Origin of the sequence: Flavobacterium sp. F52 (assembly GCF_000278705.1) — a bacterium.
In the GTDB taxonomy this organism is placed as follows: Bacteria; Bacteroidota; Bacteroidia; order Flavobacteriales; family Flavobacteriaceae; genus Flavobacterium; species Flavobacterium anhuiense.
The window spans coordinates 288,357-346,027 of record NZ_AKZQ01000026.1 but is presented as its reverse complement, the minus strand read 5'-3'; the positions used below and the strand labels follow the sequence as shown (position 1 = coordinate 346,027).

The following is a 57,671-nucleotide window of genomic DNA, read 5'->3' as shown; positions in this document are numbered from 1 at the left end:
AGTTTACCTGGAAACAGCTGGCTAAATCATTACTTAGCTCCTCTTTTCACGAAAGTAGCTGGAGAAGAACACCACTTAGGCACAACTGAATACACTTTGATGGGTGTTGCTGTTTTAGGTGGATTACTAGGAATTTTAATCGCTTACGTAAAATACTTTAAACAAGATAATGTTCCAGAATCTGATGAAAACATTACTGGTTTAAGCAAAGTTTTATATAACAAATATTATGTAGACGAAGTTTACGATGCAGTATTTGTTCAGCCAATTAATAGTTTATCTAAATTCTTTAGAGACTATATCGAGACAGGATTATCTGCTCTTGTTTTTGGATTAGGTAAAATAGCAAACGAAATTGCTTTCCAAGGAAAAAAATTACAAACCGGAAGTATAGGATTATATCTATTTGTTTTTGTTTTAGGACTTTGTGCAATTGTTTCCTATATATTTTTAGCTCAATAATATTATTACTATGAACGTTTCTACTATATTAATTATACTTTTAATTGGTGCATTTGCCACTTATTTTTCTGGTGACAAACTAGCTTCAAAAGTTGCTTTATTATTTAGTTTAGCAGCTTTAGGATGTTCAATTGTATTATTGAATAATTATAATGCTGGCGAAAATATCAGCGTAATCAACAGCTGGATCAATCAGCCAAAAATTTCTTTCGCTTTAAGTGGTGACGGACTTGGGCTTGCAATGGTTTTATTAACTGTAGCTTTAACTCCGATTATTATATTTTCTTCTTTCGGAAATGAATATAAAAATGCAAAAGGCTTTTATGGATTAATCTTGTTTATGGCTTTTGCTATGGCAGGAACTTTCTTAGCAGCTGACGGTCTTTTATACTATATCTTCTGGGAGCTAGCACTTATTCCAATCTACTTTATTGCTTTGATCTGGGGTAATGGCGATGCTGAAGAACGCAGAAAAGCAGTGGTTAAATTCTTTATTTACACACTTGCTGGTTCATTATTCATGTTAACTGCTTTTATTTACTTATACACAAAAGCTGGTTCTTTCTTAATTGAAGATTTATACAAAGTAAACTTATCTGCTTGCGAGCAATTCTGGGTTTTCTTGGCTTTCTTCTTAGCTTATGCTATTAAAATTCCAATTATTCCTTTCCATACTTGGCAAGCAAATGTGTACCAAAAAGCACCAACAGTTGGAACAATGCTTCTATCTGGTATCATGCTAAAAATGGGATTGTACAGTGTTCTACGTTGGCAATTGCCACTTGCACCAATCGCGGCTAAAGAATATATGCATATTTTTATTGCTTTAGGAATTGCTGGAGTTGTTTACGGCTCTATCGTAGCTTTAAGACAAAAAGATTTAAAGAAATTATTAGCTTATTCTTCTCTTGCTCACGTTGGATTAATTGCCGCTGGATCTTACACTTTGACTCTTGACGGTTTTAGAGGATCAGTTATGCAAATGATCGCTCACGGTTTTGTTGTGGTAGGATTGTTCTTTGCTGCTGAAGTAATTTTTAGAAGATACGAAACTAGAGAAATTGGCGAAATGGGAGGAATCCGTGCACAATCTCCAAGATTCACTTCAATGTTTTTAATCTTAGTATTGGCTTCTGTTGCATTACCAAGCACATTTAACTTTGTTGGAGAGTTTACAGTATTATACAGTTTATCTCAAATCAACATCTGGTTTGCTATTCTTGGCGGTACTACTATTATTCTAGGAGCTTACTATATGTTAAGAATGTTCCAGCATGTAATGTTAGGAGAAACTAATTCTAAAGCTTTTGCAGATGTTACGCTTAACGAAGGAATTTCATTTGCTGTAATCATTGCAGTTTTATTATTCTTTGGTTTCTATCCAAAACCAATCACAGATTTGATTACACCAAGCTTGGAAAACATTTTACAAGTTATCAATAAGAACTAATATTTTAAACAAAAAATAAATTAGGATTTAAGCTTAAAAATTGAAATCCTAAATCAAAAAGATAAAAATGAATACATTAATAGCTATAACAGGATTGGGTATTTTCTGCCTATTGTTTGAAATTCTTAATTTAAGAAAGGCGATCGTTCCTATTACCATTTTGGGTTTATTAGGCGTATTGGCACTTAATTACTGTGAATTTGGAGCAGAACAAAGTTATTACAACAATATGATAGCAGTGAGTAAGTTTTCTACAGCTTTTTCATCATTGTTTATCGTTTTGACTATTTTCCTTGTAGCATTAAGCCATAATTTTTACCATAATCACCCAACGAAAATTTCTGATTATGTTGCTATTAAAGTTTTCTTACTAGCTGGAGCTGTAGCAATGGTTTCTTTTGGAAACTTAGCAATGTTCTTCTTAGGAATCGAAATTCTATCTATTGCTTTATATGTTTTAGCGGCAAGTGACCGTTTGAATATAAAGAGTAACGAAGCAGGTATGAAATATTTCTTAATGGGATCTTTTGCTTCTGGAATTATTTTATTCGGAATCTGCTTGATTTACGGAGCAATGGGAACTTTTGATATCAGTGAAATCCACGAAAGCGCTTTATCTGCAGAATTACCGATCTGGTTTCCTATTGGATTGATTTTAATGATTATCGGAATGTTATTTAAAGTGGCAGCTGTTCCTTTCCACTTCTGGGCTCCAGACGTTTACGAAGGTTCTCCAGCTCTAACAACTGCCTTGATGAGTACTTTAGCAAAAGTAGTAGCTATTGCAACTCTATTTAAGCTAATCTCTGGCATGAATGTAATTGCTTCACTCGACAATCAAGATCTTTTACATACGTTTGAAGTTATTGTAGTTATCATTTCTATTGCTTCAATGTCTGTTGGTAATATCATGGCATTAAGACAAGTAAACGTAAAACGTATGCTTGCTTTCTCTGGAATTTCTCATGCAGGTTTCATGTTAATGACATTATTAACGGTTTCTGCTTCTGCTGGAGTTCTATTGTATTATACTGCTGCATATGCATTGGCAGGGATCGCGGCTTTCAGTGTAATCTTATATGTTTGCAGAGATCATGATAATGAAGATATTACAAACTTCCATGGTTTAGGAAAAACAAATCCGCTATTAGCAGCAATCCTTACAGCTTCATTATTGTCAATGGCCGGAATTCCAATTTTCTCTGGATTCTTTGCCAAGTTATTCTTATTCGACCAAACCATTCAAGCAGGATATATTGGTTTAGTAATCGTTGCAGTAATCAACTCAATTATAAGTGTTGGATATTATTTTAAACTTATTATTGCAATGTATTCTAAAGAACCTAATCAAGAAAGAACAGGAAAACCATTCCTTATTTATGCTACAGCTGTGGTATCAATTGCTTTAAACATTGCATTAGGTTTATTCCCATCATTAGTTTTAGACTTATTGAAATAAGATAACCTCTTGATTTAAAATACTCGAAAATCCATTAAATTAATTTTTAATGGATTTTTTTTATGCCTTACATAAGAACAGAAATTCATGTTAAAAAATTCTTTGCAATAATTGCACTTCAAAAAATCTCCATATATTTGAGTTCAATTAAATGTATTAAAATATGAACTTTAATTCAAAAAATCCATTTTTAAACAGTAAGCGTTTTTCATCAAACGCTGAACCAAGGACAGAAGTACACCAAGCTCAGATTATTGACTACAATCAAGAAATGACGGTGTCTGGAACTATCAACAAAACAGCAATCTTATTCCTTATTTTGTGTGGTGCTGCTATGGTAACATGGTGGATGACTTTTAACGGAATAAATCCAATGTTGCCTACAATTGGCGGTGCTATTGTTGGTTTCATTTTAGTATTAGTTTCTTCGTTTAAACCGCAATTATCTCCTTACCTAGCTCCAGGATATGCCCTATTTGAAGGATTATTCATAGGAGGTATTTCTGCAATATTTGAATTAAAATTTCCTGGAATCGTAATTAATGCAGTTGGTGCAACTCTTGTTACTTTCTTGGTTTGTCTTGGTTTGTATAAATTTAGAATCGTTAAAGTTACAGAACAATTCAAATCTGTTGTCGTTGCGGCTACATTAGCAATTGCAACATATTATTTAATTTCTTGGGTTGTATCAATGTTTTCAAGCTGGACACCTGTTCATTATGGAAATTCTATGATGAGTATTGGTATAAGTGTTTTTGTTATCATCATTGCTGCTCTTAATCTTTTCTTGGATTTTGATTTAATTGAAAAAGGAGCAAGAGAAAAAATGCCAAAATTTATGGAATGGTATGGAGCAATGGGATTGATGATTACTTTGGTTTGGTTGTATATCGAATTCCTAAGACTTTTAACAAAAATTTCTAGTAGGGACTAACAGTCTCATTTAAATAATCCAAAAGCCTTTTTGAGTAAAATCAGAAAGGCTTTTTTTATTTCAACCCAATTATTTTCTGATTCTAAAAATTAAAACTTTAAGAATAATCTTTTATTTAAAACACTAAAAGAATCTATTTCTTACAAAAAATGAAAATGTAATTTATGTAATAAAAAAAAATTACAGATTCCCACTCCTTCTTTTTGCTTAAGGTTTAAAATTGTATAAAGCGAGAAAAATTCAGCATTCTTCATCTGATTTAGAATATGCAATAAATTACAATTAATGCAATTTATTACATTTTTAACATTTTAAAAGCTAAAAAATTTAACTATCCTCTTTTTTTTAGTAAAAAAATTATACTATTAAAAATTAATATATAATTTTGTGTAATCGATTACAATTAAACCACTTGGAATCGTAAGTAAAACCACTTACTTATTTTATTAACTATCTTAAACAAACCTTATGAAAAAAAACCTACTTTTCGTAGCTGTCTTTCTTATGACAGTTCAATTATGGGCCCAAACCATTCAGATTAATGAAGCTTCTGGCTGGCTGGAATCTGCTTTTGTAAAATGGCAACCAGTCAGCGGTGCCCAGACCTATAATGTGTATTATACGGGTAACGGATTTACAGACCAAAAAATAGATGACCAGCTAATTAGAAGTTATGGCTCCTATTTTCGCGCTGATATTCCTGGACTTAAAGCTGGAACCTATACTGTAAAAGTAAAACCTGTAGTAAATGGTACTGAAGGAACAGGAGCAACGACAGGAAGCCTTACAGTGTCGGCACACGACAGAAATGGATTTGCATTTGAAGGCGGACGTGTTCCGGGAGGATACAAAGCAGACGGAACTCCAAAAGACAATGCCGTAATTCTTTACATTACGCAAAACACCAAAAATACCATTTCGATGAATATTACTGGGGCTAGTGCAAATCCTTGCATTGGTCTTCAAAATATTCTTTACGCGATTAAAAAAGGAAAAGATACACGTCCTTTTATCATTCGTTTAATTGGAAATATTACCGATATGAACGTTATGGAAGGTGGCGACGTGGTTATCGAAAACGCAAACAATGCTTCAAGTTACGTTACTTTTGAAGGTATTGGAGATGATGCAGTTGCAAATGGATGGGGAGTTAGATTGAAATCTGCTTCAAACATAGAAGTAAGTAATCTCGGATTTATGAACTGCAACAGTACTGCAGGGGATAACGTAGGAATGCAACAGGACAATGACCATGTTTGGGTTCATAACTGCGATTTATTCTATGGGAATGCAGGAAGCGATGCTGACCAGATAAAAGGTGACGGTGCACTTGACAATAAAACTTCGACCTATATCACATTATCTTACAACCACTTTTGGGACAATGGAAAAGCAAGCCTTTTAGGTTTAAGCGAAGGAACAACTTCAGGACTGTACATCACGTATCACCATAACTGGTTTGATCACTCAGATTCTCGTCATCCTCGTGTACGTTATTATTCAGCGCATATTTATAACAATTATTATGATGGAGTTTCTAAATATGGAGCAGGATCAACTCTTGGATCATCGCTTTTCATGGAAGGAAATTATTTTAGAAATAGCAAACACCCAATGCTGACTTCTTTACAAGGTTCTGATATTTGGGATGAAGCCAATCAAGTAAATAACGCTGGAACAATGGGAACATTCTCTGGTGAAGCTGGAGGAAGCATCAAAGCTTTCAACAATACTTTTGATGCTTCTAACGGAACAAATAATATGCGTTTTGTAGCTTATAATGATCCGAATCCGTTGTACAATATCTCTGGAAAAATAAGCTCTACAACAGATTTTGATGCTTATGTGGCTGCTACAAGGGGCGAAGTGGTAAGCAGTGCAGTAAAATCTAAATCGGGCGCTAATGTTTACAACAACTTTGATACCGATGCGAATTTATATGTAAAAAATTTAGTAATTGATAGTCCAGCAACAGCTAAAGCTAAAGCTATTCAATATGCAGGACGTGTTTCAGGAGGAGATTTAAAATGGACATTCAACAATGCTACAGATGATACTTCTTCTTTAGTTATTACAGCATTAAAAACTGCTCTTACAAACTATACTGGAACTTTAGTTGCTGTACAAGGAGAAGGAAATCCGCCTGCTGGAACGCAGACTTTAACTTTGACTTCTGCTTCAAACAACAATCAAACTGTTGCAAGCGGTACTGCAATTTCTTCAATCGTATTTACATGGGGAGGAGATGCAACCGACGCAACTGTTACAGGATTACCTGCTTCGGGATTGACTTTTGTAAAGAATACTACAGCAAAAACTATCACCATTTCAGGTACGCCAACTGCAACAGTTTCATACTCAATTGCAACTTCTGGAACTAGTGGTTCTCCAGCCACTGGTTCAGGAACTGTAACAGTTACTGCTGCTGGAAACCAAACTTTAACTTCAACAGGAAATAATAGTCAGACTGTTTCTTCTGGAACTGCTATCGCTTCAATCGTGTTTACTTGGGGCGGAAACGCTACAGACGCAACTGTAACAGGATTACCAGCTTCTGGTTTATCTTTTGTAAAAAATACAGCTGCAAAAACCATAACTATTACAGGAACTCCAACTGCAAATGTTTCATACTCTGTAACAACTTCAGGAACTGCGGGAACTCCTGTAACGGCATCAGGAACTATTACGGTAACATCAGGTTCTACTGGCGGATCTGAAATTCATAACTTTACAACTTCTGGAAAGACAAGTACATTCTACTCTATTACAGGAAACATGAATTCAACACCAGGTTCTGTAACCTACAATGGATTAACTCTTACTGAGCGTCTAAAAATTGAAACAAGTACCTCCATAACATATACAACAGCTAGTGCATCTACCTTGACTTTGGTTTTCGATTCAAGTTTTACAGGAACTATTAAAGTAGACAACGTTTCATACACAGCATCTGCAGGTATTGTAACTGCATCAATCGGTGCAGGTTCTCACACTATCACAAAAGGTTCTGTAGCCAACCTATATTACATTAGTACAGTTTATAGTGGCAGCACTTTAAGAATGGCCACTGCAACTGAAACTACTGCAAAAGAAAGTACAGAAACACAAATAATTTTATACCCAAATCCTGTTTCGAGCACATTATACTTATCTGATCCAGAACAAAAAGTGCAAAAAGTACTTATCTACAATATCTCTGGAAATCTGGTAATTAATTCTGGAAACTCTACTAGTATCGATACAAGCGGTTTAATTCCTGGCACTTACCTAGCTAAAATTTATACTGTCGACGGATCATTTAATCAAACACTAATAAAAAAGTAAAACTAACTTAACGAAAAAGGCTTCCAAATTTGGAAGCCTTCTTCTTTTATATAATAACACAATTACAAATCAAATTTAATTCCCTGCGCTAATGGAAGATTTGTAGTATAATTGATTGTATTAGTTTGACGTCTCATATAAATTTTCCAAGCATCAGAACCAGATTCGCGTCCGCCTCCTGTTTCTTTTTCACCACCAAAAGCACCGCCAATTTCAGCACCAGAAGTTCCGATATTTACGTTTGCAATTCCACAGTCTGAACCTGTAGCAGATAAAAATCTTTCTGCTTCACGCAAATTATTCGTCATAATTGCAGAAGACAGTCCTTGTGCAACACCATTCTGAACTTCGATTGCATTCTCTACTTCGCCTGAATATTTAATTAAATATAAAACAGGTGCAAAAGTTTCATGCTGAACAATTTCAAATGAATTTTCAGCTTCAGCAATCGCAGGTTTAACATAACAGCCGCTTTCATAACCTTGTCCAGAAAGCACTCCTCCTTCAACTAAAATTTTTCCGCCTTCGGCTACAACTTTATTTAAAGCCGCTGCATACATTTCCACAGCGTGAGTGTCAATTAGTGGCCCAACATGATTATTTTCGTCAAGCGGGTTTCCGATTCTTAACTGTTTGTAAGCTGCAACCAATGCATCTTTTACCTTATCATAAATACTTTCATGAATAATCAGTCTTCTAGTTGAAGTACAACGTTGTCCAGCCGTTCCAACAGCTCCGAAAACAGCTCCGATAACGGTCATTTTAATATCGGCATCAGGAGTCACAATAATAGCATTGTTTCCTCCAAGTTCTAATAATGATTTGCCTAATCTTCCTGCCACAGTCTGAGCAACAATTTTTCCCATTCTGGTTGAACCTGTCGCAGAAATAAGCGGAATTCGAGTATCAGCAGTCAATAACTCTCCTATTTTATAATCACCGTTTATTAAACATGAAATTCCTTCTGGAAGATTGTTTTCTTTAATAACCTGAGCTATAATATTCTGGCAAGCGATACCGCAAAGAGGTGTTTTTTCAGAAGGTTTCCAAACACAGACATCTCCAGAAATCCAAGCTAAAGCTGTGTTCCAAGACCAAACTGCAACTGGAAAATTAAAGGCCGAAATGATTCCAACAATTCCCAACGGATGATATTGCTCATACATACGGTGTCCTGGTCTTTCAGAATGCATTGTTAATCCGTGAAGCTGACGAGACAAACCAACTGCAAAATCACAGATATCAATCATTTCCTGAACTTCTCCAAGACCCTCTTGAAATGATTTTCCCATTTCGTAAGAAACCAGTTTTCCAAGAGCTTCTTTATTTTGTCTCAATTTTTCTCCAAACTGACGTACAATTTCACCACGCTGTGGCGCAGGAATCAATCTAAAAGTTTTAAACGCTTCTGCAGCTGTCTGGATTGCTTTTTCATAATCTTCTGCTGTTGACATTTTTACCGAAGCAATTAATTTTCCGTCAACTGGCGAATAACTTTCTAGAATTTCTCCAGATGAAAAATTATTAATTCCTGTTGATGTTCCTTCATTTATTGTCTTGATGCCCAATTTTTCAAGAGCTTCCTTCATTCCAAATTGCGATGCTATTGTTGTCATTGTAACTTTTTTAGTTAAAATTGTTATATTTTTATGTAAAGATATTGTTTTCGAATTAATTTCCCATTGAAGTTAATTCATAAATGAAAGTAAATTTAAGTTTATTTTATAGTATTAACAGAAACAAACTTCAATATTGAATTTATTTAATGAAATTTGCATTACTTAAAATTAAAAATATGAACTCTTACATTAGGCTTCTCCTTTGTTTTCTTTTAGTAACAACCAATATATTTTCTCAAAAAGCAAAAACTTCCTTTTCAGTAGTTCCATTAGGAGTAATGGGAGGCATTGATGAAAAAAATCTTTCAGCTTATTTAATCGCTCCATCAAACACAACCGATTATATCTGTCTTGACGCTGGAACTGTAAACGCTGGAATCGAAAAAGCTATTGAAAAGAAAACTTTTAAAGTTTCTACAAGCGAAGTTTTACGCAAATACATCAAAGGATATTTGATTTCTCATGCACATTTGGATCATGTTTCGGGTTTGATTATAAACTCTCCTGCCGATTCTTCTAAAACGGTTTATACAACGAATAAATGTATGGAAATGATGGAAAACCATTATTTCAACGATCAGACTTGGGCTAATTTTGGAGATGCAGGTCCTGGTTTTCCTTTAAAAAAATACCATTTTCAGACTTTGAATCTGGGAGAAGAAACTTCTTTAAGTAATACCAAGATGACGGTTAAAGTTTTTTCTCTTAGCCATGTTAATCCGTTTGAGAGTACCGCTTTCTTAATTAAAAATGAGAATGATTATGCATTATATTTAGGCGATACAGGACCAGATGAAGTAGAAAAAAGCAATAATCTTCGCGATTTATGGACAGCCATCGCTCCATTGGTAAAGGCCAAACAATTGAAAGGAATTTTTATTGAAGTTTCGTTTCCCAACGAACAACCTGATAAATTTTTGTTTGGTCATTTGACTCCGAATTATTTAATGAAAGAACTTCATGTCCTAGAAGATTTAGCAGGAAAAGGTTCTCTTGAAAACTTTAAAATTATCATCACACATTTGAAACCGCCTGCAAAGAATATTGCTAAAATAAAAGAGCAGTTAAAAGCTCAAAATGATTTAGGCTTGAAGATTATCTATCCTGAACAGGGGAAAAAATTAGAATTATAAATCAAAAACAAACCTGACAAGTTTAAAATTTGTCGGGTTTGTTTTTTTATTTCTTCGCCACAAACCTAGAATCAGTTTCCATAACAGTTCCGCAATTATCGCAAGTTCTTAGCTCTTCAGAATTGTAAAAATGTTCAAAATGAGACAGAAAATCTTTCTCGATATTATGAAGTTCAAAATACACTTCGTACAATTTATGATTGCAATTGTCACAATGCCAAAGCAAACCATCTGTAAAACCTTGTCCGGCACGTTTACGCTCAATTACAAGTCCGATAGAGCCTTCTGAACGAACAGGAGAATGAGGGACTTTTGCTGGATGTAGATACATATCGCCCGCATTTAATTCCATTTCTTTACGCTGGCCATCTTCCTGAATTACCACTTTTATGCTTCCTTCTAACTGATAAAAAAGTTCTTCTGTTTCGTTATAATGATAATCTTTTCTTGCATTTGGTCCCGCCACAATCATTACAATATAATCTCCAGAATCTACGTAAAGATTTTTATTTCCAACAGGCGGTTTAAGTAAATGACGGTTTTCGTCAATCCATTGCGTCAGGTTAAAAGGTTTTGCTATAGCCATTTTTATTCAAAATTTATGAAAAGCTAAGGTAGTGAAAAGTATTCAGTCTCAGTCGCAGTTTTCAGTTTTACTGTGGCTGAATACTGCGACTGAGACTGAGTACTTATTTAAATTCTTTTATCAAATACACATAAACTGGAAGATGATCACTAAAACCTGCTTCACTAAGTGTATTTCGTAATGGATAACCTTTATATGCACCTGAATTTTGAATAAGATAAGGTCTGCTGAAAATACCTGCTTTCCAAAAATTAAAACTCGAAAAATCCGATTTAACCAAAGAAGCAGTCATGATAATCTGGTCAAAAATATTCCAAGAGTCACGATACGCAATAGTTCCTAAACCTTTATTGGCAAGTTCTTCAAACGGATTAAAAACGTCAAATTCTGAAACTTCTGTCTTCAAGCCCTTCGCTCCTAACCCCGCTTTTATGCTTTTATTAAATGGTCCATCATTAAAATCTCCCATTGTTAATACTTTTGCTTGCGGATTAATGCGCTGTAATGAATCGATAATTTTTCGGTTTAATTTTCCTGCAGCTTCACGAAACATTGTCGTTGCCTTTTCACCACCCGATCTGGATGGCCAATGATTAACAATAATATGAATTTCTTCATTTTCTAAAAATCCAGAAACCAAAAGCTGGTCTCTTGTAAAAACACGATTTTTGTTTTCTTTTTTAACTTCAATTTCATCGTCTAAAACTTCCGTTTCTTCTTTTTGTGAAATTTCTTTTTTATAAATAATTAAAGGAATATTCGAATAAGAAGTAGGTCTAAAATACTTTTTCTGATAAAGCAAAGCCACATCGATACCGCGTTTATCTGGTGAATCAAAGTGAATAATTCCCAAATCCAATGACTGCAGTTTTGGTTCCTTTATTAAATCTTCTAAAACATTTCTATTTTCGACCTCTGCTGCTCCTATTAAAGTGGGCGCATTTGAATTTTCAGGTGTCCCAATTTCAGATAAAACTCTTTCTAGGTTTTTTAATTTTTGCTGATATTTTTCTGTTGTCCAATGCTGTGCTCCATTTGGTGTCCATTCATCATCGTTTGTAAATATATCATCAACAGTATCATACAGGTTTTCGAAATTGTAAAAAGCTACTGTGTGTATTTTATACTTTTTGGATTGAGATTGCGTTTGAATTGAAAAAAATAGAACTATTAAAAAGGCTCTGAAAAAGTGCATTGTTTAGTATTTTAAAAAACATTCCAATATTACTCTTTTTTATTTAATTGTAAGAAATTTCAAATAAATTTAAAATCTAAAATTTCTATATTTGTTTTTTCATACAAATGAAAAGAAGCAAATGATGATCATGAAAAACCTTTTAAATACTAAGAAGCCAAATATTCTGTTTCAACTCGCATTTCTTATTTTTGCTTTAGAATCATTCAACTGTCAATCTCAACAAAACATGATAACACCGCCTTATTTACAAAAAGGAGATACTGTAGCACTTTTAGCAACAGCAAGAAAAAATATCGATGACAACTTAAAACCAACAATAGATTTATTGCACAGCTGGGGTTTAGAAGCTGTAATCGGATCAACAATTGGTTTGGATTATCATCAATTGGCAGGAACAGATGAACAGAGAGCTGCCGATTTCCAAAAACAATTAGACAATCCAAATATTAAAGCAATTTGGTGCGTTCGAGGCGGATATGGCACTGTTAGAATGTTAGATTTATTAGATTTTACTAAATTCAAACAGCATCCAAAATGGGTCATTGGTTTTAGTGATGTAACCGTTCTCCATAATCATTTGAATACAATGGGTTATAAATCTATTCATGGTATCATGCCAGTAACAGTTCCCAGAGCAACTCCAGATGCCGTAAGCTCATTAAAAGCAGCTTTATTTAACGAACCAATTTCTTACTCAATCAGCCCATCTCCAATGAACCGTTTAGGAAGCGCAACGGGTGAATTGGTTGGAGGTAATTTATCTATCCTATATAGTTTATTAGGATCTCCATCTGCAATTGACTGCAAGGATAAAATTTTATTTATAGAAGACTTAGATGAATATCTGTACCATATTGACCGTATGATGATGAATTTAAAACGCAACGGGTGCATTGAAAACCTTAAAGGAATTATCATTGGAGGCATGACGAGCATGAAAGACAATGAAGTGCCGTGGGGGAAAAATGCTTTGGAAATTATAGATGACGTAACCAAAAAATACAATATTCCGGTTATTTTTAATTTCCCAGCAGGACACATTAGAGACAACAGAGCTCTCATTATGGGAAATATCGTTACGATGGAAGTTACTGCTTCTGGAAGTACAGTTACTTTTAAAAAATAATACCACATCACTCCTTGTTTTAAGGAGATCTAAATACCACATAAAATCTCGCAAAGACGCGAAGTTGCAAAGTTTTTAATACTCTTTGTGCCTTCGCGTCTTTGCATGCAAAAAACTTGAAACTTGAAACCTGAAACAAAAAAACAAAACCCATGGCAGAACATAATGATTTAGGAAAATTAGGCGAAGATCTCGCGGCTGCATATCTTGAAGAAAACGGATATTCTATTGTAGAACGAAACTTTGTTATCCAAAAAGCAGAAATAGATATTATTGCGCAAAAAGATTCCATTTTAGCCATTATTGAAGTTAAGACCCGTTCGAGTTTAGATTTTGGTTCTCCACAAGATTTTGTCAAGCAAAAAAAGATTCAATTACTCATTAAAGCAGTAAATGCCTACATAAACGATAGGGAAAAGGATTTTCAGGAAGATTTAGAAATCCGTTTTGACATCATTGCGGTCCATAAAAATGGGGAATCATTTGCAATTGAACATCTTACTGACGCTTTTTATCACTTTTAACATAATTTTTTATTGTTATAATTGTAACAATTTGTTTTTTTATTTATATTTGCAAAGAATTATAACATCGCAATGTTAAATTAACAAACCAACTCAACTGTTACCAAAAAAAAAAAAAGAATTATGAAAACTGTTTCTTCTATTGTAGAAAACTACATTAAAACAAAACCATTTTTATTAAATGCCCTGTCTCTCGGAATTATTAACCTAACATCACTTTCGCGAAATATTATGACCGAATTAGAAAGTGAGTTTGGAAAAGAAGTAAAACAAGGCGCTGTAGTAATGTCTTTAAAACGACTGACGGAAGAACTAGATTTTAAACTGAACCACAAAATCAATAAAGTAATAAAAAATATAGGTGAAATCACCGTTCGTTCTGAACTTACAGATTACACTTTCGCAGCATCTGAAACTGTCTTAAACAAACAAGCAGATTTAATTTCGGATATTAACGCTTTATCGGATATTTTTTACACCTCATCTCGTGGAGTAAATGAAACCAATATTGTAGTAAGCAGCAGTGTAAATCATTTAGTTGAAAAACACTTTATGAGAGAAAAATTAATTCAGAAATTAGATAATTTAGCTTCTATCACTGTAAAATTACCTAAAGAAAACATTGTTGTTCCTGGTATTTACTATTTCATTTTCCAACGTTTGGCTTGGGAAGGAATTATCATTAACGAGGTAATTTCGACTTCAAATGAGTTTACCATTTTAGTTGGAGAAGATCAAGTTGATGTAGCGTTTAAAGTAATTAAAGACTTGAAAAACTAAATTAAATAAGATATTAAGAATCGTTTGGTTCTTCTTTATAACACAAAATCCTTTTATCTTTTTAATGAAAGATGAAAGGATTTTTTTTGAGTAAAATAACGTCTAAGTATAATTTCATTTTTATCAAATAAGAATATTCTCAAAAGACAGTCCTAAAATAAATTTTATTTCTGCAAAAGCGTCAATATGACACTTACTTGCAAAAGGCCACTTTACACTGCATTTTACGTCTTTTATATAAAAAACCAACAAAAAATCCGAATTAAGTTTTTTTAAATATAATTTATTACGAATAATATTTTTATATATTTGCTAACACATCAAAAAACAAGAGAGATTTTTGACTGTACAGCCGAACTAATATTGAATTAAATTGTTTTGAAAGAAAGTGGCTTGTTAGAATTAAAATCAACACTACTTTTTTCAAATTGACGATACAATTATCTAACCAAAACCACAATAATGCCATTAAATCACTCTTCGGAGTGATTTTTTTTTACAAATATCAAAAAGAGTAATTTAGAGCAAACCCAAAATTAGTATTCAATGTGATATCATTTTTTATAACAGCAGGTTTAAATGCCAACCTTTCATCAACATTAAATTGTGATAAAGCAGCATCTATATTTGCGTCTATAATATTTAAAACATAGAATCCGACTATAAATAGAGCTGATAAATCTTTGTATCGTTGATATTCTTTTTGAACAGTTGTCAATTGGCTTTCTGATAAACGTGCTAAAAATTCAGAATCGCTTTTTTTACCTTCAAGTCTATTTTTATATTCGTCTCTGTATAGATTATATTTTTTCTGATTATCAATATAAAAATAAGTGCTCGTGCCAATTGCCCCGTAAACTAAAGGAATCTTCCAATATTTCTTATTGTAAATTTGTCCTAAACCGGGCAATACTGCCGAATAAAATGCTGCTTTTGCAGGACGTAGCGGATCAATTGTTTTTGATTTTAAGGAATCTTTCGAAACGATTTTATTTTTTTCTTGAGCGAAGATTGTAGTGAATCCTAAAAATAAAAATAGTAGAATAAGCTGGTTTTGCATATAAAGTTGTCTTTGAAAATTTGACTCAAAGAAAACTTTTTAGTTCTAAGATTTTTCTTAAATAAAAGATAAAGAAAGCTTAATTTTTTATATTTCGTTTGCCACGAATTACACGAATTTTCACGAATTAAATTTAAGATTAGTGGAAATTCGTATAATTCGTGGCAAACTTTATTTTACTCCTCAAACAACTCCATCAACTCCAAAGCTCGTTTAATTGACTTCACATTTTCAAAAGTCAATAACAAACGTAATCCATTAACGGTTTGTTTTTCTTTCATTTTGCAGAGCGTCGCATGTTTTTGAACGAAGTTCAAGACATTTCTAAACTTCACCGATTGATAATAATCAGATTGCTGATCAGATACAAAATAGCCAATCATTTTACCTTGTTTCAAGACCAATTTCTCGATTCCAACTTTCGTTGCAATCCATTTGATTCTGATGCTGTTTAACAATGCAACAGCTTGTTTTGGCAATGGACCGAAACGGTCAATTAGTTTTTTCTCAAATTCCTGTAGACCAGCTTCGTCTTTTATAGCGCTCAATTCGTTATATAAAACCAAACGTTCCGAAACGTTATTGATATATTCATCTGGAAATAAAAGCTCAAAATCGGCATCAATTTGAATGTCTTTTACGTATTCTTTCGTGTCAATATCATTTTCCTCTGGATACAATTCTTTGAATTCGTTTTCCTTCAATTCTTCGATCGCTTCGTTCATGATTTTCTGATACGTATCAAAACCAATTTCATTGATGAAACCACTTTGTTCACCTCCCAATAAATCTCCCGCACCACGAATTTCAAGATCTTTCATCGCAATATTAAAACCGCTTCCCAATTCGCTGAATTGCTCTAATGCCTGAATACGTTTTCTGGCATCTTCAGTCATGGATGAATACGGTGGACAAATGAAATAACAGAATGCTTTTTTGTTGCTTCGCCCTACTCGACCGCGCATTTGATGCAAATCTGAAAGTCCGAAATTATTGGCATTATTGATGAAAATGGTGTTGGCATTTGGAACGTCCAATCCGCTTTCGATGATTGTGGTTGCCACCAAAACATCAAAATCTCCATTCATGAAACCTAACATCAATTCTTCGAGTTTTGCTCCGTCCATTTGTCCGTGACCAATCCCGACTCTAGCATTTGGAACCAAACGCTGAATCATTCCTGCCACTTCTTTTATATTTTCAATTCTATTATTGATAAAGAAAACTTGTCCGTTTCTCTGAATTTCATACGAAATCGCGTCACGAATAATTTCTTCATTAAAACCAACCACATTCGTTTCAATCGGATAACGATTTGGTGGAGGCGTTGTAATTACCGATAAATCTCGAGCAGCCATCAATGAAAACTGTAAAGTTCTCGGAATTGGTGTTGCTGTCAAAGTCAATGTATCGACATTGGCTGCAATAGTTTTCAGTTTATCTTTTACATTTACTCCAAATTTTTGTTCCTCATCAACAATCAATAAACCAAGATCTTTAAAAACCACATTTTTGTTTACTAACTGATGCGTTCCAATTACGATATCTAGTTTTCCTTCGGCTAAATCTTTTAAAGTCTGCGCTTTTTGTTTCGCCGTTCTAAATCGGTTCAAGTAACCAATTGAAACTGGCATATCTTTCAATCGCTCAGAAAAAGTTCTATAATGCTGATACGCCAAAATGGTTGTCGGAACCAAAACGGCAACTTGTTTGCTATTGTCAACGGCTTTAAAAGCCGCACGAATGGCAACCTCTGTTTTTCCAAAACCAACATCACCACAAACCAAACGATCCATTGGGCGATCGCTTTCCATATCGGCTTTCACTTCTGCAGTCGATTTCATTTGATCTGGAGTATCTTCATAAATAAACGAACTTTCCAATTCGTTCTGAAGATAACTGTCTGGCGCAAACTGAAAACCTTTTTCCAAACGGCGTTTCGCATACAGCTGAATCAAGTTGAACGCAATATGTTTGACACGCGCTTTGGTTTTCTGTTTTAAAACCTTCCAAGCGTTCGATCCAAGTTTATAGATTTTCGGAGGCGTTCCGTCTTTTCCGTTGTATTTCGAGATTTTATGGAGCGAGTGAATGCTCACATACACAATATCATTATCGGCATAAACTAGTTTTATCGCTTCTTGCGTTTTGCCTTCAACTTGAATTTTCTGCAGTCCGCCAAATTTTCCAATTCCATGATCGATATGCGTTACATAATCTCCTACAGAAAGCGCAGTTAATTCTTTTAAAGTGATATTTTGCTTTTTAGAATATCCATTTTTGATGTTGAATTTATGATAACGCTCAAAAATCTGATGATCGGTATAAGCCGTTATCTGATTTTCTTCATCAATAAAACCTTGGTATAAAGGCAAGACAATGGTATGATATTGCTTTCTGATATTTTCTGAATTGGCTTCGTCTAAGCTTTCAAAAATATCGTGAAAACGTTTCGCCTGCGTTTCATTTGAACAAAACAGATAATTGACATATCCGTTAAAATGATTATCGCTCAAATTATTCAGCAATAAATCAAATTGTTTATTGAAAGACGGCTGAGGCTGAATATGAAATTCGAATTTCTTAGTTGTTTTATAAACGGGTCTTGAAGCCAATTCTACAACTGAAAAATCTAAAGATCTTTTTATAAACGACGCTTGATTTAAAAACAATTGCTCTGGCGTGGCATGTTTTATCTCTTTCGACAATTTCTCAAAAGCTTCTTCTGCTCTTGCAAATTGTTTATCTAATTGACTAAAAAGCCCCTCGGTATTTTGAATGAAAAGAACGGTTTTCTCTGCAATATAGTCTAAGAAACTTTCACGATTTTCCTGAAAAAGTTTATTCTCGACATTCGGGATAATCGTGATTTTTTTATGTGTTTCTACCGATAATTGTGTTTCAACATCAAAAGTTCTGATGCTGTCTACTTCATTTCCAAAAAACTCAATTCGATACGGATGATCATTTGAAAAAGAAAACACATCGACAATTCCTCCACGAACCGAAAATTCACCGGGTTCTGTGATGAAATCTACCCTTTTGAATTCATATTCGAATAAAACTTCGTTGATAAAATCAATTGAAATTTTATCATTCAAAGCCACTTTTAAAGTATTTTTATCTAGTTCTCTTCTGGTAACTACTTTTTCAAAAAGCGCTTCTGGATAGGTAACAATTACAGCCGGTTTTTTTCTAGAATTAATTCGATTTAAAACCTCAGCGCGAAGCAGAACATTGGCATTATCGGTTTCATCAATTTGATACGGACGTCGAAATGAAGCTGGATAAAACAATACATCTTGTTCTCCAATCATTTGTTCCAGATCGTTTAGGTAATACGCAGCTTCTTCTTTGTTGTCTAAAACAATCAAAAAAGGCAGTTCTGTTTTCCTAAAAACGGAACGGATAATAAATGAAACAGCAGATCCCAACAATCCGCTGATGTTCATTTTTACCTGATTTCCTTCCAGTAAACTTTTGGCAATCTGCTCTGCTTTTGGCAGATTATCGTATGTAGTATATAAGGCGTTTTTACTCAACTTTTGGTATATTTGGATCTATTGGCGGTGCCGAATTCGGAATCGCGCGTGTTGTGTCTAACATTCTAAGGAAATCTTCTTCTCCTTCTTCTTTCGGGATTTTGGCTTTTTCGACAATTTTATCCATTTGTCTCTCCAGCGAAATAAGTTCTTTGTTGATTTCTTGTATTAAAAAAACCACTTTATCGTCTGGAATGTTATTTAAATGGATGAACAAATCCAGCATTCTGATTTTGGTAATCAAAATAGAAATACGGCTTTTAATCTGAGGCTGGTTAAACTGCGCCGGAATATTATTGTTTAAAGCCATCGCCTTTTTAGAAATAGCTGCCGATTTTTTCTGAAATGCACGAATTGTCTTTCTAGGCTTTTCTCCGATTTCTTTTATAAATTCACGCCACTCTGTCCAAGAATTCAATTGCGATTCTGAGATTTCATTGATTGGCTCATCTAGAAAAGTCCAGCCTTTATTTATATTATTAAAAATAGCTTCTTTCTTTTTCGCTTCTTTTGCATTTTCTGCAAGGCGTTTTTCATTTTCATTTTGGCAAGAAAATAACACAGTTGTCAAAAGCAGAAAAAGAGATATTTGGTATTTCATTGATAAAATATAGTTAGGCTACAAAGTTACGAAGTAAATTTACAATTATGAATTCTGTTTTTTGCTAAAGATTCTATAAATCAAGGTTATTTTTTTGTCTTTTAATGGTAATTCGGATGATAATTGAAATATTTCATTTGATGATTTTTCCAATAAAATAGCGCTTATTCACGGATTTACAAAAAGGCACAAAGACACACTCTTAAAAAGAGAATAATATAACAAACAAACTTTTTAATTATTGAATTTATAATTTATCCTTTAAAAAAGCGCAAGTAATTGCGAAAACGTTATATTTGTGTCTCTAAAAAATCAGCAAAAAATGAATCCTAAAATATTGATCATTGGCGCCTGCGGTCAGATTGGAACAGAACTGACGCAAAAACTGCGTAAATTATACGGAACCGATAATGTCATCGCTTCTGATATTAGAAAATTAAATACTGATGTTGTTAATTCAGGCCCTTTTGAAGTGGTCAATGCTTTAGATTTTAATCAGATTGAGCATTTGGTTGAAGTGCATAAAATTACAGATGTATATCTGATGGCAGCACTTTTATCTGCAACTGCTGAGAAAAACCCAGCTTTTGCTTGGGATTTAAATATGAATTCGCTTTTTCATGTTTTGAATTTAGCGAAAGCAAAAAAAATCCAGAAGATTTTCTGGCCTTCAAGTATTGCAGTTTTTGGTCCAACAACTCCAAAAGAAAATACGCCTCAATACACTATAATGGAACCTTCTACGGTTTACGGAATCAGTAAACAATCTGGCGAAAGATGGTGCGAATATTACCATAATGTTTATGGCGTTGATGTTCGCAGTATTCGTTATCCAGGCCTAATCAGTTGGTCTACTCCTCCAGGCGGCGGAACTACAGATTATGCTGTTGACATTTTCTACAAGGCTATTGCCGATAAAAAATACGAATGCTTTTTGTCTTCTGAAACTAAAATGCCAATGATGTATATGGATGATGCAATTGATGCAACTATTAATATCATGAAAGCACCAGCAGAAGAAATCAAAATACATTCTTCATATAATTTGGCGGCTATGAGTTTTACTCCAACTGAAATTGCTGCTGAAATCAAAAAACATATTCCTGAATTTGAAATTACTTATAATCCAGATTTCCGTCAGAAAATTGCTGACAGCTGGCCAGCAAGTATTGATGATGCTGAAGCAAGAAAAGATTGGGGATGGAATCATAAATTTGATTTGGAAACTATGACAAAAGATATGCTGGAGCATTTGTCATAATCTAAAACTATAAAGATTTTAAAGCGTGTTATTTTTAGAATGACACGTTTTTTTTTTGAATTTTATTGTAAGAAAAAAAATACTGATTGTATAATTTATGTACTTTTGATTGCGTTTAAAAAATAATCAAGTTTATTCTAAAATCATCAATCAAATCACAACAAAAACATCAATCAAATGACAAATTCTTATCATCCTGTCGAGCAGAACAAAAGAACTGCAATTGTCGACATACTTCGGGGCTGGGCTATATTGGGTGTAGCCATTGGCAATTATCTGGACTTTTTATACATTGGTATAGAAAAAGAAATTAAGCACAATGCTTTTTCACAAGTGCTTCAATTTATTAACCGTTACTTTTTTGCTGCAAAATCTTGGACATTATTAACTCTTTTGTTTGGCTACGGATTTGCTATTTTAATTAACAATGTAGCCTCTAAAGGAAAAAATCCTGTTGCTTTTTTTGCCTGGCGAATGGTTTTGCTATTTATTTTAGCTTTTATTAATTCTGCTTTTTGGCTTGGCGATATCTTAAAGGATTATGCCCTTCTTGGACTTGTATTATTGCTTTTTTACAAATGCTCTACCAAAACTTTAGCTATTATTTCTGCTGTAATTGTACTTACAGTTCCTTTTGTAATGGCTTATGTAAATGGCATTAAAATTGAACATCCTGCCATTGCAACAAATCCAGAATTTTTAAAACTGTATCATTCTGGAAATTGGATTGACTTTTTTAAGTTTAATCTGCTTGCTTCGTTTTACGAGCAGATAATTATTCCAGGTTATGCCATTACGGCTCATTATGTAATGCTGGGCTGTATGCTTTTTGGATTTATGCTTCAAAAACTAAACTTTTTCAATCGTTTAACAGAATTAAAGAGACTTTTAAAATCGGTCTGCATTATTAGTTTAGCTATCGCCATACTTATCGGAATCGGGTTTAACATTGCTATAATCTACAAAGCTCCTTTTTTAAAGATTTTCCATCCGCTATACTGGCTGGTGTTATGCACGATGATATTTATCTCGACAGCAATCTGCCTCTTGTATATAAATGGCAAATTAAAAACGATTTTCAACTATTTTAGCGCAGGCGGAAAAATGACTTTAACCAATTATATGAGCCAAAATATATTGGCAGGTATAATTTTTTCTGGAATTGGATTGGGAATTGCAGATTCAATGCCGTATTGGTTTTACTTTATCCTCGCTATTTCTGTATTTATTATTCAACTATTCATTAGCAAATGGTGGCTTTCAAAATACAATTATGGCCCAATTGAATGGTTATGGAGGTCTGCTAGTTATAGAGAATGGGTTCCATTTAAAAAAGCACAACCAGAGGCTGTTACAGATATGAAAATGGTATAAAAAAACTTGGAATAAACTTGATAATAAAAACAAAAGCCCTTAAAATAAATTTAAGGGCTTTTTCTATATTCATAAAAGAGAAATTTACTTCACTTCAAAAACATTGTTCGTTTGTTTTACGTCAGCCATTAATCCGCTTGGATCAATAGTGATTTTTTTGATTGACGTTTTGTTTTTGTCAATTGTAAAACTATAGTTTTGTTGTGCCCAAGCCCAATCTTCTAGAACTGTTCTTTTTTCGTTCGGATTTGGATTTGGTTTAACAAAATTCATCATTCTTAACGGAATATAGAATGTCTCAGATGTTCCGTCTGTATAATCCACTTTTAAATCGATTGGCATTGGCATTCTTCCAATTCTTTCTAAAGAAATTGTTGTTTTTCCTGCATTATCAGCAACATCTTTAATTCCGTAATCGATCGTGTTGGTTGTTTGTGTCCAATCAATCAAATACCAATCTAACTCAGCTCCGGAAACCCTTTCAGCTGTTCTTTTGATATCGTTTGGAGTTGGATGTTTGAATTTGAAATCATTGAAATATCTTTTTAAAGTTGCATCAACATTCTCTTTTCCGATTACATATTCTAACTGAGAAAGGAAAAGACTTCCTTTGATATAAGAAGAAATACTGTATGGACGGTTTTCGTCATAACGATCTCCGTGAGTTGTCTGTGGCTGTTCTTTTCCAGAATTTACTAAACTGTAATATGCTTTATAATTTCCAGCAAAAGGGTTTACTTCTTTTTTGTCTCCTTTTAATTCATTCAAAGCACTGTCTTCAATGTAAGTTGTAAAGCCTTCATCCATCCAAGGGTGTTTTGATTCGTTTGAAGCCAGAATATGCTGGAACCAAGAATGTCCTAATTCGTGCGTTGCAGTTCCTAGAATTCCTTCAAGAGTTCCGTTTCCTAACATTAAAGTACACATTGCATACTCCATTCCACCGTCTCCACCTTGAATAAATGAGTATTGTTTGTACGGATACGCCCCAACTCTTTGGTTGTAATATTCCATTACTTTAACCATCAACGGCTCTAACTGTTTCCAGTTTGCAGTTGTTTTTTCGTTGTTTTTGTAGAAGAAATGCAAATCAACATCGTTTGGTCCTTTTACAATATCATGAGTATATTCTTTATCGGCAGCCCAAGTAAAATCGTGAACATTTGGCGCAATAAAATGCCAAGTCAACGTTTTTGCTTTTTTAGGATATGTTACCGTTACGCCTGCATCTTGGTAACCGTGACCAATTGAATTTTTGTCTTGTAAATATCCTGAACCACCAATTGTGTAATCTTTATCGATTGTAATTTTTACATCAAAATTACCCCAAACGCCATGAAATTCTCTTGCGATGTAAGGATCTGCATGCCATCCTTCAAAATCAAATTCAGCTAATTTTGGATACCATTGTGACATAGAAAGTTCTACTCCTTCAGAATTATTTCTTCCTGAACGACGAATCTGAACTGGAACTTGTCCGTCAAAATCTAATGTAAAAGTCGTTTTAGAATTTGGTAGGATTGGTTTTGCCAAAGTCACTTCTAAGATTGTTCCTGAAACTCTCGTTTGAGCAGTAACACCATCTTGTTTGAAGTTTGTGATTTTTAAATACCCAATTTCGTTAGGTTTTAAAGTTTCAATACGGCTTTGTTTTACTTCTTTTCCGTCAGCTTGTTTTACTTTGTTTACCATTCTTCCGTCTGGATCTTTAATAAAATGAAGACGCGCATCCATTTCGCTTCCTGGTTGAAAAGCATTTGGATATAAATGATAGAATACTTTTTTTAGAGTATCAGAAGAGTTGTTGGTATAAACCAATTCTTGTTTTCCTTTGTACTGATAGTTTTTTACATCCATCGAAACCTCCATTTTATAGTCAGCGTGCTGCTGCCAATATGGAGCGCTTTGTGCAAAAGCCGAATTAAACCCTAGGCTAAGGAAAGAAAGTAAAATAATTTTTCGCATGTTAATATGTAATAGAAAATGGAAGAGCTTTCGCCCTTCCATTGGATTAATAGTGTATTATTGTTTATTTTTTAGACATCTTTTCAGCCATTAATAAAGCATTATAAGCGTTTACCATCTTAGCTGTTTTTGATGATTCTACAGAAGAAACTGCTTTTGGGCTTTCACCTGGATTTTCGCTTTCACCCAAAACAACCATTGAAGGAAGCGCTACTCCAGAATCCATTAAAATCTTTTTAACTTGAGCTGCTTTTAATTTTGGATAATATGAACGAATCAATGCTGCAACACCTGCCGCATTTGGAGATGCCATTGATGTTCCTTGCAAATATTTGTATTTATTGTTTGGAACTGTTGCATAGATTTCTTCACCTGGAGCAAAAACGTCTACGTTGATTTTTCCGAAGTTTGAGAATGGAGCCACAACATTTTCTCCATACGATTTATTAATCGCTCCAATTGTAATTAAATTGTCTGCAAACTCTTTTACGTTGTCTTTAGAATCGTTCGGATAATTGATGTTTTTTGCTTCATCAATATTATAACCATCGTTACCTGCTGCATGAACAATTAAAACGTCTTTTTTAGCTGCATAGGCAATAGCATCATAAACCCATTGTTTGTGTGGAGAAAAGCTTTTTCCAAAACTTCCGTTGATTACTTTTGCTCCATTGTCTACTGCATAACGAATTGCCAAAGCAATATCTTTATCATACTCATCTCCGTCTGGAACGGCTCTAACAGTCAAAATTTCAACATTGTTTGCTACTCCGTCTCCACCTAAATTATTTCCTCTAACCTGAGCAATAATTCCTGCAACGTGAGTTCCGTGCAATGCTTTTTCTTTATCTGGACCAAAAACTACATTATTACCATAACGGTTGTTTTTAATATCTTCAGGATTATCGCCAACAATTTTTCTTCCGTCGTATTCTTTGTTCAAGTTGTAGTTTAATTGGTCGTCAACTTGTTCTTTATATTCTCCGAAATCAGCTTCTGGATCAAAAGTTGGACCTGCATTTGTAAAAATCTGAGTCATAATTGCTTTACTTCTTGCCACTTTAGGGTCTGTTGAAGTAATCGCGCTTAAGTCTTCTATTTTGTATGTTGACTTATTAAGCTCTTTTTTAATGGTATTGTGAACCTCAAGCAAAAAGTCTACTTGCTGTTTATCTTTTAACGCTTTTTCATATTTCTCTGTATATTGCGCCAAAGCTGCTTTGTATTCTGGAGAACCATCATCAGCTTTTTTTACGATACGTGTCATTTCTAGGTTTTCGTGAACGGCATCTCCAAGGAAATTCCATCCGTGAACGTCATCGATAAATCCGTTTTTATCATCATCGATTCCGTTTCCTGGAATTTCTTTTTTATTCGTCCAGATCATTCCCTGCAAATCTTCGTGTTCGATATCTACACCAGAATCTACAACTCCTACAATTACTTTCTGCCCTTTTTTACCTTGCAGCAATTCAGCATAAGCTTTGTCAACACTCATTCCTGGAATAGAATCTTTTATTAAATCAAGATGGCTCCATCTTTTTAATTCATTTTCGCTAAGAGGCGCTTTTTTCACAACCGCCGCCGGCGCTGTAATAAACTCCTTTGAAGTAGAAACCTGCGCTTGAACTGTAGCGCTGCATCCTGCTAAAACAAGCAATGCAAAAGCAGATAATTTAAGAGGTTTTATATGACTCATGTATCTATAAATATAAGTAAAGTTAAAAGATGGGTCTAAATTATGCTTTTTTGTTACAAAAAACTAACTGTTAACAATGTGTTATGAAATTTTGGTTGAAAATACTGAAAACTATGGCATTCGCAAACACTTACTTGTCAAATTATTATGAATATAATTCCCGTCGAATGGAAAGTATACTTATCATGGTTTGAATCGTCAAAAAATCAACAAATAATATAGTCTTTACGGCTTTACGTAATGAATTACACTTCTAATGTCGTATTATTGTCGCACTCATAATTTAGCCTATGAAATCAAAATTACTTTTACTGCTATTATTGGCAAATTTTTCTTTTTATGCTCAGACAAACTTAGTTCCGAATGGAGATTTTGAGAACTGGACGCCTTACTCTCAACCAAATGAATGGGCACGCTATGCTAATGGTCTGCTTTATCAGGATTCTGATGCTCAAAATGGAAATTCTAGTGCAAAAGTCGAAATCACAAGCGGCACGTTTCATTTTTTCTATACTGACACAAAATTTCCTGTAGAAACTGGTAAAACTTATCGAGTTACAGCATACCATAAATTAGCCTCTGGTTCTTTTACTTCTATCGAATTAAGACTTATAGATTCTGATATTTGGCAGACAAAAATTACAGGTATTACAGACAATACTACTTCTAACTCCCAATGGAGAAAAATTGAATTTGACTATGTAGCTACTGCCACTAGAAATATCGGAGTTATGATTTGGGTTACAGGAACAACGTCTTCTCAAATTTTGGTTGACAATGTTTCTGTCATAGACAAATATACATCTATTCCAGATATTAATTTTGAAAATAAATTGATTGACCTAGGCATCGATACTGGTACTGCAGATGGAAAGGTTTTGACTTCAAGCATTTCATCTGTAACTAGTTTGGATGTTTCAAGAAGTTCTATTTCAGACTTGACAGGAATTGAAAACTTTACCTCTTTACAAACTTTAATTGCAAGCCGAAATTCTCTAACAAGTGTCAATCTTTCAAAAAATACAAAATTGACTTTTTTAAATATTGGCAATAATCAACTAACGGCATTAGATTTAAGTACAAATACAGCATTAGAAAATTTAGATTGTCAGAAAAACAAATTACTAGCATTAGATATTTATAATAACATCAACTTGACCGGTTTAAATTGTTCTTCTAATGCATTAACCAGTTTAAATGTCACTGCAAATACATTATTAACTGAATTAGCTACCAATTCCAACAAAATAACGTCCTTAAATATTGACAACAATGTAGCGCTACAGAGTATAAACTGCGGAGACAATCTGTTAACTACTTTGAATGTAGATAAAAATCTTGCTTTGAAAAGTTTATGGTGCGGAAGCAATAAATTGACAAGTTTAAACATCGATAAAAATGTAGAGTTAAGTGATTTAAATTGTGGAATTAACGAACTAACAAGTTTAAACGTATCAAACAATAAAAAATTAATTTCTGTAGTTTGTCACCAAAATAAAATTAAAAGTTTAGATGTTTCTCAAAACATTCTATTGGAACAATTGATGTGCCATTATAATGAATTGACAAGCATTGATGTATGGCATAATCCAGAATTATACATGTTAAACTGTCATTTCAATAAGATTACAGATTTAGATATTTCTAAAAATCCAAAAATTACCGAAATATCGTGCAATGACAATAACTTAACATATCTTAATTTAAAGAACGGAAACAACAATAATTTCGAACTTTTCTATACAACCTTTATTAACAACCCTAATTTAACTTGTATTCAGGTTGATAATGTAATTTATGCCAATACAAACTGGTCTGACAAAAAAGATGCTGGTGCGTCATTTAATGTTGTATGCGGTAATTATACCTTAATTCCAGATATTAATTTTGAAAACAGACTCATTGCTTTGGGCTATGATTCTGGTATTCCGAATGGTAAAGTTCTTACTGCAAATATTTCAAACATTACAAGTTTGAATGTATCTTCAAAAAGTATTTCGGATTTAACCGGATTACAAGATTTTACATCTCTTACTACTTTAAATTGCGCAAAAAATAGTCTTGCATCTTTAGATCTTTCAAATAATAAAAACCTTAAGACTTTATATTGTGAACAAAATCTGTTGACAACTTTAGATCTTAGCAACAATACTAGTTTGATAACATTACAATGCAGTAACAATAAATTACAAAATGTAAACATCTCAAAAAATCTGGCTTTAAAAAATTTATATTCTGTAAATAATCAGTTAACCAATATTGACGTTTCCAACAATACCTTATTAGAACAATTTTATTGTTTTGGGAATCAGTTAACGACATTAAATGTTACAAAAAATTTAAACTTACTTGGGTTAGAATGCGGATTGAACAAACTAACAACTCTTGACGTGTCAAAAAATACTTTAATGTATTATTTAGAATGTTATTCAAATCAATTAACAAGCCTTGATGTTACTAAAAATAGTGCATTATTCCATCTTAACTTTTTTAATAACCAGTTAATTTCCATAGATTTATCTGACAATATTCTTTTAAAAGAACTTTATTGTTCAGATAATCAGCTGAAAAGTCTAGACTTATCTAAAAATAATGCTCTGACTAATTTAGACTGCAAAAACAATAAGCTGACAGCATTAAATTTAAAAAATGGAAATAATGCATTATTAGCTACTATCGATTTAAATTTCAAGCAAAATCCAGATTTAACTTGCATCCAAGTTGACAATGTTACATATTCTAATACCAATTGGCCAACAGCAAAAGACGCAACAGCATCTTTTAGTGAAAACTGTGATAATATTTTAATTCCAGATTCACGATTTGAACAAAAGTTAATCGATTTAGGAATAGATACAGACGGTTTAAACGGAAAAATTACTATAGCAAATGCAAGTTCTGTTACAAATTTAAATCTTTCAAACAGTAATGTAACAGATCTAACCGGAATAGAATATTTTACCTCACTGATTACTTTGGATGTCAGTAATAATCAATTGACAACTGTAGATGTAAGCAAAAATCTGGAATTAGAAACGTTGAATGCTTCTTCAAATCAGCTTACGACATTAGATTTATCCAAAAATACTAGACTTAGAATTGTTTATGTTGTTAATAACCCTTTGGTTTACTTAAATCTTCGAAACGGAAACAATGCTAATTTTATTCTGCCATCAAATACTGGAAAGAAATCTGCTGCTGCATTGTATACCACTTTCTTAGGACTTACGTCTCTAAGCTGTATACAAGTTGATGATGAGAATTATTCAAATGCAAATTGGTCGAACATCAAAGAATCGACTACCACGTATTCTAATACTTGTAAAAGTCTAGGGATTGACAAATCTGAATTTAGTCAAGTCATTGTATATCCTAACCCGACAAAAGGAGAAATAAACATTAACAATATCGCTTTAGACAAAGCAACAGTTTACAACTCATTAGGGCAATTGGTAAAATCTTTTACTTTAAACAATGCAAACACAGATAATACAATCAATTTATCTGGATTGCCAAAAGGAATTTATTATATATACTTAATCAATGGAGATGTTGCTTCTGCGAAGAAAGTAATAATAGAATAGGTTAGAATTTAATTTGATTTAAAAATCCCATTTTCAGAATGTTGAAAGCGGGATTTTTTTATTTGATTTTGCTACAAAATTTCTTCGCAAGTAAAAACATCTTTCAATCGAACACCTTTTTCGGTATGTTCAACAGTAATTATTTGATTGTGGGCATCGTGTTCCAGAAACAAATAATGATTGTTATCTGCAGCCAAATTCAAGAACTTTGATTTCTCCGGCATTGTCAGCAAAGGTCGCGTATCGTAACCCATAACATACGGCAACGGAATATGTCCCGCTGTTGCTAATAAATCGGCACAAAAAACAATCGTTTTATCTTGGTATTTTATGTACGGAATCATTTGCTTTTCGGTATGGCCGTCAACGTAATAGATATCAAAGTTTAATTCTTTAGAAAAGCCAAAATCAGATTCAGGTCTCTCAATAAAATGTAATTGGCCGCTTTCCTGCATTGGCAGAATATTTTCAGACAAAAAAGATGCTTTTTCACGGGCATTAGGTTTTGTTGCCCATTCCCAATGATTTTCGTTTGTCCAAAATTTAGCGTTTTTAAAAGCTGGTTCGTAACCCGTTTTATCCGAATTCCACTGAACGCTTCCGCCACAATGATCAAAATGAAGATGCGTCATAAAAACGTCTGTAATATCGTCTCGGTTAAAACCATATTTCGCTAAAGATTTATCTAAAGAATGCGATCCCCAAAGCGAATAATACCCAAAAAACTTTTCTGATTGTTTATCGCCCATTCCTGTGTCGATCAAAATGAGACGATTTCCATCTTCAATCAATAAACATCGAGCAGCAATATCAATTAAATTATTGGCATCGGCAGGATTTGTCTTGTTCCAGATTGTCTTCGGAACAACACCAAACATTGCGCCCCCGTCTAATTTAAAATTTCCGGATTCTATTGGGTAAAGTTTCATGAGAATAATTTTCTAAAAGAACAAAGCTAGAAAATTCAAACTCCTTTTGCTAAATTTTAAAGTCAAAAAAACTTTTATTCTAAAGTTACCGAAGTGCTTCCCATTATTTCCTGCTTATCAAAGTAATTCACAAAATAAGTTCCCTTCTTAAACTGGTCAGCATTCAAAATTCCGTATGCATTTACCGATTTGCCTTGAAAATCTGTACTTACTATAAAACTGTAAACAAGCGCTTTATCATTACCAAACTCAATTAGCTTATTATCACCCAAAACAGTGTTTTTCTGATCTAAAACTTGAACATAAAAAACTCTTTTTCCTGTTTTTGCAACGGCATTTCCGTTAACAGTAAAACTAATTTTAAGTTTTTTTGTATTCTTTGCTTTCGTTGTTTCCAATTCGGCTCCAGAACTTTTTTCACGAAGCGCAACTGCTTTAAAATTGCTTAAATACAATTTTGAAGCGTCCTTTAAAGTCGATTCTAACTTTTTTTGTTTAGAAACCAAAGTGTCATTTTCTAACTTTTGTTTATACATGACAACATTCTGGGTTTCGATCTCGGTCAATAAATTTTTATTTTGAGATTTCAGTTTTTTAATTTCCTGAACTCTGTTTTCTAATGACGCATTCAAATCTGAAAGCTGATTTCTATAAACTCTAATCTGCTCCGCCGATGGATTATTAGAAGCTTTAATAATTGCGACTAAGTTCTCAACATTTTTACGCTCTAACTCTAATTCTTTAGATAAAGCTGTTTTTTCTAAAATAGCCTGATCGTATGCATTTTTTAATGTATTTAGAGAATCCAAAATATTCTTTTGCTCACTTGTTTCCTTACTTTCAAATGAGATGGTATTGGCAATACTTTCCTCTTTTACTTCGCTATTATTCTTATCAGGTTCACTGCTAAAAACCCAGACCACAGCACCTACTCCTAAAACAAAAATTATAGCAAACATGGGTTTAAACCACTTTATTTCATTTTGTTTTTTCATAATTACTCCAAATTTTTTGCAAAAATAATTGAATAAAAAATGGCTTTAATCAGTAGAAATACTTGTTTTTTAACATTTAGGAGCGATATTTGCAGCTTAATTCTAAAAAAGGATTTCTTTTTAAATTTTAGAACTGTTTTTAAGATTGATTTTGTCAAAATAAGTATTATCTATTTTCTCATTTGTTATAATAATGTGAACCGTTATGGAAAAAGGTTTTTAAGTCGTATCTTTGCAGACAATTTCTATTTAACATTGAAAATTAGCACTTTAAATCTGTAATATTTTTTATACAGAAATAAAAAGTCATTAAAAACAAACATCTAAGAACCATGATAAAAGTTTCTGATACTGCCAAAAAGAAAATCATCGACTTAATGAAAGACGACGGTTTTGATGCTGCGCACGACTACGTAAGAGTTGGTGTTAAAAGCGGCGGATGCTCTGGTTTATCTTATGAGTTAAAATTTGATAAAACCAAAAACGACGACGACAAAATATTTGTAGACAACGATATATCTATTGCTGTTGAAAAAAAATCATTCCTTTATTTAGCTGGAACAATCTTGGAATTTTCCGGCGGATTAAACGGAAAAGGATTTGTTTTCAATAATCCTAACGCGAGCAGAACTTGCGGATGCGGAGAATCATTTTCTCTTTAGTCAAAAGCTGAAAGTTCTCAAGTCATAAAGACTTTGATTGACTTTTCGAATTTAGACTTCAAAACATTAGACAACAACAAAAATAATGAGCAAATACACCGAAGACGATTTAAAGATCGAACTGGAAACTAAAGAATATGAGTACGGATTTTATACCAATATAGAATCTGAAACTTTCCCTATTGGCTTAAACGAAGAGATTGTAAGAGCTATTTCTCTTAAAAAAGAAGAACCTGAATGGATGACCGAATGGCGTATTGAAGCTTTCCGCGCTTGGAAAGAAATGATCGAGCCAGAATGGGCAAATGTAAGTTATGAAAAACCAGATTTTCAGGCAATTTCATATTATTCAGCTCCAAAACAAGTAGATCCTAATAAAACTCTAGACGATGTTGATCCAGAATTATTAGAGATGTATAAAAAGTTAGGAATTTCTATCGACGAACAGAAAAAAATGAACAATATCGCAATGGATATTGTAGTCGATTCTGTTTCGGTAGCCACAACTTTCAAAAAAACTTTAGCAGAAAAAGGAATTATTTTTTGTCCGATTTCTGAAGCTATTAAAGAACATCCTGAATTAGTTAAAAAATATTTAGGAACTGTTGTACCTCAAAAAGATAACTTCTATGCAGCATTAAACTCAGCAGTTTTCTCTGACGGAAGTTTCTGTTATATTCCAAAAGGCGTAAAATGCCCAATGGAACTTTCAACTTATTTCAGAATTAATCAGGCAGGAACTGGACAGTTCGAAAGAACTCTAGTTATTGCTGACGAAGGAAGCTACGTTTCTTACCTTGAAGGATGTACAGCTCCAAGCCGTGACGAAAATCAATTACACGCTGCTGTGGTTGAACTGATAGCTTTGGATGATGCTGAAATTAAATATTCAACCGTTCAAAACTGGTTCCCTGGAAATAAAGAAGGAAAAGGTGGAGTTTACAACTTTGTAACCAAAAGAGGTTTATGCGAAACAAACGCTAAAATTTCATGGACACAGGTTGAAACGGGTTCTGCTGTAACTTGGAAATATCCTTCTTGTGTATTGAAAGGAGATAATTCAGTAGGAGAATTTTATTCTATCGCTGTAACCAATAATTTCCAACAAGCTGATACTGGAACAAAAATGATCCATTTAGGAAAAAACACTAAATCGACTATTATTTCTAAAGGTATTTCGGCTGGAAAATCTCAAAACAGCTACCGTGGTTTAGTGCAAATCTCGCCAAGAGCAGAGAATGCAAGAAACTTTTCTCAATGCGACTCATTATTAATGGGTAACAATTGTGGTGCACATACTTTCCCTTATATCGAAAGTAAAAATCCAACAGCAAAAATCGAGCACGAAGCAACTACAAGTAAAATTGGAGAAGATCAGGTTTTCTATTGCAACCAAAGAGGTATTCCGACTGAAAAAGCGATTGCCTTAATTGTAAACGGTTTCAGTAAAGATGTCTTAAACAAACTTCCAATGGAATTTGCTGTTGAAGCACAAAAATTATTAGAGATTTCTTTAGAAGGATCTGTAGGTTAAAAAAGTTTCAGGTTTCAGGTTTCAAGTTTTTGATCCGAAACTTACTTTTGCAACCATTAAAAAAGAATTTTATATCATATTAAAATAAAAGATTTTTCAAAGTTTCGCTTTTCAGCACAACTGAGAACTTGAAACTTGAAACTTTAAACAAAAAAAAGATGTTATCAATAAAAAACCTTCACGCCGCAATTGGTGATAAAGAAATCCTTAAAGGAATTAATATAGAAGTAAAAGCTGGAGAAGTTCACGCTATTATGGGACCAAACGGTTCTGGAAAAAGTACACTTTCTGCTGTGATTGCAGGAAACGAAAACTATGAAGTTACAGATGGTGAAGTAATTCTTGACGGAGAAGATCTTGCTGATTTAGCTCCTGAAGAAAGAGCGCACAAAGGAGTTTTCCTTTCTTTTCAATATCCGGTAGAGATTCCTGGAGTTAGCGTTACTAACTTCATGAAAACGGCTATCAACGAAACTCGTAAAGCAAACGGACAAGAAGAAATGCCTGCTAACGAAATGTTGAAAGTAATTCGTGAGAAATCTGAATTATTAGAAATTGACCGTAAATTTCTTTCCCGTTCTCTTAACGAAGGTTTTTCTGGAGGAGAGAAAAAAAGAAACGAGATTTTCCAAATGGCAATGTTAGAGCCAAAATTAGCTATCCTTGACGAAACCGATTCTGGTCTTGATATCGATGCTTTAAGAATCGTTGCAAATGGTGTAAACAAATTAAAAAGCGACAAAAACGCTATTATCGTAATTACACACTACCAGCGTTTGTTAGATTATATCGTTCCTGATTTCGTTCACGTTCTTTATAACGGTAGAATCGTAAAATCTGGTGGAAAAGAGCTAGCGTATGAGCTAGAGGAAAAGGGTTACGATTGGATCAAGGCAGAAAACTAGTTTAGAGTTACAGTTTGCAGTTTGCAAAAACTCATAACTCATAACTCATAACTTACAACTAAGAAAATGGATTTAAAAGAAAAATTAGTATCGTCTTTTATGGCTTTTGAAGAGCGTGTCGATGTACATTCAGATTTACATGACATACGCACAAATGCCTTAAAAAACTTCGAAAATAAAGGTTTCCCAACCAAAAAAGAAGAAGCTTGGAAATATACATCGCTAAATGCCATCTTAAAAAATGACTTTACGGTTTTTCCAAAGCAGGAAAATGCAATCGAATTTAACCAAGTAAAAAAATACTTTTTACACGAAATTGACACTTACAAATTAGTATTTATCGATGGGGTTTTCAGTTCGCATTTGTCTTCTACAACCCACGATGGAATCGATGTTTGCTTAATGTCTTCGGCATTGACCAAACCAAAATATAAAATGGTTATTGATACCTACTTTAATCAAATTGCGAGTAAAGATGACAGCTTGACTTCATTGAATACGGCTTTTGCAATTGAAGGTGCATTTATCAATATCCCAAAGAAAAAAGTAGCGGACAAACCAATTGAGATCATGTATTTCTCAACTGGAAATGAAGCTGCTTTAATGGTTCAGCCAAGAAATTTGGTTATTGTGGGCGAAAATTCACATGTTCAAATTATTGAGCGCCACCAAAGTTTGAATGAAAATCCAGTTTTAACAAACTCTGTTACTGAGATTTTTGCTCAAAAACGTGCGATTGTTGATTATTACAAAATTCAAAACGATAATAACGAAGCGAATTTAATTGACAATACTTACGTTTCTCAACAGCAAGAAAGCCATGCGTCTGTTCATACTTTCTCATTTGGAGGAAATTTAACTCGTAACAATTTAAACTTTTACCATTTCGGAGAAAGATTAACAAGTACGCTTAATGGAATTTCTATCTTAAATGATAAACAACACGTTGACCATTATACTTTGGTAAACCACGCAACGCCGAACTGCGAAAGTTTCCAAGATTATAAAGGAATTTTCTCTGATCGTTCGACAGGAGTTTTCAACGGAAAAGTCTTGGTAGAAAAAGAAGCTCAAAAAACAAATGCTTTCCAAAAAAGCAACAACATTTTATTGAGCGATAAAGCTACTATCAACGCGAAACCACAATTGGAAATTTTTGCTGATGATGTAAAATGTTCTCACGGATGTACTGTTGGACAGCTTGATGAAACAGCAATGTTCTACATGCAGTCTCGCGGAATCCCGAAAAAAGAAGCTAAAGCTTTATTGATGTACGCATTCTCAAATGCCGTTATCGAAAGCATCAAAATACCAGAATTAAAACAAAGAATTACTAAAATCATTGCCATGAAATTGGGCGTGAATTTAGGGTTTGATTTGTAATTAACTTAACCGGAAAGAGCGCTAAGTTTTACGCAAGGTTCGCAAAGTTTTTTAATAAGCTTTGCGAACTTTGTGCTTTTTTACTTAGTGTCTTTGCGGTTAAATATCATCCTCTAATTCTTATTATTGATAATATAATACCTAAGAAAAACAATCCCAATCCAAGTAACAAACAGATCGTATTAAATGGATGACCAATATTGGTAGACCAAGCAATTCCATTTAAAACAAAACCGATTATTAATAAAACAATAGGATGAAATAGTTTCTTCATAATTTATTTTTTTACCGAAGAAATTATCCCCTTCAAAAACCCATTAAAATCAAATCCAGGTTCCTCTTCTCTCACACCCATTCTCACGATTACCATATCTTTTGATGGAATAATCGCAACCATTTGACCTTGGTAACCACTACAATAAAACATATCACGAGGAACATCTGGGAATTTTCCTCCTGCGTTTAACCAGAATTGTGCTCCGTATTTTCCTTCAGAAGTATTGGTTGGAGTTGCTGTATATTTTACCCAGCTTTCATCAAGGATTTGCTCTCCGTTCCAGTTTCCTTTATGAAGATATAATAATCCAAATTTTGACCAGTCTCTTGGAGTTGCCCATCCGTATGACGATCCTACAAAAGTTCCAGACATATCTTGTTCAACAATCATCGAATTCATTCCGATTTTGTCGATTACGGCACTGTACCAAAAATCTAGATATTCTTGCTGTGTTTTAAAATGCCTTCTTAAAATCAGTGACAATAAATTGGTTGTTCCTGAAGAATAATTCCAATGTGTGTTTGGTTTGAACTGAGCAGGTTTTTCCAATTGTACTTTACCCATATCTTCTGCTTGAAAAAGCATTTTTGTTGCATCGCAAATTGTGCTGTAATTCTCTTCCCATTCTAAACCAGAATTCATGTGAAGCAAATCGTTAAGCGTAATGTTTTTTCGTTCATCATTTTGCCATTCTGCAACTGGTGCAGGTTTATAAATATCGATTTTTCCTTGTTTTGCTAGAACTCCAAAAGCAGAACTTGTAATACTTTTGGTCATCGACCAACCTAAAATTTTACTGTCTTTGTTAAATCCTGTATCATACTTTTCGGCAATTAAATGATCTTTGTATAAAACCACAACTGCACGAGTTCTTTTAATTCTTCCTCCCGTTTTATCAAACGCATTATCAACCGCTTTTTTCAATTTGGAATAATCAATATTCGCAAAAACAGAATCTTTTGGTTCATTATTTCCGTATGGAAAAGGAAGATTGTTTTCTAATTTTGTTCTTTTTGGAAGCAGATATGGTTTTGTAATATCAAAATCATCGTTAATCAAAGTCGCTCCTAAGCCTTCTCGGTAAATTGCTTTTCGTTCTTTCAATCCGTAAACAGAAGAAATAGCAAATTTCCCAGCATCATCGATTGAGTTTTTAGCCAAATCAACCAAATTGATATCATTGTCGGTTTTCTGAATTAAATCCAACGGACGATTGTCAATAAAATGACCTGACGCAACACTTTTGGCCGAAAAACCCGAAATTAAATCAAGTTTCGGATAAGTTGTAAATCCGAAATACAAAAAAGCAAGAACCAATACAAGCAAAAGTACTTTGAGAAATTTTTTCATGATGAGTTAGTATTTTTATTGCAATATAAATAATTTATGTTCACGATTTTAGAACTCAAATTAGAAATCTGTTTCGGATAATTCAGAAAAGCAAATCATTTTTTGCAGAATAAGTATTTGCTCCTGTAACAATGGCGCCATAAAAGGAAATTATAGAATTACTGTATAAACAAATTTAGTTTTAGTACTTTTGTAAATAGATTTTTTCTAAATAAGACATGCTAGATATTCAAAAAATAAGAGCTGATTTCCCGATACTTTCACAAACTGTAAACGGAAAGCCATTAGTATATTTCGACAACGGAGCTACTTCGCAAAAACCACAAGTTGTAATTGATGCTGAAGTAAAATATTATAACGAAATTAATGCCAACATTCACCGTGGCGTTCACACTTTAAGCCAGTTAGCAACTGATGCTTATGAGGTTGCGCGAGGAAAAGTAAAAGATCACATCAACGCAAAACATGCCCATGAAGTGCTTTTTACTTCAGGAACAACACATGGTATTAATTTAGTTGCAAACGGATTTGCTTCGATCTTAAAACCGGGTGATGAAGTGGTTGTTTCTTCTTTGGAACATCACAGTAATATTGTGCCTTGGCAGATGTTATGCGAAAAAACAGGTGCTATTTTGAAAGTAATTCCAATTGATGAAAATGGAGAATTAATTATTGAGGAATTTGATAAACTGCTTTCAGATAAAACGAAAATTGTTACTGTAAATCATATTTCAAATGCGTTGGGTGTAATCAATCCAATCAAATATATTATTGACAAAGCGCATGCAATTGGCGCCGCAGTTTTAATTGACGGCGCGCAGGCAGTTCCGCATTTAAAACCAGATGTTCAGGAATTAGACTGTGATTTTTATGCTTTTTCTGGCCATAAAATATGCGGTCCAACGGGAACTGGAATTTTGTACGGAAAAGAAGAATGGCTGAACAAGCTTCCTCCATATCAAGGTGGTGGTGAAATGATCAAAGAGGTGACTTTCGAAAAAACAACTTACGCAGATTTACCTCATAAATTTGAAGCGGGAACGCCAAACATAGCTGGCGGAATTGTTTTAGGAACTGCTATTGATTATTTAAACAGTGTTGGTTTCGAAAACATTCAGGCTTACGAACACGAACTTTTAGAACACGCTACAAATCGTCTTAACGAAATTGAAGGTATTCGAATTTACGGAAACACCAAAAATAAAGCTTCTGTAGTTTCGTTTAATATTGATGGAATCCATCCGTATGATGTTGGTTCTATTATAGATAAATTAGGAATTGCCGTTAGAACTGGACATCATTGCGCACAACCCATTATGAATTTCTTTTGTATTCCGGGAACAATTCGTGCTTCGTTTTCTTTCTATAATACTAAAGAGGAAATCGATCAAATGGTTGATGCAGTTAAGAAAGCACAAACTATGTTAAGCTAACAAAAACAAATTATATGCGAATAGTATCATTATTACTCCTGACGCTTTTTATTGCTACGGGATGCTGCAGTCAAAAAAAAGCAGATATGAAATCTACACAAATTGAATATTCTGCAATGTCGAGAGGCTATTACAAAAGTATTGTAGTCCAAAATAAATCGGTTTCTGTTGTTAAAGAACGCAACGCCGAAGCTGTTAAAAGCAATATTGATGATGCAAAATGGAATAAAATTGTTGATGCCTATTCAAAAGTAAATTTAGAAAGTCTTTCTTCCTTAAAAGCACCAACAGACAAACGCACGTATGACGGCGCCGCAATAGGAAATTTAAAAATAACTAAAGACGGAAAAACATACGAAACTGCAGGTTTTGACAATGGTTTTCCGCCAAAAGAAATCGAGAAACTAGTAAACTTATTAGTTGATTTTGCTAAAGAATAATTATGACGATAAAAGAAATACAAGACGAAATAATAGACGAATTTTCAATGTTCGACGATTGGATGCAGCGTTATGAATACATTATCGAACTAGGAAAAAGTCTTCCGTTAATTAAAGAAGAATACAAAACCGACAATAATTTAATCAAAGGCTGCCAGTCAAAAGTTTGGCTGCAGGGTGAAGAACAAGACGATAAAATCGTTTTTACAGCAGACAGTGATGCTATTTTAACGAAAGGAATAATTGCGATTTTAATTCGTGCTTTCTCTAATCAAAAAGCAAAAGATATTCTGGAAGCTGATACTGATTTTATAGACGAAATCGGCCTAAAAGAACATTTATCTGCAACTCGTGCCAACGGTTTGGTTTCGATGATCAAAAACATCAAAATGTACGCTTTGGCTTTTAATGCTAAAAACAAAAATTAAGAAATTTTAAACCATTAAGGCATTAAGGTTCATAAAGCTTTATGCTTAATTTTCTAAGTAATTAGAAGGGAATTAAGTAAACTGTAAAACTTAATTTTCTTAATCTCTTAATGGTAAAACAAATACACAAAATGGAACAAGAAATAGACACAAACGAATTAGGAGAATCAATCGTAAGAGTTTTAAAAGGCATTTACGATCCTGAGATTCCAGTAGATATTTACGAATTAGGTTTAATTTACGACGTAATGGTAAATACAGATTACGAAGTAAAAATCCTTATGACGCTGACTTCACCAAACTGCCCGGTTGCAGAAAGTTTGCCAAGAGAAGTAGAAGAAAAAGTAAAAGCAATCGAAAACATTAAAGATGTTGATGTTGAAATTACTTTTGACCCGCCTTGGAGCAAAGATTTAATGAGCGAAGAAGCTAAATTAGAATTAGGAATGCTTTAAAAAAGTATACAGTTTACAGTCACAGTCTCAGTTAAAAACTGCTACTGTGACTGTGACTGAAAACTAAAAAAAATGGAAGAAATAATCAATAAAGTTGCCAATAGTGCTTTAGAAGTTTTTGATCTTGAGGATTATTACCCAAAAGGAATGCGAGTGCAGATTGACATTTCGCAATGGCTTTTGGAAGGATTTTTATTGAAAGAAAAGGACTTTAGAGAACATCTTAAAAATCACGATTGGTCACAATATCAGGATCAATATGTAGCTGTAAACTGCAGTACAGATGCGATTATTCCGGCTTGGGCATTAATTTTAGTTGGTGTTCATCTGGCTCCTTTTGCTAAAAAAGTAGTAAACGGAACTATAGAAGATCTTGACGCAAGCCTTTATGAAGAGCTTTTAAGCAAAATAGATTACTCTGTTTACAAAGGCAAACCGGTCATTGTAAAAGGCTGTTCTAGAAAGCCAGTTCCTATGCGCGCTTACATTTTAGCTACGAATTATTTACAGCCATTTGCCCGCAGTATTATGTACGGCGAAGCATGTTCGGCAGTGCCTTTATACAAAGAGTCTAAGAAATAACCTGCAATAACACTACAGCAAACCTTAACTTTCCATTGGTTTTTAGTATATTTGGTAATACACTTCTAAACTAAAGACCATGAGAAAGCTAACCCTATTACTTTTCATTTTAGTAAATTTCACATTTGTACAAGCCCAAAATTCAGAAAAAGAGTTAATTCAAAATACTGAAAAAGCAGTAAAAAAAATTAACGATACTATAGAAGGAGAAGGGTGGAAAACAAAAGGAACTGTTTCCCTTTTATTAAACCAATCGAGTTTTAACAACTGGATTGCAGGTGGAGAAGATAGCTTTTCTGGAACATTAGGAATCAATTATGATTTCAATTACAAAAAAGACGATTTAACTTGGGACAACAAAATTTTAGCATCGTACGGTCTTCTTCAAACCAAAAATGATGACTTCACAAAAAAAACAGATGACCGTTTAGAATTCAATTCTATTCTCGGAAAAAGAGCCTTTGGAGAATGGTATTATTCATACTTCTTAAATTTTAGAACACAATTTTCAACTGGCTACATTTATGATCAAGATGCCAATGGAAAGCAAATAAGGACTGAACAAACCAAATTTATGTCTCCTGGATATCTTACCACAGGGCCAGGTATTTACTGGACAAAAGATGACAATCTTAAAATAAATTTTGCTCCGCTAACTTCAAAATTCACTTTCGTAGACAGCGCCTATACAACTGGAATTGATAGATTTACAGGATTGCCATATGTAGACGGCAGTTATTTTGGCGTTGATGAAGGCAAAAGCATACGTTACGAGCTTGGTTTTTATGCTTCAGTTTATTATAAATTGGCGATCATGACAAACGTGACTGCCGAAAACACACTTAACCTTTATTCCAATTATCTCGAAGACCCACAAAATGTCGATATAAATTATTCCCTAAATGTTATAATGAAAATCAACAAGTTTCTATCTGCTAATTTATCGTTTCAGGCTATTTATGATGATAATGCATTTGCCGGACTTCAAACTAGAGAAGTATTTGGTCTAGGCGTTAATTTTGGGTTTTAATTATTGCATGAGCAAGATTTCAACAAATAGATTTAAAAAAATATGAATACCGCAGATTAAGGAATTATTTAGATTAAATTCTTTTAAATTTTTAATCTGCAACAAAACAAAAAACGGCTTTTGATTTCTCAAAAGCCGTTCCTTTATTCTTCTTCATCCTTTTCAACTGCATCCTTATAATCTGGATACAAAAAATTGTTGTAAGGAAAACGCGTAATATGAATCTGGCGAACCGCTTCATAAACTGTTTCTCTAAATTCTTCGAAATTCTCTTTGTTTCTGGCAGAAATAAACAACGCTTTATCCTGCCCTACATTACTCATCCAAGTTTGTTTCCACTCGTCAAGTGTCCAGTGTTTTCTCGTTCTTTCTGTAATCAAATCATCTTCATCGATAGTAAGATGTTTGTAGGCATCGATTTTATTAAAAACCATAATAGTTGGTTTGTCGTTGCTTTTTATTTCCTGTAAAGTCTTATTTACAGACTCGATATGATCTTCAAAATCTGGATGCGAAATATCTACCACATGAAGCAATAAATCCGCTTCACGAACCTCATCTAAGGTACTTTTAAAAGAATCAACCAATTGTGTTGGCAGTTTTCGAATAAATCCTACCGTATCAGAAAGTAAAAAAGGAAGGTTTTTAATCACCACTTTTCTAACTGTTGTATCTAAAGTTGCAAACAATTTATTCTCAACAAAAACATCACTTTTACCAATTGCATTCATCAAAGTCGATTTTCCGACATTGGTATATCCAACAAGAGCTACACGGACCATTGCTCCGCGATTGCTTCGCTGAATACTCATTTGTTTGTCGATTGTTTTGATTTTATCTTTCAATAACGAAATTCGGTCACGCACAATACGTCTATCGGTTTCAATCTCTGTTTCTCCAGGTCCACGCATACCAATACCCCCTTTTTGACGTTCAAGGTGTGTCCATAAACCAGAAAGTCTCGGAAGTAAATATTGACATTGTGCCAATTCTACCTGAGTTCTTGCATATGAAGTTTCGGCTCTTTGCGCAAAAATGTCTAGAATTAAGTTTGTTCGGTCTAGAATTTTACAGTCAATAATTCTTGATATATTTTTCTGCTGAGATGGCGTTAATTCATCATCAAAAATTACAGTCGATATTTTGTTTTCTTTTACAAAAAGATTGATGTCATCAATTTTCCCTGTACCCACAAAAGTCTTCGGATTAGGGCGTTCCATTTTTTGCGAAAAGCGTTTAATAACTTCACCTCCCGCGGTAAAAGTCAGAAACTCCAATTCGTCTAAATATTCATTTAGTTTTTCTTCACTTTGATTCTGAGTGACAATACCAACAATTACTGTTCTCTCAAAATTTATAACTTCTTTTTCTAACATAGTCTTGAATAAGGTGCAAATTTAATCATTTGTCAGCTACAATCAATTATACAATTTTGTTTTTACATTTATATTTAAAAGAATACATTACAAAAAAAATGGAACCCGTTAAGATAAACTCAACTAAAGTTCCACTTTTCAAATGAATGGTCTAAGTTTAAAACCCTTATTCGTAAATAAACGTTTTTTCCGTTTTCACAATTCCGTTTTCTTCTATCTGAGAGCAAGAAATCGGATAGTTTAATTTGTTGTATTTGTATTTTCTGCTTATTGCAACTAATGCTGTAGATGATGGACTGAAATTAACTTCATTATTATAAGAAATTGATTCAAACTCAAATTCTTCTTCGTGATATGAAATCATAGGTACAATTACTTTGTAATTATCTCCAAAAAGACTTTGAACGATTAACTGATCAACCGATTTTTTATCATCATAAGTAAATGATTTAGAGATTTTATCTCCAACCAATCCTTTATGTCTTGACACATTATCGTTTACATAAACGTATTCTAGTTTTCCAATGATGGCCTTGTTTCTATCGCGTGACGTACGTCTTACAATAATTCCGTTTTCAACAAGATATTCAATATCATCTACTAAATTCTGATGATTGGTGCTCTTTTTTGTTGTTACTTTTACTCTTGCTCCTTCATACACAAATGAAACAGTCTTGGTAATGTAATTTGGACCTTCCTGGTATTTTTTTACAAATTTGGTAATATTGTTGTCGGCGTTATAAGTATAGTTGATTACTTCTTTCCAGTCGCTTCCTACCTTATCTTTTACAGTCATATCCAGCAATCCGTTTTTGTTGTAATAAAAATGCTGTACAACATCTGAAGTGGTTATTGTTTGAAGCTTACCGTCTTTAAAAACCATTGTTTTGTTAACAATTTCTCCGTCTTTAGAGTTTTGGTAATTTGTTTTTACAATGTTGATCTGCTTTAGCTTAACGTTGTCTTGACTGTGCATCAAGAAAGGAAACACCATCCATAAGATGGCAATAAAGTAGGTTTTCATGTGGTATTTGTATTGATTTGGGATGACCAAAGTACAAAATTCATTTAGATTTTAACTATTTGAAATACAAAAACTACAAACTTTTAAACAAAACACTAAAAATCAATACATTATTTATAAAAATAAAATTCATGCCTTATTTTTCTCCAAATATCTTAATATCGTCAACCATAAAAGCACCATTTAATGTTTTGTCTTTTCCTGATCCGATGTATTTAAAGGCAATATTTATGTTTCCAGAATAAGCCGAAAGATCGATTCCGCCAGAACTGATGAACTCACGCGATGGAGTCAAAAGTGTTGGAACTTTTGCTTCCAATTTTGTCCATTTTGCTTTGGTCACGCTTGCGCCATCAAAATTAGTTGAAACGTAAACCTCTAATGTATTTAACGGAGAATCAATTTTCAGATCGTGTTGCGCACTTCTAAAAGAAAGCACTGCATTTTTATATCCCGTTAGATTTATTTTAGGCGAAACAAGCCAAGCCACGTTCTCGGCTGCAGTTGTGCTTGTTGTATTGAATTCTGCATAGCCATTACCAGAATATACCATACTTTTCCAGAGTTTTGTTGCTTTCTCTACAATGTTGCTCCATCCCGGAAGTGCAAAATTGACATTGTTTTTAACAGACTGAAAATCTTCTGAAAAAAATGGAGTATTTCTTTTTCCATTCATCACAATATCACTTTCGTATCGAACCATAAATTGATAATCTGTACCAAATTTGGTTAGAATTCCTTTCACTTTTCCGCTTCCTTCCGGTACAGCATGATCTGCAAATTTTGCATAACTACTGGTTCTAAAAATAATCTGATTTCCTGTTTTGTCTCTCAAATACCAGTTTGTTGAACCTCCAACATTATTAGATTCTTCAAAATAATGGCGTCCTAATGCGGCTTCGGTAAATTCCACATCTTTTAATTCTATCAAAGTATTTAGCTTAGAATCTGAAAGCGCTTCTTCCACAGAAAGTGATTTAACCAACTGGTTCTCGTCTATATTTGTGCACGAAGCGTTTAATACATTTTTATATTCGTTTTGGGAAATTCTGCCAATTGTCGGATCACCAGCATTACTCACATACAAACTCCCAATTCTTAAACCGCCGTAATACAAATCTGTAAATTGATTTTTAAGTTTTACAAACACTTTATTTCCCACTCGGTAATCAATATAAGTATTTGTGGCATCAATAGGCACGCTGAAACCAATTGCTAGCGCTTTTTCAGTTTCTTTGGTCTGCAATGAAATAGTCTTAAAAAAATTGCCTCCTTCGTCGCTCGAAACTACGTAAGCTTCAATAATGTCGTCATACAAATATTGTTTCGCTGTTGTACCCGAAAGCTCATAGACTTTTTCTACACTTTTATTTACAGGAAGATTGGGCTGAGTGCACGCTAATTTTGGAGTTTCAACTTCTTTAGTGCAACTAATTAGGGATAATGCAAACAATAAAATAATTTTTTTCATGAGAAATAAGGTTTTCTGTTTTATAAACCGATTGTAAGATTTAGAAAATAAGTTCGTCCATAACCATAATAATATCTTGGTCCAAAAGATGGTGTTCCGCTTGAAACATCTTGATTCAATGCTCTAAAATTGGCATTTCTTGCCTGTTCAAAACCGCCTGTTTTATATATTAAATCCAAAACATTATTGACACTGGCAAAAAGTCCCACATATTTTTTATGAATACGCCAAGATTTGCCTCCGTTAAAATTCAGCAACATGACAGGTTCAAATTTTTCTTGTTTTAGCAATTCATTCCCTCTTTCGGAAGTTGCCTCAGGAAAAGGAAAACCATTTGCCGGATTGATGTAAAATTGAGATGTTCTAGAAATTGGCGAAACATCTATATAACTCTCTGCCAAATAATTGATATTGCTTCCAATCCACCAAAACTTCGGATCACGATATTCTACTCCAAATGAATAGGCTTGCTGAGGAGTTCCCGGCTGTTTGTAATTCTTTAAATAAGCGGGTCCAAAATCAAAAGTGGTTTGCGCTCCTTCTTTTTCTCTATTGGCATCATTTACAATCATTACATTTGGGTTACTGGTATAGACGTAATTTCCAAATGCTGCCGAGAAAGTTGTTTTTAATGTTGGCCAAATTTGATATTCAAAACTTAATTCTGCTCCCGTATTTTTCTTATCCAAGTTGGTCAGAGTCTGGCTGACAAATGCATTTGTCGAATCATAACCAGAACCATTGTCAAAAATACCTTCAGCAAAGAAATAAGAAGTTCTGGAAGTATTTTTAATTGCTGTATAATAGGCTGTTAAGCGTAATTTGAGTTTTGCTGAACGATATACATAATTAGCCTCAGCACTGCTGATATTTTCACTTTCAATTCCGTCTACGACATTATTATTCAAACGTGAATTTGAAAAAGTATTCCGCAGAGAAGGTGCTCTTGTAAAATGTGCGGCATTAAAAAACAACAATTGTTTTCCTGAAATTTTATAAGTGAAACCGCCTTTGAAACCGAAATTCTCAAAATTTACTTTCTCACTTTTTCCTAAAGAATTTGTCGGATACAATCCATTTTGATACAATCCTTCTCTCTGATAATCTGTCATCGAATAAGATTGTGTCAAGAAGAATTCTGTTTTATTATAACTAAATTTAAACTGCGTAAAAACATCTAAAGTATTAGCCAATAAATTGTAATTGTATCCGTAAATATCTCCTTTTACGACTTGACGATTTGGATGCAGCAAATCTGATTGCGAAAGATTTCCTTTGTAAAACGGATCTATATCTTCAAAATAGGCCCCGCCAAGAAGATCCAATAAATACTGAAAATTATGCGATTTTAATTTCTTAAAAGTAAATCCGCCATCAAAAGAAATATTAGGTGTTATCTGTGTATTTAGATTTGAGTTTACTGCCAAAGTTCGATCATCTGTTCTGTCTTCATAAAGCACGTAATGGCTCTGCGCAGGCACATAACTACTCTGTTCCATTTTTTGATTGGCAAAATACATTTCGTTCCAATTAATCTGGGGATTTGCTAAAAATGCTATTTTGCTTTTTTCTGCATTTTCATAATCTGGGGTAAATTCACCCGAAAACTCTCCTTGATCTTTAGCATAAAGCGAACTAAAATAACTTGGCATTTTTTTATAATAAACAGGATCGGGACTATCAGCATTTTGGTAATCGATATTGCTATTTCCAACTTTTCCGAACTGATACATTATACCTGAATTCAGATTGGTTTTATCATCAATTTTAAAATAGTGATTGAGCATAAACAGTGGCTCTTCTACATTTTTTGTTCTTGCATTTCTCTTTTCACCGTTCTGAAATCCCCAATATGAGTTGTATTTTTCGCTCATTAAATCGGTTACTTCACTAGTATTCGCTGAGTTCTTTCCTCGTGAATTTGGCGTATAAAATCCTGTAAAATTGATTGAATTCCTGCTGTTTAATTTCTTTTCAACACTAAGAAAAAAAGAATTGGCATCGAAATTTGTGCCTTCAAAATATCCTTCATCGGCCCAGCGTTTTCCAGCTGATACCACAAAAGCCCACCCAGAAGCATTCATTCCTGAGGCATAAGTTCCGTTTGCTCGCCATAAATAAGTGGTATTGCTTCCAGAAAACGTGAGCGACGCTCCTTTTCTATACAAAGAAGCGCGTGTAAAAATCTGCTGTGTGCCTAAAATACCTCCAAAAGTATAATTGGAAGCTGCAGTTCCAACCGAGAATTCCTGATTTCTAAGCACATTGTTTAAACCTCCCCAATTGCTCCATTGCGGTCTGCCATCGTAGATTTTGTTCATTGCCATTCCGTTAAGCATCGTGATTGCATTTTCGCTGTCTAAACCACGCATGCGAAATCGAGCTTGTCCCCAATTGAAAGCTGCCGCCTGCATAAAAGCATCTCTTGATGATTGCAAAAGTCCCGAAGTCATTTCAGACGAACTATTATCCTCTGAGAAATCGCTATCTGATAAAGTGATTAATGCAGCAGGAACCTCATCTGAATAAGTGTCTTCTAACTGTAATATTCCGAGATTAATATTCTGTCCGGCATTGGACTTTACTTTCAAAAGAAAATCTTTGTATCCTTGGCTTCTTAGTAAAAGTAATTGTTCTTTTTTGGGAAATATATGAAGTTCAAATTTTCCCGATTTTGAAGTAAGCTGCATCACAGCTGTGTTCTGTATCGTCACCACTACATTTTCGAGCGGATTCTGCGTTCGGGCATCAATAACAATTCCTGTTACTGTTATTTCTTGTTGTGAAAAAGCAAAATTAAAGAACCAAAAAATAAAGAAAACTGCGTAATTTTTTATCATTAAAACCTGTTATTAACTTTTAAATATTCTTAGGATTGACAATCCTTAATTCAAAAGATAAAATTGGTTTTTGGAAAAAGAGAAACTTCTAACTTTAACGTCTAAGTTAGAAATTCAAAAATAAACAAATTATTTAAACATAAGTAAATTCTTTCAATTTTATTTCAATTTAAGTAAATAATAGCTAAAAATAATAAATCTTAAAAGACAATTATATTAAGCCTATGTCCTAATTTTAGAAACCATAAAAGCAATCAGAACGCCAAAAATTCCGATAAAGGCAAAAGAAAACTGCAGTCCAAAACTTTGTGCAATGTGACCAATTACTGGCGGCCCCATTAAGAAACCTAAGAAACTTACGCTCGAAACAATCGTTAAAGCTTCGCCCGCTGGAACTGTCGGGTTTTTACCTGCAATGCTGTAAACAGTAGGAACAATCGTTGCAACGCCCAAACCTACAAACATAAAAGCAATGGTACACGGGATGATATAAGGAAGAAAAACCGCTGTAAAAAGTCCAGCCGAAATCATAACACCGCTAATCTGCATGACACGTTCGCGTCCAAATTTATTGATTAATCCGTCGCCAAGAAATCTTCCGCTGGCCATCATAATCATAAAAGAAGTATACCCTAAAACAACCAATGGTCCTGGAGCTTTTACAATATCTTTAAAATAAACTCCGCTCCAGTCAAACATAACACCTTCGCTGGCCATACTGCAAAATCCGATAACACCTAGCCAAAGCAGAGCCGTGTCTGGTTTTACAAATAGTTTTTTGCCTTCTTCTTTGGGTTTCTTTTTTTCTTTGGCTCTAACCAAAAATTTAAAGTTAAATGCCACCATCAATAAAACAATTCCGGCTACAATAATAAAATGATGCAGCGGACTTAATTTTAAAGCCAGCATTCCTAAACCAACCAGTGCGCCTGTAAATCCGGCAAAACTCCACATTCCGTGAAACGAAGACATAATTGTTTTTTTAAACAACACTTCGGTATAAACACCTTGTGTGTTTACAGCAATATTGGCTAAGTTTCCAAAAAGACCAAATAAAAATAATCCGAGGGATAATTGTAATGATGTTGTTGCCAAACCTAAATTAATAAGGCACAAAACATACATTATTAAGGAGAAAATCAAAATGCGATGGCTTCCAAATTTAGTAACCATTTTGCCCGAAAAAGGCATAATAACCAATTGCCCAACCGGAAGCGCAAAAAGTATAGAACCCAAATCACCTTCTGTTAAATGCAAAGCTGTTTTGATATCTGGAATTCTACTCGCCCATGTGGCAAAACTCAAACCCATTCCGAAATAAAACATTCCAACAGCAAAACGAATGCGATTTAAATAGGAAGCTTTGGCTTCTCTAAATACTTTCTTGATTTTTGCTTTGGTCTGAAAAAGCGATAATGGATTAATGTTTATCAGCATATTGATTTTTATTGGAATGTTGTCAAAAATACTAAAAACGCTCGTCAAAGTGCATAAAGCCTAAGATTATCTACAATATACAACGTTATTGTTTATAAATTCAGAGGTTTTTAATTGAATTCTTATTATTAAAATTACGATTTTTCGGGTTTACTAGAATTATAATTTGTTTCATTTTTTTATGTAAACAAAAAAAGGGATTCTCAATTTTTGAGATATCCCGTTCTATTTACATTTCGTTGTTCCGTAGGAACATTTCGTCGGTAGAAAAAAATAATATCCCATCACATTTACGTTCCGTAGGAACGTTTGATTTTGGTGTCATTTTAACAATTTAATGTATCAAACGTTCCTACGGAACGAAAAATTTACCGACGAGACATTCCTAATGGAATGTTTTTAATATATGCTTATCACCTTTTGCTGTGCATTCTACCAATCAGACATTCCTACGGAACGTTTTATGATATGCCTATTACCTTTTGCTGGGCATTACTTGCAATCGCGGCTTCTATAACCTGCATTACTTTTACGCCTTCATCTGCGGTAACGGGTTCTTTTTTATCATTTGCAATCGAGTCGTAAACGCCATCAAAGAAACTGAAATAATTGCCTTGAAGCGTAGGAATTTTTTCTCTCACAATTTTACCGTCTATTTGGGTATGCAAAAGTCCCTGCAAACTTTCGTCTTCTGTTCCCCAAGAATCTAAATTTGGCTTTTTGCCAATTTTCAATTCGTCTTCCTGCACATCTCCACGAGGTTTTAAAAATGAACCTTTTTTTCCGTGAAGTGTATACGCTGGATTCGCTTCTCTAACAAAAAATCCTGCTTTTAAACGGACTCTGAAATTAGAATAAAACAAAGTCAAATCGATCCAATCGTCTACAACAGAGTTTTCTCTGGTTACGCGAATGTCGCCAAAAACAGCTTTTGGACATCCAAACAGACTTATTGCCTGATCTATAATATGCGGACCTAAATCTTTTAGAACTCCAGCTCCGTCATTGGCCGTTTCTTTATGTGCTTTTGGGCTTAACAATGGATTGTATCTGTCGAAATGAAATTCGGCTTCGACCAAATCTCCCAAAACGCCATCATCAATTACTTTTTTCACGGTTTTAAAATCGCTGTCCCATCTTCTATTCTGGAAGACAGCCAATTTTAAACCCTTTTCTTTTGCAATTTTTGCCAATTCTTTTGCTTCTGCAACCGTTGTTGTAAATGCTTTTTCTACCACGGCATGTTTTCCTGCCAAAAGCACTTTTTTAGCATATTCGTAATGCGTTCCAACTGGCGTATTTACAATTACCAAATCGACATCATCGTTTAATAATTCGTCTAGCGAAGCGTAACTTTTTACGTATGGATAATCTTCTTGAATTAATTTTTTGCTTCTTTCCCAAGAACCTAATAGTTCAAATCCTTCGTGAATATCTAAAAATGGCGCATGGAAAACTTTCCCCGACATTCCGTATGATAATAGTGCTGTTTTTATCTTCTGCATTGGTTTTGTTTTAGTTTATTCGCCACGAATTCACGAATTACAAAAAAATAAATTCGTGAATTCGTGGCGGAAAAAAAAATATTAAAGTTTAGCTCTCTCGTATTGTTTTGGCCATTGAATATCGTCGTTTAATGTTGCGGCGAAATCTAAAGGCAAGTTCGGATTTCTCAATGATTCTCTAGCGAATAAAATCAAATCGGCTTGATCCATATTTAAAATTTCTTCGGCTTGTTTGGCTTCTGTAATTAATCCGACTGCGCCTGTTGCAATTCCTGCTTCTGCTTTCACTTTTTCAGCAAAAGGAACTTGGTAACCTGGCCCTAATGTTATTTTCTGATGCGAAACCAATCCGCCCGACGAAACATCTATTAAATCTACTCCTTTTTCTTTTAATATTTTAGAAAGCTGTACAGATTCTTCTGGATTCCATCCGTTTTCTGCCCAATCGGTTGCTGAAATTCTAACAAACAAAGGCAAATCTGAAGGCCATTCTGACTGAACCGCTTCTACAACTTCCAGCGTAAAACGGATTCTGTTTTCGAAACTTCCGCCATATTCATCTGTTCTTACATTTGTTAAAGGCGATAAAAATTGGTGCAGCAAATAACCATGCGCCGCATGAATTTCTACTACCTGATATCCTGCTTCAACTACTCTTTTGGTTGCTGTTTTAAAATCGGAGATTACTTTTTGAATTCCGTTTTTGTCCAATGCTTCCGGAAGAAATGGTTCATTTTCATGATACGGAATCGCACTTGGCGCTACAGTTTGCCATCCGCCTTGAGCGAAATCTAATTTCTTATTCCCCAACCATGGAGCCGAAACACTTGCTTTTCTTCCTGCATGCGCTAATTGAATTCCGGGAATAGAATTTTGAGAAACTATAAAGGCATTAATTTGTTTTAGTTTTTCGATATGTTCATCTTTCCAGATTCCAAGATCGGAAGGAGAAATTCTAGCTTCTGGAGAAACCGCCGTTGCTTCCTGAATAATAAGTCCGGCACCTCCGCTGGCACGGCTTCCTAAATGAACCAGATGCCAATCGTTTGCAAATCCGTCAATTGCAGAATACTGGCACATTGGCGAAATCGCAATTCTATTTTTTAAGGTGATATTTTTTATGGTAAAGGGAGAAAATAATTTCGTTGCCATATACTTGTAACTTTTAATGATTTTATACTACCAATTGAGTGAGGCAGTGTTCGAAAAGTAAAGTTACGGCATCTTGTTAAAACGAGAAATCGAAATGTTTATTAATTAACAAACATTTAAACCAAATTCTGCTTATTCCATAAATTATAATATTCCGTTTTCTGTTCCAGCAAATCAAAATGATTGCCTGATTCTACAATTGTCCCATTTTTCATAACCAATATAGTGTCTGCATTGGCTATTGTACTCAAACGATGCGCAATGACAATTATAGTTTTTCCTGAGGATTTAAAATTATCGATAACTTCTTTCACTATTCTTTCTGAATTAGTGTCTAAAGATGCGGTCGCTTCATCCATTAATAAAATTTCTGGATTTTTATATAATGCCCTTGCAATGGCAATTCTTTGTTTTTGTCCGCCCGAAAGCATCGCTCCATTTTCACCAATCTGTGTTTCAAAACCGTTTGGCAATTTTTCGACAAACTCGTGAATTCCAAGTTGCTTTGAAAGCTCCAAAATTCTCTGAATATTAGGAAAAGATTCCCCTAAAGCAATGTTTTCTATAATATTTCCAGAAAACAAATTAAGCTGTTGGGGAATAACACCAACAATTTTCCTTAAACTCTTATAATGAACATGTTGAAGATCAAAATCTCCAATATTAATTTTACCTTCTTTTATGGGATAAAGGTTTTGCAATAACGAAATTAAAGTAGTTTTTCCGCTACCGCTTTCACCTACAATCGCTGTTGTTTGGTTTTTCTTGAATACAGCATTAAAATTTTTAAAAACTTCGACGCGAGATCCATACCGAAAAGAAACATTTTCAAATTTTATATCTCCTAAATTTTCTTTTGATAATTCAATTTTGTTTTCGCTTTCTTCTCTTTCTAAATCCATGATTTCAAAAAGCCTGTCTGCTGCAATCAATGCATTTTGCGCTGTTTTATTCATATTAATTAAGGATGCAACGGGCGATGTAAAATAACCGATTAACGCATAAAAGGAAAACAATTCTCCAGGAGTAATTGCTCTATCAATCACATAACCCGAACCAATCCACATCAAGATTACAGTAAATATAGATGCCAGAAACTGTGTTGAAGTTGTAGCAAAAATGCCATTTAAACCAGATTTATAAGTTATGAATAATAGTTTTACAAATTTATTTTCGGTTTTTAAATTTGAAAACTCTTCAATCCCAAATTCCTTTACAGTTCTAACATGCGTAATGCTTTCAACCAATTGTGTCTGCAGTTCTGCAGCATTCTCCATTATGTTTCTTTCAACCTTTTTGTTGAATTTGTTTAGCAGAAAATAAATTAAAACATAAAACGGAATAACCAGAATAATGACCAAAGCCAATTTCCAATAATAGGTAAACATTAATGCAAAAGAAAAGATGACAATAAAAACATTTACAATCATTTCGATTGCGGTTTCATTTATAAATGATCTTATTTTTACTGCGTCATTTATTCGGGATGTAATTTCTCCAATCTGCATGGTATCAAAAAATCGTTGAGGCAAATGAAGCAAATGTTTATAATAACCTAAGATCAATTTAGCATCGATTAACTGGCCTGTTTTCATAACAAAAATGCTTTTCTTTGAGCCAATATATGCTTGAAGGAGAATAATCGCGATCATAGAAACACTTAATAAATTTAGCAGATTTCTATTGCCATCTACCAAAACATAATCTGTTATTTTTTGGATATAAATTGACATTGCCAATCCTAAAACTGTAAATACTATAGCACCAATTAATGCCTGAATTAAAATAGTTTTATGTGGCTGAATTAAATTCCAAAACCTTTTTAAAGGTGATATTTTTTCATCTAATGTTTTAAAATCTTCATTTGGTGCAAAAAGAATTAAAACGCCTGTCCAGATTTTTTGAAATTCTTCAAAAATGTATGTTTCCATCTTACCAAAACCTGGATCCATAACAGTAATCGCAGATTTTTCAACTTTGTAAATAACTAGATAATGATGATACTGCTCTTTTGTTATAATATGTGCAATAGCGGGAAGCGGAATTTTATCTAAGGCATCTAAGCCTCCTTTTACGCCTTTTGCTGTAAAACCCATTTTCTCGGCAGCTTCAATTATTCCAAGAACATTGGTGCCTCGCTTATCTGTGTTGGCATACTGGCGTATTCTCGCTATTGGAAGATTAACTTTGAAATGGTTTCCAATAGATGCCAAACAAGCAGCGCCACAATCTTTAATATCATGTTGTTTTATTTTTATTGAAGCCATTTAATTTTAAGCTGATAGTTGTTTTGGGTTTAGCCAATTGTCTATTTTGTCAAATAGCAAATCGAATAAACTTCGGCGTGTAATTATATATCTCGTAGTTAAGGTCATTCCTTTTGAAACATCGGTTTTGTAGCCTGATTTTAGATGTAAAGTATTAGAATTTAAGGAACAGCGTACCTTAAAAAAAGCCTGTTCTCCCTGTATTGTTATATTATGGTCAATATCAATCACTTTCCCTTCCAACAAACCCCATTGATTATAATTAAAAGCATCTAACTGGAATTTTACTTTTTGATTTTTCTTAATTAAACCAATATCATTTGGAGAAACATTATTCTCAACAATAAGATGATCTGGAGAAGAAATTGTTGCAATAGATTGCGATGCATTTACAAAAGAACCTTTTTGAATCCCTGAAAAGTTTTCTATAGTTCCCGAAATAGGAGCCAATACGAAATAATTATTGGCCTCAACGTTTATTTTAGCAACAGTTCCGTTAAGATTTTTCAATCGTTCTTCTAAATCTCTTTTCTGATTTTCCCAAGCTGCTTTTTGTTGGCTTACAAAACTTTGCAAGGCTTGTTTGTTTAACCGTAATTCGTATTCAAGTTTTTCAAAATCTGCCTTAGCAATAATATCTTTATCAAAAAGAATTTTATTGCGGTCATAATTATTTTGCGCTTGCGAAATTTTGCTTTGCAGTTCGTTCTTTCCTGATTGAAATTTAAATAAATCTTCTCGTGCTGTAGAAGTAAGCAAATTTTTTGTTTGATTGTGCAGTAAATTATTAATATCGCTTAGTAATAAAGAAACAGAACTTGATAATATATCTTGAGTTCTTTTGTCACTTTCCAGATTTTCTTTTGAGATTTTTATTAATGTATCTCCTTTTTTTACAAAAGCATTATTTTTTAAAGCTATCCAATTAACCCTTCCGCTAACAATTGTTGCAACTGGAACATTATCTGTTTTACTGCGAACTATTCCTCTACTTTGACTGCTAATGTCTACTTTAATTACTGGCAACAATAACAGCAAAGTGATGATAGCCAAAAGAATTATCAGATAAATGGAGAAACTCCTTGTTTTGTTTTTTGCAATAAGATTTTCAAGTGTGTTTATTGGATCTGAACTGAAATTCATATTCAAGGTAAAAAGAATATTCTCTTCATTTAAATAAAGAGAATTATAAAATTATTGACATTGACAAAGTATTATCTTACTAGAAGTTATTGTTTTTTAAACAAGAAAAACAAGTTTTCATTAGGCATAGAAATTTCTTATGTAAAGAATCTCTCCTCAAATCAAATGTTTGAAGAGAGATTTTCAAGTTAAAATTAAAACAATGTCTTACTTAAATAACCTAAAATGTATAATGCAAAAGATATGAATATACCTATTCTTACAATTTTTAAAACTCTAGATGATTCCATAAAACTTGTTTTTAAATTAATTATTTAGTGTGTTGCGTAATACAATGCTTCTCCGCAAGCACGTCCTGCACCGTAAATAGAGGCTGCGATCGCTATACCACCAAGAACAGCTGGCAACCATCCTCCTTCTACTTCTTGAATCTCATCTTGAGTTAATTCAATAACTGCATAATCTCTCGTTTCCATATGTATGTATATTAACTTATTAATTAATGAGCACTAGCTTCTGCTGATTTATAGCCATTATATACGCCAATTGCAAAAATATGAGCAGCAATAAACAATATTCCAAAGCCCCCTTCGATCTCTTTCGATTCCTGAACATCAAGTTCTTCTAAATTCAATTCTTCTAAATTCATAATTTTAAAATTTAAATAGTTAAATAATAAATTCAACAAAATTCATTTTCTCGAGAAGTATTTTGTTATAGCAAACTTATCAGACTTCCGTCCAATAAACTTGGACGGAAGTTAGAACCGCCGAAAATTTCTCTAGATTATTTAAATTTAGCAAGTTCTAAATCATAAAAAATGAAATCAAATTTATTTTTATGTCACCTATTGTTATTATGGTACGAGTAAGAAATCCTTCCTTCTCATTCAATAATAAAAAAGCCCATAATAGGGAAATGAAGAAAATGACTTTCAAAATATTTAATAGAATCTTCTTATTTACTTTTTTGTATTTCTCTTTCGTTTTTTCGAACTGTCAGCTTCTTCCTTACTTCATTCTAATCTATAATCATAAAACCAACTTTGCTCTTATGATCTAATAATTTATGATTTAAACCCACTTTAAATATTAAATAAGCATAGATAAAATCTCCGACTGCACCTAAAGTCATCGAAAAGCCAATAAATAAGAAAGTCAAATTATTATAAAGAAATCCATAAATTGAAGGCAATAAGCCAAGAATAAAAAATGGTGCAAGTGCAACAACTAACATTTTCTTGGATTCTAACGGTTCCGTACAATTTGCAAAAGGCATTAAATATTTCTTAATGAAACCAAATTTTACCGATTGCCATCCTTCTTTTGAAAAAAGTGCCATAAAAATTCCATGTATAATTTCATGCACAATT

45 protein-coding genes (2 of these 45 cut by a window edge) are annotated in these 57,671 nt (G+C 33.5%); 22 read left to right on the top strand and 23 right to left on the bottom strand.

Annotated elements, in window-relative coordinates; translation table 11 throughout:
• From nuoL to FF52_RS12980, 5 genes are all read left to right on the top strand, one after another.
• A protein-coding gene (gene nuoL, locus FF52_RS13000) for an NADH-quinone oxidoreductase subunit L (protein WP_008466101.1) crosses the window boundary here: on the top strand, positions 1 to 462 show its 3' portion. 1,422 nt of this gene lie to the left of the window's left edge; only the last 462 of its 1,884 coding nucleotides appear in the window; the start codon falls outside the window, past its left edge; its stop codon occupies positions 460 to 462.
• A gap of 10 nt (positions 463 to 472) precedes the next feature.
• Positions 473 to 1,912: a complex I subunit 4 family protein gene (locus tag FF52_RS12995; RefSeq protein ID WP_008466100.1), complete on the top strand. Its 1,440-nt coding sequence runs from the start codon at positions 473 to 475 to the stop codon at positions 1,910 to 1,912.
• Positions 1,913 to 1,979: 67 nt separating this feature from the next.
• On the top strand, positions 1,980 to 3,371 hold the full coding sequence (locus tag FF52_RS12990) for an NADH-quinone oxidoreductase subunit N (RefSeq protein WP_008466099.1): 1,392 nt from the start codon (positions 1,980 to 1,982) through the stop codon (positions 3,369 to 3,371).
• A 163-nt stretch (positions 3,372 to 3,534) separates the two neighbouring features.
• Positions 3,535 to 4,305, top strand: a complete 771-nt coding sequence (locus tag FF52_RS12985) for a Bax inhibitor-1/YccA family membrane protein (RefSeq protein ID WP_008466098.1) — start codon at positions 3,535 to 3,537, stop codon at positions 4,303 to 4,305.
• 468 nt (positions 4,306 to 4,773) lie between these two features.
• Entirely contained in the window at positions 4,774 to 7,629 is a 2,856-nt protein-coding gene (locus FF52_RS12980) for a T9SS type A sorting domain-containing protein (protein ID WP_008466097.1), read from the top strand.
• Positions 7,630 to 7,691: 62 nt separating this feature from the next.
• Here the strand turns inward: FF52_RS12980 and FF52_RS12975 are convergent, their stop codons facing one another.
• Positions 7,692 to 9,245: an aldehyde dehydrogenase family protein gene (locus FF52_RS12975; RefSeq protein WP_008466096.1), complete on the bottom strand. Its 1,554-nt coding sequence runs from the start codon at positions 9,243 to 9,245 to the stop codon at positions 7,692 to 7,694.
• Positions 9,246 to 9,424: 179 nt separating this feature from the next.
• On the opposite strand from FF52_RS12975, the gene FF52_RS12970 reads away from it, so the two are divergent.
• Positions 9,425 to 10,381, top strand: a complete 957-nt coding sequence (locus tag FF52_RS12970) for an MBL fold metallo-hydrolase (protein WP_035691502.1) — start codon at positions 9,425 to 9,427, stop codon at positions 10,379 to 10,381.
• 46 nt (positions 10,382 to 10,427) lie between these two features.
• Here the strand turns inward: FF52_RS12970 and FF52_RS12965 are convergent, their stop codons facing one another.
• Both FF52_RS12965 and FF52_RS12960 read right to left on the bottom strand, forming a co-directional pair.
• On the bottom strand, positions 10,428 to 10,967 hold the full coding sequence (locus FF52_RS12965) for a 3-hydroxyanthranilate 3,4-dioxygenase (RefSeq protein ID WP_008466093.1): 540 nt from the start codon (positions 10,965 to 10,967) through the stop codon (positions 10,428 to 10,430).
• Positions 10,968 to 11,070: 103 nt separating this feature from the next.
• Positions 11,071 to 12,162, bottom strand: a complete 1,092-nt coding sequence (locus FF52_RS12960; protein ID WP_008466091.1) for an endonuclease — start codon at positions 12,160 to 12,162, stop codon at positions 11,071 to 11,073.
• A gap of 229 nt (positions 12,163 to 12,391) precedes the next feature.
• Here FF52_RS12960 and FF52_RS12955 point away from each other — a divergent pair, with 229 nt between their 5' ends.
• From FF52_RS12955 to FF52_RS12945, 3 genes are all read left to right on the top strand, one after another.
• The gene (locus tag FF52_RS12955) at positions 12,392 to 13,291 is read left to right on the top strand and encodes a S66 peptidase family protein (protein ID WP_035691568.1); all 900 of its coding nucleotides are present in this window, start codon (positions 12,392 to 12,394) and stop codon (positions 13,289 to 13,291) included.
• 152 nt (positions 13,292 to 13,443) lie between these two features.
• Complete coding sequence (locus FF52_RS12950; RefSeq protein WP_008466089.1) at positions 13,444 to 13,815, top strand: YraN family protein; 372 nt, start codon at positions 13,444 to 13,446, stop codon at positions 13,813 to 13,815.
• 123 nt (positions 13,816 to 13,938) lie between these two features.
• Positions 13,939 to 14,595, top strand: coding sequence for a hypothetical protein (locus FF52_RS12945; protein WP_008466087.1), 657 nt, complete (start codon positions 13,939 to 13,941; stop codon positions 14,593 to 14,595).
• 505 nt (positions 14,596 to 15,100) lie between these two features.
• On the opposite strand, the gene FF52_RS12940 is transcribed toward FF52_RS12945, so the two are convergent.
• From FF52_RS12940 to FF52_RS12930, 3 genes are all read right to left on the bottom strand, one after another.
• Positions 15,101 to 15,655 carry a DUF5683 domain-containing protein gene (locus tag FF52_RS12940; protein ID WP_008466086.1) on the bottom strand — a complete coding sequence of 185 codons (555 nt, stop codon included), beginning with the start codon at positions 15,653 to 15,655 and terminating at the stop codon, positions 15,101 to 15,103.
• A 176-nt stretch (positions 15,656 to 15,831) separates the two neighbouring features.
• The gene (mfd, locus tag FF52_RS12935; RefSeq protein WP_008466083.1) at positions 15,832 to 19,197 is read right to left on the bottom strand and encodes a transcription-repair coupling factor; all 3,366 of its coding nucleotides are present in this window, start codon (positions 19,195 to 19,197) and stop codon (positions 15,832 to 15,834) included.
• Complete coding sequence (locus FF52_RS12930; protein WP_008466081.1) at positions 19,190 to 19,798, bottom strand: hypothetical protein; 609 nt, start codon at positions 19,796 to 19,798, stop codon at positions 19,190 to 19,192. The genes mfd and FF52_RS12930 overlap by 8 nt, the downstream gene beginning before the upstream one ends.
• A 322-nt stretch (positions 19,799 to 20,120) precedes the next feature.
• Between FF52_RS12930 and FF52_RS12925 the strand changes: the two genes are divergently transcribed.
• Together FF52_RS12925 and FF52_RS12920 are read left to right on the top strand one after the other, a co-directional pair.
• A complete protein-coding gene (locus FF52_RS12925) occupies positions 20,121 to 21,059 on the top strand; it encodes an L-threonine 3-dehydrogenase (RefSeq protein WP_008466080.1) in 939 nt (312 codons plus the stop codon).
• Positions 21,060 to 21,236: 177 nt separating this feature from the next.
• The gene (locus FF52_RS12920) at positions 21,237 to 22,433 is read left to right on the top strand and encodes a DUF418 domain-containing protein (protein ID WP_008466079.1); all 1,197 of its coding nucleotides are present in this window, start codon (positions 21,237 to 21,239) and stop codon (positions 22,431 to 22,433) included.
• 84 nt (positions 22,434 to 22,517) lie between these two features.
• Here FF52_RS12920 and FF52_RS12915 read toward each other — a convergent pair whose 3' ends face one another.
• Positions 22,518 to 24,398: a M1 family metallopeptidase gene (locus FF52_RS12915; RefSeq protein ID WP_008466078.1), complete on the bottom strand. Its 1,881-nt coding sequence runs from the start codon at positions 24,396 to 24,398 to the stop codon at positions 22,518 to 22,520.
• A 64-nt stretch (positions 24,399 to 24,462) separates the two neighbouring features.
• Entirely contained in the window at positions 24,463 to 26,097 is a 1,635-nt protein-coding gene (locus FF52_RS12910) for a S8 family peptidase (RefSeq protein WP_008466077.1), read from the bottom strand.
• 290 nt (positions 26,098 to 26,387) lie between these two features.
• Here FF52_RS12910 and FF52_RS12905 point away from each other — a divergent pair, with 290 nt between their 5' ends.
• Positions 26,388 to 29,681, top strand: coding sequence for a T9SS type A sorting domain-containing protein (locus FF52_RS12905; RefSeq protein ID WP_008466076.1), 3,294 nt, complete (start codon positions 26,388 to 26,390; stop codon positions 29,679 to 29,681).
• A 71-nt stretch (positions 29,682 to 29,752) separates the two neighbouring features.
• Here the strand turns inward: FF52_RS12905 and FF52_RS12900 are convergent, their stop codons facing one another.
• Complete coding sequence (locus tag FF52_RS12900) at positions 29,753 to 30,610, bottom strand: MBL fold metallo-hydrolase (protein ID WP_008466075.1); 858 nt, start codon at positions 30,608 to 30,610, stop codon at positions 29,753 to 29,755.
• Between the two features lie 74 nt (positions 30,611 to 30,684).
• Positions 30,685 to 31,605: a hypothetical protein gene (locus FF52_RS12895; protein ID WP_008466074.1), complete on the bottom strand. Its 921-nt coding sequence runs from the start codon at positions 31,603 to 31,605 to the stop codon at positions 30,685 to 30,687.
• 332 nt (positions 31,606 to 31,937) lie between these two features.
• Here FF52_RS12895 and FF52_RS12890 point away from each other — a divergent pair, with 332 nt between their 5' ends.
• From FF52_RS12890 to sufD, 4 genes are all read left to right on the top strand, one after another.
• Positions 31,938 to 32,267 (top strand): HesB/IscA family protein, encoded by a 330-nt coding sequence (locus FF52_RS12890; RefSeq protein ID WP_008466073.1) that lies wholly within the window; start codon positions 31,938 to 31,940, stop codon positions 32,265 to 32,267.
• An 85-nt stretch (positions 32,268 to 32,352) separates the two neighbouring features.
• Entirely contained in the window at positions 32,353 to 33,801 is a 1,449-nt protein-coding gene (sufB, locus tag FF52_RS12885) for a Fe-S cluster assembly protein SufB (protein ID WP_008466071.1), read from the top strand.
• 158 nt (positions 33,802 to 33,959) lie between these two features.
• Entirely contained in the window at positions 33,960 to 34,706 is a 747-nt protein-coding gene (gene sufC / locus FF52_RS12880) for a Fe-S cluster assembly ATPase SufC (protein ID WP_008466070.1), read from the top strand.
• Between the two features lie 66 nt (positions 34,707 to 34,772).
• Complete coding sequence (gene sufD / locus FF52_RS12875) at positions 34,773 to 36,089, top strand: Fe-S cluster assembly protein SufD (RefSeq protein WP_008466068.1); 1,317 nt, start codon at positions 34,773 to 34,775, stop codon at positions 36,087 to 36,089.
• Positions 36,090 to 36,366: 277 nt separating this feature from the next.
• Here sufD and FF52_RS12870 read toward each other — a convergent pair whose 3' ends face one another.
• Positions 36,367 to 37,716, bottom strand: coding sequence for a serine hydrolase domain-containing protein (locus FF52_RS12870; protein WP_008466066.1), 1,350 nt, complete (start codon positions 37,714 to 37,716; stop codon positions 36,367 to 36,369).
• Positions 37,717 to 37,934: 218 nt separating this feature from the next.
• Here FF52_RS12870 and FF52_RS12865 point away from each other — a divergent pair, with 218 nt between their 5' ends.
• The 6 genes from FF52_RS12865 to FF52_RS12840 all read left to right on the top strand — a co-directional run bounded on the left by FF52_RS12865 (position 37,935) and on the right by FF52_RS12840 (position 42,084).
• Positions 37,935 to 39,149, top strand: a complete 1,215-nt coding sequence (locus tag FF52_RS12865; protein WP_008466064.1) for an aminotransferase class V-fold PLP-dependent enzyme — start codon at positions 37,935 to 37,937, stop codon at positions 39,147 to 39,149.
• Between the two features lie 14 nt (positions 39,150 to 39,163).
• Complete coding sequence (locus FF52_RS12860) at positions 39,164 to 39,589, top strand: hypothetical protein (RefSeq protein WP_035691498.1); 426 nt, start codon at positions 39,164 to 39,166, stop codon at positions 39,587 to 39,589.
• A gap of 2 nt (positions 39,590 to 39,591) precedes the next feature.
• On the top strand, positions 39,592 to 40,017 hold the full coding sequence (locus FF52_RS12855) for a SufE family protein (RefSeq protein WP_008466059.1): 426 nt from the start codon (positions 39,592 to 39,594) through the stop codon (positions 40,015 to 40,017).
• 131 nt (positions 40,018 to 40,148) lie between these two features.
• Complete coding sequence (locus FF52_RS12850) at positions 40,149 to 40,472, top strand: SUF system Fe-S cluster assembly protein (RefSeq protein ID WP_008466058.1); 324 nt, start codon at positions 40,149 to 40,151, stop codon at positions 40,470 to 40,472.
• 72 nt (positions 40,473 to 40,544) lie between these two features.
• A complete protein-coding gene (locus FF52_RS12845) occupies positions 40,545 to 41,054 on the top strand; it encodes a DUF2480 family protein (protein WP_008466057.1) in 510 nt (169 codons plus the stop codon).
• Between the two features lie 79 nt (positions 41,055 to 41,133).
• Positions 41,134 to 42,084 (top strand): DUF3078 domain-containing protein, encoded by a 951-nt coding sequence (locus tag FF52_RS12840; protein ID WP_008466056.1) that lies wholly within the window; start codon positions 41,134 to 41,136, stop codon positions 42,082 to 42,084.
• Positions 42,085 to 42,227: 143 nt separating this feature from the next.
• On the opposite strand, the gene hflX is transcribed toward FF52_RS12840, so the two are convergent.
• The 12 genes from hflX to FF52_RS23190 form a co-directional block, all read right to left on the bottom strand.
• The gene (gene hflX, locus FF52_RS12835) at positions 42,228 to 43,460 is read right to left on the bottom strand and encodes a GTPase HflX (RefSeq protein WP_008466055.1); all 1,233 of its coding nucleotides are present in this window, start codon (positions 43,458 to 43,460) and stop codon (positions 42,228 to 42,230) included.
• Positions 43,461 to 43,626: 166 nt separating this feature from the next.
• Positions 43,627 to 44,484, bottom strand: a complete 858-nt coding sequence (locus FF52_RS12830) for a hypothetical protein (protein ID WP_008466054.1) — start codon at positions 44,482 to 44,484, stop codon at positions 43,627 to 43,629.
• A 136-nt stretch (positions 44,485 to 44,620) separates the two neighbouring features.
• Positions 44,621 to 45,955 (bottom strand): DUF5689 domain-containing protein, encoded by a 1,335-nt coding sequence (locus FF52_RS12825; protein WP_008466053.1) that lies wholly within the window; start codon positions 45,953 to 45,955, stop codon positions 44,621 to 44,623.
• A gap of 20 nt (positions 45,956 to 45,975) precedes the next feature.
• Complete coding sequence (locus FF52_RS12820; protein ID WP_008466052.1) at positions 45,976 to 48,795, bottom strand: carboxypeptidase-like regulatory domain-containing protein; 2,820 nt, start codon at positions 48,793 to 48,795, stop codon at positions 45,976 to 45,978.
• Positions 48,796 to 49,017: 222 nt separating this feature from the next.
• Positions 49,018 to 50,232, bottom strand: a complete 1,215-nt coding sequence (locus FF52_RS12815) for an MFS transporter (protein WP_008466050.1) — start codon at positions 50,230 to 50,232, stop codon at positions 49,018 to 49,020.
• Between the two features lie 461 nt (positions 50,233 to 50,693).
• Complete coding sequence (locus FF52_RS12810) at positions 50,694 to 51,737, bottom strand: Gfo/Idh/MocA family oxidoreductase (RefSeq protein ID WP_035691493.1); 1,044 nt, start codon at positions 51,735 to 51,737, stop codon at positions 50,694 to 50,696.
• Positions 51,738 to 51,818: 81 nt separating this feature from the next.
• Positions 51,819 to 52,889 carry an NADH:flavin oxidoreductase/NADH oxidase gene (locus FF52_RS12805; protein WP_008466045.1) on the bottom strand — a complete coding sequence of 357 codons (1,071 nt, stop codon included), beginning with the start codon at positions 52,887 to 52,889 and terminating at the stop codon, positions 51,819 to 51,821.
• Positions 52,890 to 53,005: 116 nt separating this feature from the next.
• Entirely contained in the window at positions 53,006 to 55,156 is a 2,151-nt protein-coding gene (locus FF52_RS12800) for a peptidase domain-containing ABC transporter (protein ID WP_008466043.1), read from the bottom strand.
• 6 nt (positions 55,157 to 55,162) lie between these two features.
• Positions 55,163 to 56,299, bottom strand: a complete 1,137-nt coding sequence (locus FF52_RS12795; RefSeq protein WP_008466041.1) for an HlyD family secretion protein — start codon at positions 56,297 to 56,299, stop codon at positions 55,163 to 55,165.
• Positions 56,300 to 56,613: 314 nt separating this feature from the next.
• Positions 56,614 to 56,775 carry a class IIb bacteriocin, lactobin A/cerein 7B family gene (locus tag FF52_RS23430; RefSeq protein ID WP_083847507.1) on the bottom strand — a complete coding sequence of 54 codons (162 nt, stop codon included), beginning with the start codon at positions 56,773 to 56,775 and terminating at the stop codon, positions 56,614 to 56,616.
• A 23-nt stretch (positions 56,776 to 56,798) separates the two neighbouring features.
• Positions 56,799 to 56,948 carry a class IIb bacteriocin, lactobin A/cerein 7B family gene (locus tag FF52_RS23765; RefSeq protein WP_192811812.1) on the bottom strand — a complete coding sequence of 50 codons (150 nt, stop codon included), beginning with the start codon at positions 56,946 to 56,948 and terminating at the stop codon, positions 56,799 to 56,801.
• A 371-nt stretch (positions 56,949 to 57,319) separates the two neighbouring features.
• Positions 57,320 to 57,671, bottom strand: partial view of a DUF3267 domain-containing protein gene (locus FF52_RS23190; RefSeq protein WP_008466039.1) — the 3' portion only. 221 nt of this gene lie beyond the right edge of the window; only the last 352 of its 573 coding nucleotides appear in the window; its start codon lies off the right edge, out of view — the gene reads right to left on this strand; the stop codon is at positions 57,320 to 57,322.

Coding starts and splice junctions, on each gene's coding strand:
- FF52_RS12995 (WP_008466100.1), top strand. CDS start 473: ATGAACGTTTCTACTATATTAATTATACTTTTAATTGGTGCATTTGCC.
- FF52_RS12805 (WP_008466045.1), bottom strand. CDS start 52,889: ATGGCAACGAAATTATTTTCTCCCTTTACCATAAAAAATATCACCTTA.
- FF52_RS12795 (WP_008466041.1), bottom strand. CDS start 56,299: ATGAATTTCAGTTCAGATCCAATAAACACACTTGAAAATCTTATTGCA.
- FF52_RS12960 (WP_008466091.1), bottom strand. CDS start 12,162: ATGCACTTTTTCAGAGCCTTTTTAATAGTTCTATTTTTTTCAATTCAA.
- FF52_RS12860 (WP_035691498.1), top strand. CDS start 39,164: ATGCGAATAGTATCATTATTACTCCTGACGCTTTTTATTGCTACGGGA.
- FF52_RS12905 (WP_008466076.1), top strand. CDS start 26,388: ATGAAATCAAAATTACTTTTACTGCTATTATTGGCAAATTTTTCTTTT.
- FF52_RS12830 (WP_008466054.1), bottom strand. CDS start 44,484: ATGAAAACCTACTTTATTGCCATCTTATGGATGGTGTTTCCTTTCTTG.
- FF52_RS12925 (WP_008466080.1), top strand. CDS start 20,121: ATGAATCCTAAAATATTGATCATTGGCGCCTGCGGTCAGATTGGAACA.
- FF52_RS12840 (WP_008466056.1), top strand. CDS start 41,134: ATGAGAAAGCTAACCCTATTACTTTTCATTTTAGTAAATTTCACATTT.
- FF52_RS12980 (WP_008466097.1), top strand. CDS start 4,774: ATGAAAAAAAACCTACTTTTCGTAGCTGTCTTTCTTATGACAGTTCAA.
- FF52_RS12810 (WP_035691493.1), bottom strand. CDS start 51,737: ATGCAGAAGATAAAAACAGCACTATTATCATACGGAATGTCGGGGAAA.
- FF52_RS12870 (WP_008466066.1), bottom strand. CDS start 37,716: ATGAAAAAATTTCTCAAAGTACTTTTGCTTGTATTGGTTCTTGCTTTT.
- FF52_RS12895 (WP_008466074.1), bottom strand. CDS start 31,605: ATGAAAAAACAAAATGAAATAAAGTGGTTTAAACCCATGTTTGCTATA.
- FF52_RS12975 (WP_008466096.1), bottom strand. CDS start 9,245: ATGACAACAATAGCATCGCAATTTGGAATGAAGGAAGCTCTTGAAAAA.
- FF52_RS12915 (WP_008466078.1), bottom strand. CDS start 24,398: ATGCGAAAAATTATTTTACTTTCTTTCCTTAGCCTAGGGTTTAATTCG.
- FF52_RS12900 (WP_008466075.1), bottom strand. CDS start 30,610: ATGAAACTTTACCCAATAGAATCCGGAAATTTTAAATTAGACGGGGGC.
- FF52_RS12825 (WP_008466053.1), bottom strand. CDS start 45,955: ATGAAAAAAATTATTTTATTGTTTGCATTATCCCTAATTAGTTGCACT.
- FF52_RS12910 (WP_008466077.1), bottom strand. CDS start 26,097: ATGAGTCATATAAAACCTCTTAAATTATCTGCTTTTGCATTGCTTGTT.
- sufB (WP_008466071.1), top strand. CDS start 32,353: ATGAGCAAATACACCGAAGACGATTTAAAGATCGAACTGGAAACTAAA.
- sufC (WP_008466070.1), top strand. CDS start 33,960: ATGTTATCAATAAAAAACCTTCACGCCGCAATTGGTGATAAAGAAATC.
- FF52_RS12950 (WP_008466089.1), top strand. CDS start 13,444: ATGGCAGAACATAATGATTTAGGAAAATTAGGCGAAGATCTCGCGGCT.
- FF52_RS12965 (WP_008466093.1), bottom strand. CDS start 10,967: ATGGCTATAGCAAAACCTTTTAACCTGACGCAATGGATTGACGAAAAC.
- FF52_RS12930 (WP_008466081.1), bottom strand. CDS start 19,798: ATGAAATACCAAATATCTCTTTTTCTGCTTTTGACAACTGTGTTATTT.
- FF52_RS12920 (WP_008466079.1), top strand. CDS start 21,237: ATGACAAATTCTTATCATCCTGTCGAGCAGAACAAAAGAACTGCAATT.
- FF52_RS12970 (WP_035691502.1), top strand. CDS start 9,425: ATGAACTCTTACATTAGGCTTCTCCTTTGTTTTCTTTTAGTAACAACC.
- FF52_RS23765 (WP_192811812.1), bottom strand. CDS start 56,948: ATGAATTTAGAAGAATTGAATTTAGAAGAACTTGATGTTCAGGAATCG.
- FF52_RS12955 (WP_035691568.1), top strand. CDS start 12,392: ATGATAACACCGCCTTATTTACAAAAAGGAGATACTGTAGCACTTTTA.
- FF52_RS12890 (WP_008466073.1), top strand. CDS start 31,938: ATGATAAAAGTTTCTGATACTGCCAAAAAGAAAATCATCGACTTAATG.
- FF52_RS12800 (WP_008466043.1), bottom strand. CDS start 55,156: ATGGCTTCAATAAAAATAAAACAACATGATATTAAAGATTGTGGCGCT.
- FF52_RS12850 (WP_008466058.1), top strand. CDS start 40,149: ATGGAACAAGAAATAGACACAAACGAATTAGGAGAATCAATCGTAAGA.
- FF52_RS12940 (WP_008466086.1), bottom strand. CDS start 15,655: ATGCAAAACCAGCTTATTCTACTATTTTTATTTTTAGGATTCACTACA.
- FF52_RS12945 (WP_008466087.1), top strand. CDS start 13,939: ATGAAAACTGTTTCTTCTATTGTAGAAAACTACATTAAAACAAAACCA.
- sufD (WP_008466068.1), top strand. CDS start 34,773: ATGGATTTAAAAGAAAAATTAGTATCGTCTTTTATGGCTTTTGAAGAG.
- FF52_RS12855 (WP_008466059.1), top strand. CDS start 39,592: ATGACGATAAAAGAAATACAAGACGAAATAATAGACGAATTTTCAATG.
- FF52_RS23430 (WP_083847507.1), bottom strand. CDS start 56,775: ATGGAAACGAGAGATTATGCAGTTATTGAATTAACTCAAGATGAGATT.
- FF52_RS12815 (WP_008466050.1), bottom strand. CDS start 50,232: ATGCTGATAAACATTAATCCATTATCGCTTTTTCAGACCAAAGCAAAA.
- hflX (WP_008466055.1), bottom strand. CDS start 43,460: ATGTTAGAAAAAGAAGTTATAAATTTTGAGAGAACAGTAATTGTTGGT.
- FF52_RS12865 (WP_008466064.1), top strand. CDS start 37,935: ATGCTAGATATTCAAAAAATAAGAGCTGATTTCCCGATACTTTCACAA.
- FF52_RS12985 (WP_008466098.1), top strand. CDS start 3,535: ATGAACTTTAATTCAAAAAATCCATTTTTAAACAGTAAGCGTTTTTCA.
- FF52_RS12845 (WP_008466057.1), top strand. CDS start 40,545: ATGGAAGAAATAATCAATAAAGTTGCCAATAGTGCTTTAGAAGTTTTT.
- FF52_RS12990 (WP_008466099.1), top strand. CDS start 1,980: ATGAATACATTAATAGCTATAACAGGATTGGGTATTTTCTGCCTATTG.
- FF52_RS12820 (WP_008466052.1), bottom strand. CDS start 48,795: ATGATAAAAAATTACGCAGTTTTCTTTATTTTTTGGTTCTTTAATTTT.